Origin of the sequence: Halalkalicoccus subterraneus, from assembly GCF_003697815.1 — an archaeon.
Lineage (GTDB): Archaea > Halobacteriota > Halobacteria > Halobacteriales > Halalkalicoccaceae > Halalkalicoccus > Halalkalicoccus subterraneus.
This window is the reverse complement of sequence record NZ_RDQG01000021.1, coordinates 1-55135: the sequence shown is the minus strand read 5'-3', so window position 1 is coordinate 55135 and position 55135 is coordinate 1. Positions and strand designations below refer to the sequence as shown.

General features: G+C 63.6%; 58 protein-coding genes and 3 tRNA genes (1 of these 61 cut by a window edge). 19 read left to right on the top strand and 42 right to left on the bottom strand.

Annotated elements, in window-relative coordinates:
* The 4 genes from EAO80_RS05775 to EAO80_RS05760 all read right to left on the bottom strand — a co-directional run.
* On the bottom strand, positions 1-453 hold the start of the coding sequence (locus EAO80_RS05775; protein WP_122088975.1) for a nucleotide sugar dehydrogenase. 936 nt of this gene lie to the left of the window's left edge; the window shows 453 of its 1389 coding nt (coding positions 1-453); its start codon is at positions 451-453; the stop codon falls past the left edge of the window.
* On the bottom strand, positions 446-1039 hold the full coding sequence (locus EAO80_RS05770; protein ID WP_122088974.1) for an acyltransferase: 594 nt from the start codon (positions 1037-1039) through the stop codon (positions 446-448). Before EAO80_RS05770 ends, EAO80_RS05775 begins: the two co-directional genes overlap by 8 nt.
* A gap of 113 nt (positions 1040-1152) precedes the next feature.
* Positions 1153-2130 carry a Gfo/Idh/MocA family protein gene (locus EAO80_RS05765; protein ID WP_122088973.1) on the bottom strand — a complete coding sequence of 326 codons (978 nt, stop codon included), beginning with the start codon at positions 2128-2130 and terminating at the stop codon, positions 1153-1155.
* Entirely contained in the window at positions 2123-3211 is a 1089-nt protein-coding gene (locus EAO80_RS05760; RefSeq protein ID WP_122088972.1) for a DegT/DnrJ/EryC1/StrS family aminotransferase, read from the bottom strand. The genes EAO80_RS05765 and EAO80_RS05760 overlap by 8 nt, the downstream gene beginning before the upstream one ends.
* 318 nt (positions 3212-3529) lie before the next feature.
* Between EAO80_RS05760 and EAO80_RS05755 the strand changes: the two genes are divergently transcribed.
* Positions 3530-4522: a DUF1616 domain-containing protein gene (locus EAO80_RS05755; RefSeq protein ID WP_122089010.1), complete on the top strand. Its 993-nt coding sequence runs from the start codon at positions 3530-3532 to the stop codon at positions 4520-4522.
* Here the strand turns inward: EAO80_RS05755 and EAO80_RS05750 are convergent, their stop codons facing one another.
* Positions 4523-5695, bottom strand: a complete 1173-nt coding sequence (locus EAO80_RS05750) for a helix-turn-helix transcriptional regulator (protein ID WP_162993903.1) — start codon at positions 5693-5695, stop codon at positions 4523-4525. It abuts the gene before it with no gap.
* A gap of 324 nt (positions 5696-6019) precedes the next feature.
* On the opposite strand from EAO80_RS05750, the gene EAO80_RS05745 reads away from it, so the two are divergent.
* Entirely contained in the window at positions 6020-6382 is a 363-nt protein-coding gene (locus tag EAO80_RS05745) for a hypothetical protein (RefSeq protein WP_122088970.1), read from the top strand.
* 96 nt (positions 6383-6478) lie between these two features.
* On the opposite strand, the gene EAO80_RS05740 is transcribed toward EAO80_RS05745, so the two are convergent.
* From EAO80_RS05740 to EAO80_RS05725, 4 genes are all read right to left on the bottom strand, one after another.
* Positions 6479-7732 carry a glycosyltransferase family 4 protein gene (locus EAO80_RS05740; RefSeq protein ID WP_122088969.1) on the bottom strand — a complete coding sequence of 418 codons (1254 nt, stop codon included), beginning with the start codon at positions 7730-7732 and terminating at the stop codon, positions 6479-6481.
* 99 nt (positions 7733-7831) lie between these two features.
* Positions 7832-8908 (bottom strand): hybrid sensor histidine kinase/response regulator, encoded by a 1077-nt coding sequence (locus tag EAO80_RS05735; RefSeq protein ID WP_122088968.1) that lies wholly within the window; start codon positions 8906-8908, stop codon positions 7832-7834.
* Between the two features lie 146 nt (positions 8909-9054).
* The gene (locus tag EAO80_RS05730) at positions 9055-9933 is read right to left on the bottom strand and encodes a winged helix-turn-helix transcriptional regulator (protein ID WP_122088967.1); all 879 of its coding nucleotides are present in this window, start codon (positions 9931-9933) and stop codon (positions 9055-9057) included.
* A gap of 93 nt (positions 9934-10026) precedes the next feature.
* The gene (locus EAO80_RS05725; protein ID WP_245998482.1) at positions 10027-11193 is read right to left on the bottom strand and encodes a polysaccharide deacetylase family protein; all 1167 of its coding nucleotides are present in this window, start codon (positions 11191-11193) and stop codon (positions 10027-10029) included.
* A 294-nt stretch (positions 11194-11487) separates the two neighbouring features.
* On the opposite strand from EAO80_RS05725, the gene EAO80_RS20245 reads away from it, so the two are divergent.
* Positions 11488-12879 (top strand): hypothetical protein, encoded by a 1392-nt coding sequence (locus tag EAO80_RS20245; protein WP_245998479.1) that lies wholly within the window; start codon positions 11488-11490, stop codon positions 12877-12879.
* Positions 12880-12943: 64 nt separating this feature from the next.
* Here the strand turns inward: EAO80_RS20245 and EAO80_RS05715 are convergent, their stop codons facing one another.
* Entirely contained in the window at positions 12944-13909 is a 966-nt protein-coding gene (locus EAO80_RS05715; RefSeq protein ID WP_122088966.1) for a glycosyltransferase family 2 protein, read from the bottom strand.
* A 172-nt stretch (positions 13910-14081) separates the two neighbouring features.
* On the opposite strand from EAO80_RS05715, the gene EAO80_RS05710 reads away from it, so the two are divergent.
* The 4 genes from EAO80_RS05710 to EAO80_RS05695 all read left to right on the top strand — a co-directional run bounded on the left by EAO80_RS05710 (position 14082) and on the right by EAO80_RS05695 (position 19445).
* Positions 14082-14906: an LpxD N-terminal domain-containing protein gene (locus tag EAO80_RS05710; protein WP_122088965.1), complete on the top strand. Its 825-nt coding sequence runs from the start codon at positions 14082-14084 to the stop codon at positions 14904-14906.
* Positions 14903-15673 carry a polysaccharide deacetylase family protein gene (locus tag EAO80_RS05705; protein ID WP_122088964.1) on the top strand — a complete coding sequence of 257 codons (771 nt, stop codon included), beginning with the start codon at positions 14903-14905 and terminating at the stop codon, positions 15671-15673. Before EAO80_RS05710 ends, EAO80_RS05705 begins: the two co-directional genes overlap by 4 nt.
* Positions 15674-15715: 42 nt before the next feature.
* Positions 15716-17722, top strand: a complete 2007-nt coding sequence (locus tag EAO80_RS05700; RefSeq protein ID WP_122089007.1) for a hypothetical protein — start codon at positions 15716-15718, stop codon at positions 17720-17722.
* Positions 17723-17831: 109 nt separating this feature from the next.
* Entirely contained in the window at positions 17832-19445 is a 1614-nt protein-coding gene (locus tag EAO80_RS05695) for an alkaline phosphatase family protein (protein WP_245998477.1), read from the top strand.
* Positions 19446-19498: 53 nt separating this feature from the next.
* Here EAO80_RS05695 and EAO80_RS05690 read toward each other — a convergent pair whose 3' ends face one another.
* On the bottom strand, positions 19499-19813 hold the full coding sequence (locus tag EAO80_RS05690; RefSeq protein ID WP_122088962.1) for a helix-turn-helix transcriptional regulator: 315 nt from the start codon (positions 19811-19813) through the stop codon (positions 19499-19501).
* A 252-nt stretch (positions 19814-20065) separates the two neighbouring features.
* A complete protein-coding gene (locus EAO80_RS05685; RefSeq protein WP_122088961.1) occupies positions 20066-22648 on the bottom strand; it encodes a PAS domain-containing sensor histidine kinase in 2583 nt (860 codons plus the stop codon).
* A 345-nt stretch (positions 22649-22993) separates the two neighbouring features.
* On the opposite strand from EAO80_RS05685, the gene EAO80_RS19540 reads away from it, so the two are divergent.
* Positions 22994-23164: a hypothetical protein gene (locus tag EAO80_RS19540; protein ID WP_162993902.1), complete on the top strand. Its 171-nt coding sequence runs from the start codon at positions 22994-22996 to the stop codon at positions 23162-23164.
* Positions 23157-23366, top strand: a complete 210-nt coding sequence (locus EAO80_RS05680; protein WP_122088960.1) for a hypothetical protein — start codon at positions 23157-23159, stop codon at positions 23364-23366. The genes EAO80_RS19540 and EAO80_RS05680 overlap by 8 nt, the downstream gene beginning before the upstream one ends.
* Positions 23367-23452: 86 nt before the next feature.
* On the opposite strand, the gene EAO80_RS05675 is transcribed toward EAO80_RS05680, so the two are convergent.
* The 8 genes from EAO80_RS05675 to EAO80_RS05640 form a co-directional block, all read right to left on the bottom strand.
* Positions 23453-23534: transfer RNA gene (locus tag EAO80_RS05675), tRNA-Ser, on the bottom strand.
* A 28-nt stretch (positions 23535-23562) separates the two neighbouring features.
* Positions 23563-23769 carry a hypothetical protein gene (locus EAO80_RS05670; protein WP_122088959.1) on the bottom strand — a complete coding sequence of 69 codons (207 nt, stop codon included), beginning with the start codon at positions 23767-23769 and terminating at the stop codon, positions 23563-23565.
* Positions 23769-24149 (bottom strand): Rid family detoxifying hydrolase, encoded by a 381-nt coding sequence (locus tag EAO80_RS05665; RefSeq protein ID WP_122088958.1) that lies wholly within the window; start codon positions 24147-24149, stop codon positions 23769-23771. Before EAO80_RS05665 ends, EAO80_RS05670 begins: the two co-directional genes overlap by 1 nt.
* A 30-nt stretch (positions 24150-24179) precedes the next feature.
* Positions 24180-25391 carry a threonine ammonia-lyase gene (gene ilvA / locus EAO80_RS05660; RefSeq protein ID WP_122088957.1) on the bottom strand — a complete coding sequence of 404 codons (1212 nt, stop codon included), beginning with the start codon at positions 25389-25391 and terminating at the stop codon, positions 24180-24182.
* Between the two features lie 193 nt (positions 25392-25584).
* On the bottom strand, positions 25585-25971 hold the full coding sequence (locus EAO80_RS05655; protein WP_122088956.1) for a gamma-glutamylcyclotransferase family protein: 387 nt from the start codon (positions 25969-25971) through the stop codon (positions 25585-25587).
* A gap of 157 nt (positions 25972-26128) precedes the next feature.
* Positions 26129-26204 (bottom strand) — tRNA-Arg (locus EAO80_RS05650).
* Positions 26205-26271: 67 nt separating this feature from the next.
* Entirely contained in the window at positions 26272-27408 is a 1137-nt protein-coding gene (gene citZ, locus EAO80_RS05645) for a citrate synthase (RefSeq protein ID WP_122088955.1), read from the bottom strand.
* A 41-nt stretch (positions 27409-27449) separates the two neighbouring features.
* Positions 27450-27722 (bottom strand): DUF7536 family protein, encoded by a 273-nt coding sequence (locus EAO80_RS05640; RefSeq protein ID WP_122088954.1) that lies wholly within the window; start codon positions 27720-27722, stop codon positions 27450-27452.
* Between the two features lie 97 nt (positions 27723-27819).
* Between EAO80_RS05640 and EAO80_RS05635 the strand changes: the two genes are divergently transcribed.
* Genes EAO80_RS05635 through EAO80_RS19535 form a run of 3 tightly spaced genes read left to right on the top strand, consistent with a single transcriptional unit; the run spans position 27820 to position 30109 of the window.
* On the top strand, positions 27820-28776 hold the full coding sequence (locus EAO80_RS05635; RefSeq protein ID WP_122088953.1) for a succinylglutamate desuccinylase/aspartoacylase family protein: 957 nt from the start codon (positions 27820-27822) through the stop codon (positions 28774-28776).
* A complete protein-coding gene (locus tag EAO80_RS05630) occupies positions 28776-29873 on the top strand; it encodes a threonine synthase (protein WP_122088952.1) in 1098 nt (365 codons plus the stop codon). The genes EAO80_RS05635 and EAO80_RS05630 overlap by 1 nt, the downstream gene beginning before the upstream one ends.
* Positions 29864-30109: a hypothetical protein gene (locus tag EAO80_RS19535; protein WP_162993900.1), complete on the top strand. Its 246-nt coding sequence runs from the start codon at positions 29864-29866 to the stop codon at positions 30107-30109. The genes EAO80_RS05630 and EAO80_RS19535 overlap by 10 nt, the downstream gene beginning before the upstream one ends.
* 58 nt (positions 30110-30167) lie before the next feature.
* Here EAO80_RS19535 and EAO80_RS05625 read toward each other — a convergent pair whose 3' ends face one another.
* Together EAO80_RS05625 and EAO80_RS05620 are read right to left on the bottom strand one after the other, a co-directional pair.
* Complete coding sequence (locus tag EAO80_RS05625; protein WP_122088951.1) at positions 30168-31025, bottom strand: ABC transporter permease; 858 nt, start codon at positions 31023-31025, stop codon at positions 30168-30170.
* Entirely contained in the window at positions 31022-31936 is a 915-nt protein-coding gene (locus tag EAO80_RS05620) for an ABC transporter ATP-binding protein (protein WP_122089006.1), read from the bottom strand. Before EAO80_RS05620 ends, EAO80_RS05625 begins: the two co-directional genes overlap by 4 nt.
* 233 nt (positions 31937-32169) lie before the next feature.
* Here EAO80_RS05620 and EAO80_RS05615 point away from each other — a divergent pair, with 233 nt between their 5' ends.
* On the top strand, positions 32170-32484 hold the full coding sequence (locus EAO80_RS05615; protein ID WP_122088950.1) for a hypothetical protein: 315 nt from the start codon (positions 32170-32172) through the stop codon (positions 32482-32484).
* 1 nt (position 32485) lies between these two features.
* On the opposite strand, the gene EAO80_RS05610 is transcribed toward EAO80_RS05615, so the two are convergent.
* Positions 32486-33754, bottom strand: a complete 1269-nt coding sequence (locus tag EAO80_RS05610) for a tRNA(Ile)(2)-agmatinylcytidine synthase (protein ID WP_122088949.1) — start codon at positions 33752-33754, stop codon at positions 32486-32488.
* A 138-nt stretch (positions 33755-33892) separates the two neighbouring features.
* Here EAO80_RS05610 and EAO80_RS05605 point away from each other — a divergent pair, with 138 nt between their 5' ends.
* A complete protein-coding gene (locus EAO80_RS05605; RefSeq protein ID WP_122088948.1) occupies positions 33893-34861 on the top strand; it encodes a transcriptional regulator in 969 nt (322 codons plus the stop codon).
* Between the two features lie 43 nt (positions 34862-34904).
* On the opposite strand, the gene EAO80_RS05600 is transcribed toward EAO80_RS05605, so the two are convergent.
* From EAO80_RS05600 to EAO80_RS19530, 6 genes are all read right to left on the bottom strand, one after another.
* Entirely contained in the window at positions 34905-35159 is a 255-nt protein-coding gene (locus tag EAO80_RS05600) for a glutathione S-transferase N-terminal domain-containing protein (protein ID WP_122088947.1), read from the bottom strand.
* 38 nt (positions 35160-35197) lie between these two features.
* The gene (locus EAO80_RS05595; protein ID WP_122088946.1) at positions 35198-36577 is read right to left on the bottom strand and encodes an NCS2 family permease; all 1380 of its coding nucleotides are present in this window, start codon (positions 36575-36577) and stop codon (positions 35198-35200) included.
* An 81-nt stretch (positions 36578-36658) separates the two neighbouring features.
* Positions 36659-37372, bottom strand: coding sequence for a phosphoribosyltransferase family protein (locus tag EAO80_RS05590; protein WP_122088945.1), 714 nt, complete (start codon positions 37370-37372; stop codon positions 36659-36661).
* A 73-nt stretch (positions 37373-37445) separates the two neighbouring features.
* On the bottom strand, positions 37446-37964 hold the full coding sequence (gene pyrE / locus EAO80_RS05585; protein ID WP_122089005.1) for an orotate phosphoribosyltransferase: 519 nt from the start codon (positions 37962-37964) through the stop codon (positions 37446-37448).
* A gap of 284 nt (positions 37965-38248) precedes the next feature.
* Positions 38249-38323, bottom strand: a tRNA-Arg gene (locus tag EAO80_RS05580).
* 90 nt (positions 38324-38413) lie between these two features.
* A complete protein-coding gene (locus tag EAO80_RS19530; protein ID WP_162993901.1) occupies positions 38414-38584 on the bottom strand; it encodes a hypothetical protein in 171 nt (56 codons plus the stop codon).
* A 317-nt stretch (positions 38585-38901) separates the two neighbouring features.
* Here EAO80_RS19530 and EAO80_RS05575 point away from each other — a divergent pair, with 317 nt between their 5' ends.
* Positions 38902-39447: an AAA family ATPase gene (locus tag EAO80_RS05575; protein WP_122088944.1), complete on the top strand. Its 546-nt coding sequence runs from the start codon at positions 38902-38904 to the stop codon at positions 39445-39447.
* Positions 39444-39854, top strand: coding sequence for an RNA-binding domain-containing protein (locus EAO80_RS05570; protein ID WP_122088943.1), 411 nt, complete (start codon positions 39444-39446; stop codon positions 39852-39854). Before EAO80_RS05575 ends, EAO80_RS05570 begins: the two co-directional genes overlap by 4 nt.
* A gap of 24 nt (positions 39855-39878) precedes the next feature.
* On the opposite strand, the gene EAO80_RS05565 is transcribed toward EAO80_RS05570, so the two are convergent.
* The 11 genes from EAO80_RS05565 to thpR form a co-directional block, all read right to left on the bottom strand.
* The gene (locus tag EAO80_RS05565) at positions 39879-41264 is read right to left on the bottom strand and encodes a signal recognition particle protein Srp54 (RefSeq protein WP_122088942.1); all 1386 of its coding nucleotides are present in this window, start codon (positions 41262-41264) and stop codon (positions 39879-39881) included.
* Positions 41265-41320: 56 nt separating this feature from the next.
* The gene (locus EAO80_RS05560) at positions 41321-43240 is read right to left on the bottom strand and encodes a glycosyltransferase family 39 protein (protein ID WP_122088941.1); all 1920 of its coding nucleotides are present in this window, start codon (positions 43238-43240) and stop codon (positions 41321-41323) included.
* Between the two features lie 161 nt (positions 43241-43401).
* Entirely contained in the window at positions 43402-45375 is a 1974-nt protein-coding gene (locus tag EAO80_RS20240) for a carboxypeptidase-like regulatory domain-containing protein (protein ID WP_245998474.1), read from the bottom strand.
* Positions 45376-45515: 140 nt separating this feature from the next.
* Positions 45516-47045, bottom strand: coding sequence for a flippase (locus tag EAO80_RS05550; RefSeq protein ID WP_122088940.1), 1530 nt, complete (start codon positions 47043-47045; stop codon positions 45516-45518).
* A 79-nt stretch (positions 47046-47124) separates the two neighbouring features.
* The gene (ftsY, locus tag EAO80_RS05545; protein ID WP_122088939.1) at positions 47125-48342 is read right to left on the bottom strand and encodes a signal recognition particle-docking protein FtsY; all 1218 of its coding nucleotides are present in this window, start codon (positions 48340-48342) and stop codon (positions 47125-47127) included.
* A gap of 3 nt (positions 48343-48345) precedes the next feature.
* Positions 48346-48801: a prefoldin subunit alpha gene (gene pfdA / locus EAO80_RS05540; RefSeq protein ID WP_122088938.1), complete on the bottom strand. Its 456-nt coding sequence runs from the start codon at positions 48799-48801 to the stop codon at positions 48346-48348.
* Between the two features lie 76 nt (positions 48802-48877).
* Positions 48878-49543, bottom strand: a complete 666-nt coding sequence (locus EAO80_RS05535; RefSeq protein WP_122088937.1) for a translation initiation factor IF-6 — start codon at positions 49541-49543, stop codon at positions 48878-48880.
* A complete protein-coding gene (locus tag EAO80_RS05530; protein ID WP_122088936.1) occupies positions 49543-49821 on the bottom strand; it encodes a 50S ribosomal protein L31e in 279 nt (92 codons plus the stop codon). The genes EAO80_RS05535 and EAO80_RS05530 overlap by 1 nt, the downstream gene beginning before the upstream one ends.
* Complete coding sequence (locus EAO80_RS05525) at positions 49821-49973, bottom strand: 50S ribosomal protein L39e (protein ID WP_122088935.1); 153 nt, start codon at positions 49971-49973, stop codon at positions 49821-49823. Before EAO80_RS05525 ends, EAO80_RS05530 begins: the two co-directional genes overlap by 1 nt.
* A gap of 43 nt (positions 49974-50016) precedes the next feature.
* Entirely contained in the window at positions 50017-50313 is a 297-nt protein-coding gene (locus EAO80_RS05520; protein WP_245998472.1) for a DUF7563 family protein, read from the bottom strand.
* 79 nt (positions 50314-50392) lie between these two features.
* Positions 50393-50950: an RNA 2',3'-cyclic phosphodiesterase gene (gene thpR, locus EAO80_RS05515; protein ID WP_122088934.1), complete on the bottom strand. Its 558-nt coding sequence runs from the start codon at positions 50948-50950 to the stop codon at positions 50393-50395.
* A gap of 325 nt (positions 50951-51275) precedes the next feature.
* Here thpR and EAO80_RS05510 point away from each other — a divergent pair, with 325 nt between their 5' ends.
* Together EAO80_RS05510 and EAO80_RS05505 are read left to right on the top strand one after the other, a co-directional pair.
* Positions 51276-52010, top strand: a complete 735-nt coding sequence (locus EAO80_RS05510; RefSeq protein WP_122088933.1) for a tetratricopeptide repeat protein — start codon at positions 51276-51278, stop codon at positions 52008-52010.
* Positions 52007-52297 (top strand): DUF424 domain-containing protein, encoded by a 291-nt coding sequence (locus EAO80_RS05505; RefSeq protein WP_122088932.1) that lies wholly within the window; start codon positions 52007-52009, stop codon positions 52295-52297. The genes EAO80_RS05510 and EAO80_RS05505 overlap by 4 nt, the downstream gene beginning before the upstream one ends.
* Here the strand turns inward: EAO80_RS05505 and EAO80_RS05500 are convergent, their stop codons facing one another.
* Positions 52298-53266: a TatD family hydrolase gene (locus EAO80_RS05500; protein WP_122088931.1), complete on the bottom strand. Its 969-nt coding sequence runs from the start codon at positions 53264-53266 to the stop codon at positions 52298-52300.
* 149 nt (positions 53267-53415) lie between these two features.
* Between EAO80_RS05500 and EAO80_RS05495 the strand changes: the two genes are divergently transcribed.
* On the top strand, positions 53416-54657 hold the full coding sequence (locus EAO80_RS05495) for an aminotransferase class V-fold PLP-dependent enzyme (RefSeq protein WP_281273005.1): 1242 nt from the start codon (positions 53416-53418) through the stop codon (positions 54655-54657).
* A gap of 220 nt (positions 54658-54877) precedes the next feature.
* Here EAO80_RS05495 and EAO80_RS05490 read toward each other — a convergent pair.
* Positions 54878-55135 (bottom strand): hypothetical protein (locus EAO80_RS05490; RefSeq protein ID WP_211330646.1); only part of this gene is annotated, 258 nt, incomplete at its 5' end.

The window sequence follows — 55135 nt, the reverse complement described above, 5'->3', positions numbered from 1 at the left end:
CGTCGATTCGAGGATCACCTGATCGCCGGGTGTGAGTCCCGAGGCGATCTGTTCCATCACCGTCTCGACGACCGAGAGGTCGGGTTTGCTGTCCTCGTCGACCAGCGTCGGCACGATCACGACGTGGATTCGGGCGGCCTCCGCGGCCGCAGCGCCGTCGGTCGTTGCCGAGAACGCGCCCCGGTCGACGACCTCGCCCACGAGGTCCGAGAGGCCGGGTTCACCAGTGATATGGTTCTCACCGGCGTTGACGCCCTCGACGACCTCGGGGTCGACGTCCATCCCGGTGACGTTACCGGTCACGTCGGCGTAGACCGACGCGAGGGGCAGTCCCATCTTGCCGAGTCCGTAGACCGCAACGGGGATCTCGCCACCGGTCAGGGCACTGCGTTGTTCGTCCGTCGATGCCTCGGAGCCGTAGAGCGCCGGAGCGCTCCGTACTGTATTACTCATGGAGTAGGTTCTCCCCCGAGAGTGACTCGGGAAGGTCGCGGTGTCGCGCGGGCGTCCCCAACGCGAGGGTGTGCGGAGGAACGTCCTCGGTGACGATCGCCCCCGCGGCGACGAACGAGCCCGCGCCGATGCGCACCCCGGGGAGGATCGTCGCGTTCGCGCCGATCGAGACGCCGTCCTCGAGGGTCGGGCCCACGAGGTCGTCGTCCTGCCGGACGGGGTAGGGGTCGTTCGTCATCACCGCACGCGGACCGACGAAGACGTTCGAGCCGATCGTCGTGTCCGTCGGGACGTAAACGCCGGTCTGAAGGCTGACGTGCGAGCCGATCTCGGTCGTACCGTCGATGACGGTGTCCGTACCGACGATCACGTCGTCGCCGATGGTCGTCTCCTCGCGTACGAGGGCGTTGTGACCCGTCGTGAAGTCGTCCCCGATCTCGACGTCCGCGTAGACGATCGTCCCCTTGCGAATGCGGGCCCGATCACCGATGACGGCAGGATCGGCCGATTCGTCGTGGAGATATCCCACGGTGTCGGGGTCGTCGATGACGCAGTCCTCGCCGAGATCGAGGCGCGTGTCGCTCATTCAGCGATCCCTCCGTTTTTCGGTTGTTTCTCGGACATAACTCATGGGTGTATTTGTGTGCAAGCTATAGGAGAGTGTCGCTCTCCCGGGTGATGGCTGGTACATGAGTCGTCTCAAAGGGTGTCAGTCGGTGCGTCCTGTTTCGGGGCGGCGAGCCCGTCGATCTCGCGTGCGAGCGAGAGCGCTCGAAGACCGTCCTCACCGGTCACGACCGGTTCGGTGCCGGTTCTGACCGATTCGGCGAACGCCGAGAGCTCGTTTTTCAGCGGCTCGCGGCGTTCGACGAGCACCTGTTCGACGACGTTCTCATGGCGATAGCGAAAGCCCTCCTGATCGACGTATTCGGGGAGCGACTGGCGAGTGATCTCGATCGACTGGTCGATGTAGTCGACGACCACTCGACATTTATCGGCGGTGATCGTTAGCTCGCGGACCTTCTGCTGGGTCACGCGGCTGGCGGTGAACTGCCCGATCCGACCGGACGGGGTCTGGATCGTCGCCGTGGCGTAGTTCGTGTCCCGCGCACCGACGGCGTGGACCTCTTCTGCTTCTTCCCCGAAGATGGACAGCACGATGTCGAGGTCGTGGATCATCAGGTCCATCACGGCGGTGTCATCGATCTCCCGATCGAGCGGCGGCCCGAGACGGCGGGCCTCGATCGCGATGATCTCCATATCGTCGAGCAGTTCCATCAGCGTCATGACCGCCGGGTTGAACCGCTCGATGTGGCCGACCTGCAGAACGACGTCGCGTTCGTCGGCGAAGTCGATCAGTGCCCGGCCGTCCGCAAGGTCCTCGACGAGGGGTTTCTCGACCAGAACGTTGACGCCGGCCTCGATACACTCGCGGGCGGTGTCGTAGTGGAACTGCGTCGGGACCGAGATCGAAACGGCGTCGACCGACTCGAGTAGGTCGGTCATATCGAGTGCGTCCGTGCCGAACGCCTCGGCGACCGAGCGCGCCTGCTCCATATCCACGTCATGGATCCCGACGAGCTCGGTTTCGGGTAGCTCCCGATAGACGCGAACGTGGTTCTGGCCCATGCTGCCGACGCCGATGACGCCCACCCTGACCGGAGGCTGCTCAGACATGGTTCACCCCAGCGTCCGCGACGGCATCAACGATCCGATCGATATCGTCCGCCGAGACGTGCGGATGAACCGGCAGGGAGAGCACTTCGTCGCATGCACGGGACGCGTTCGGGACGTCGGCGCTGTAGCCATCGTAGGCGGCGAGTTCGTGGATGCAGGTCGGGTAGTAGACCTTGCTTCCGACGTCGGCCCGTTCGAGCGCTTCCTTGAGTCCATCGCGGTCCTCGGTACGGACCGTATACTGGTGATAGACGTGGGTCCTGTCGTCCGGAACGACCGGCGTTTCGACCCCCGTGTCGGAGAGCCCGTCGGTGAGTCGCCTCGCGTTGTCCTGGCGGGCCTCGGTGAACTCTTCGAGCCGATCGAGCTGGACGCGCCCGATCCCGGCGGCGATGTTCGTCAGCCGGAGGTTGTGGCCGACGGACGTGTGAGCGTACTGGGCGCTGCCGTCGCGGCCGTGGTTGATGAACTGGCGAACGCCGGCCTCGATCTCGGGGTCGTCCGTCGTCACCATTCCCCCTTCGCCCGTCGTCATGTTCTTCGTCGGGTAAAAGGAAAAGCAGGCGACGTCGCCGATCGAGCCGACGGGTCGGCCGTCGACGGTCGCGCCGTGTGCCTGTGCGGCGTCCTCGATCACGGCGACGTCGTACTCCTCGCCGAGTTCGACGAACCGATCCATCGCGGCCGGCAGACCGTAGAGGTGCACCGGCATGATCGCCGCGACGTCCTCGCGTTCGCGCAGGATCGCCTCGGCCGCGTCGGGGTCGAGGTTGTACGTCTCGGGGTCGATGTCGGCGAACACCGGTTCGCCGCCCGCGAGTCGGATCGAGTTCGCCGTCGCGACGAACGAGAAGGGCGTCGTGACGACCGCCTGTCCCCGCACGTCGAGCGCTTCGCAGGTCGCGTGAAGGGCGGCGGTGCCGTTCGCGGTCGCGACGCCGCGATCGGCCTCGCAGAACGCGGCGAACTCCTCTTCGAAGTCGGTGACGACGTCGCCGCTCGCGATGTAGCCCGAATCGAGGACGTCCGCGACGGCCTCCTGTTCGCCCTCGCCGATGTCGGGGTTCGCAATGGGGATCATCTGTTGCCCCCGAAGGGACGCAGTCCGTCGGCACGAGGGGTCTCGAACGCCGATCGGGTGATGTAGTCGTGTCCTGTCGTCGGCCCGGTAGACGGGACGACAGGGGAGAGTGATGTCGTGGTCATGGTTGAAGCGCGAGCGGACGGAGTCCGTTCTCGCTTTAGTTACTGAGTAGTGGGGGCTTTGTTATAAACGTATTAAGCCCCATCGATGGCGTATTAGCGGCTCCCAATCAATGTCAATCGGTACCGAGAGCCGAGGTATCGCCGCGAACGTCGGTCGCGGGGTTTTTGATGGCACCTCGCGTAGGTGGAGGAAATGAAGCCCCACCGGTGGGCGGGAGACCTCCTCGCTCTCGTCCTCTTCAGTGCACTCGCCGCGGTCGGAATCCTCGTCCTCGGGACGACGATCACGCCGATCCGTATCGCACTCGCCCTCCCGCTCGTCCTGTTGCTGCCCGGATACGCCCTCATCAGCGCGCTCTTTCCCGAAGCGCCGGACGAGGACGGTCAGGGACTCGGCACCGTCGAACGCGTCGTCCTGTCGATCGCGCTGAGTCTCGCGATCGTCTCGATGATCGCGTACGCCGCGAACTTCACTCCATATGGTATCACGCTCCTGCCGATCGGCGTTGCAGTCGTCGCCTGGAGCGTGTTCTTCGGGCTGGTCGGACTCCTCAGGCGCGCCCGGGTCGTTCCCGAAAACCGGTACGGACCGGGTATCGGCGCCTCGGTTAGTGGCATCCCGAACCTCTTTCGGGTTCGAAACCGTCGTCGTGGGGAGCACCGGCAGGCGTTCGAACCGGAGAACAAACGCCACGTCCTGTTGAACGTCACGCTCGTGTTCAGTCTGCTCGTCCTGCTCGTCGGCGGGGCGTACATGGCGATCGCCGCCCCGTCGTTGCCGGACGAGGAGCCCCACACGGAGCTGTATTTGCTCTCGGAGAACGACGACGGGAACCTGACGGCAACGGACCTTCCGACGAACCTCTCGGCGGGCGAGACCGCCCCGATAACGGTCGGTATCGAGAACCACGAGGGCGAGACACAGACGTATACGACGGTCGTCTACCAGCAGGAGGTCTCCCTGAGCGATGACGGACGGACCGTCGAGAACGTCGGTAACGGGACGGAGTTCGATCGGTTCGAGACCACCGTCGAGGACGGCGAAACCGAGCGGACCGCGTACGAGGCCGGGCCGACGACCGACGGCGACGTCTACATCTGGTTCCTCCTCTATCACGGCGACGCACCGGAGAACCCGTCGCCCGATACCGCGGACGAGACCACGCGACTCGCGCTGATCGACTGATTACGCGTCAGAAGGCTCCGATTCGGGCGTCCGGAGTTCGACGATGTTCTCCCGTCCCGAACGGAGCTTGGTGATCGTGCCGTCGGTTTCGAGCTTCGAGACGAGACGACTGACCGTCGCTTGCGACCACTCGGTCCGGTCGACGAGCTGGGACTGTTTCATCCGACCCTCGTGTTCGCGCAGGAGCCGGCAGATCTCTTCCTCTTTGGTCAGGGGTAGTCCCTCACTGTCGCGTTCCGGTGCCGGTTCGGAAACCGGGTCGTCGGTCGGGGGAGCGGGTCGGGGCTCGCCCGAGGAGTCGTCGATCGTCGGCTCGTGGTCCGTCGTCTCTACGGGATTCCCGCTCGTGTACCGGCGCATGAGATGCCAGCCCAACGCGCCGCCGCCCACGACGACGATGCCGACGAGCAAGAGACCGCCGCCGACGTAGACGTAGGGGAGATACGGGATCGTCGGGTCGAGTCCGAGGCGGACCGCGGCCGCATCGCTGACCCCGTCGCCGCTCGTGTCGGTTTCAAGGGGGTCGCTCCCGTGGACCTTCACCTCCTCCCAGTCGGTCAGTCCGTCGCCGTTCGTGTCGGGTGTGGTGAAGTCGGTGCCGTATCTGACCTCCTCGGCGTTGGTCAACCCGTCACCCGAGAGGTCGCCATCCGGCTGGAGCACGGTGACCGGGACCGTTTCGTAGTAGGTCACCGTGTCGCTCCCGTCGCGGACTTCGATGGTGATCCAGCTTTCGCCCTGATAGTCCGACCAGCCCTCGATCCCGAACTCGACGGTCTGATCGCCACCGGCGGACGTGACGTTCTGACAGCCGAGCTCCGACAGGACGTCGCCGTCCGTGTCGGTGGCTTCCGCACAGACCGTATACTCCTCGTCGGCCGCGCCGCCGACGGTCGCGTTGACCGTCAACGGCTCGGTCGACCAGACGTAGGCCGGACCGGGATGCTCGGAGACGAGCTCCTCCTGCCCCTCGATATATCCCTGTCCACCGACGGACGCGTTATGAATACCAATCGAGTCGCTGTCGACGCCGGTCGCGCCGCTGGCGTCGTTCGGATCGTCGGCGAGGGGTGCCCCACCGGCGACGCCGACCACGAGCGCCACCAAAACGACGAACGCTGCGAGCAGCCCGACGGGAACGGAAACTCCCCTATCCATGTGTCTCCATGGCATGGAAAGTGCGGGTCGTGCAGGGCGATAACCGAATCATTCGTCTTCGACACCTACTACCGGCCACTCCTTAATGTCCCTTTTCGTGTGTGGAAGGACGAAATGGTACCATAAAAATATCATAATATAGAGTTGAATCGGTTCAAACGCCCGTTATAGGTGTCGAGAGGCTGTTTTTGATCGATCATCGGAGTAGGCCGGTTCCGGCCACTTTCAGCTACATTCATACCCTTTCGATCAGCTAGGTCGGGTTCGATCGGTCGTCAAAGATTTAGCCGATATATAGTAAACCCCGTTCGGCCACTAAGGGTCACCGGGGGAAGACAAATGCAAGAGAAACTCAGCAGACGGCGATTCGTCGAAGCAGCAGGCGCAGCAAGTGTATTCGCGCTCGCGGGATGTACCGACAGCGGCAACGGAGGCGGCGAGGGCGAGGATAACGGCTCCGAGGGTGAGGAGAACGACTCCGAAGGCGGCCTCGGTGGCGAAGAGGAGAACGACTCCGAGATGGAGAACGACTCCGAAGGCGGCCTCGGTAGCGAAGAGGAGAACGATTCCGAGATGGAGAACGATTCCGAAGGTCTCGGTAACGACTCCGAGGAGAACGACTCCGAAGGCCTCGGTAACGATTCCGAGATGGAGAACGACTCCGAAGGTCTCGGTAACGATTCCGAAGAGAATCAGTCTTAGACGCTACCAGTCGGTACACCAGATCACACCGTTTTTTGTGCACCAACCGGATAGTGACGCGTCCGTCGGAAAACGGACGACATACCGAACGGGCGGCTACGTTGAGCGATCAGGGTCAGTCGTCGCAGCCGTCTCCGCATAGAGCGTACAGAACGAGTCGATGACCGTTTCTGGCGCGAAGCGTTCCAACTGATGGGGGATAGCCTCCCGATACGACGTGTAGTCCTCAGAGAGGGTATCGAACGCCGACGCGAGCGACTGTGGGTCGCCGGGTTCGAAGAGCGTTCCGGCCGGTCCGACGATGTAGTCCATGCTGCCGACGTCGGCGCTGACGATCGGGGTATGGGCCGCGAGTGCTTCGAGCATGACCCGTCCGAACGGTTCGTCGATGATGCCCGGGTAGACGAACACGTCCGAGGACTGATAGAGATCGGGGAGTTTCCCGTGATCGACATAGCCCAGCCACGTGATCGCGTCGTTCACGCCGAGGTCGGTCGCGAGCTCCCTGAGCTGCGGTTCGAGCGGCCCACGACCGGCGATCCGGAGTTCGACGTCGCGCCCGCGCCGACGGAGTAGCGCGAGCGCCCGGACGAGCGTGTCGATCCCTTTGATGTCCTGCAGCGCGCCGACGTACAGCGCGTCGATCGGCTCGGTGGGTTCGATCGGGTCCTTGCGCGGCCGGTAGAACTCCTCGTCGTAGAAGTGCGGAACGACAGTCGTCGCCTCCGCAGGGAACCCGAGTTGTGCGTAGTCGTTCTTTAAATGCGGCGAGAGCGCGTGATACGCGGTGATCTCGTTCGCTCGGTCCATCGATCGTTGAACGAAGGGGATCTGACCCATCGAAACGTACCCCTGCCTGAGTTCAGCTTCGAGCCCCTGTCTCCGCTTGAGGCCCGTCGCAGGCACGCAGGTTGCGCATTTGAGTCGGCCCGGCCCCGAGCACTTGCGCTCGCCGTGGTACATCATGTCCGCCTTCGGACAGACGGGCAAGTAGGAGTTGAGCGTGAGAAGCGTCGGAACGTCGAGGTCCGCGAGCACCGGGATGAACGCCGAGGAGTAAGAGTGAACCAGGTCGTGACGTTCGAGGGCGTCGCTCTCCTCGCGAAGGGCGTCGATCTTCGTGAAGATCGGGTGCGGGAGTTTCGGGAGCCCATCGTGGAGGACGTACTCGACGCGGTTGGTGGCCGGGAGCGTCGCCTCCCCGGCGTCCATCTGCGTCGAGACATACACCGTCAGGTCGTGGTGGTGTGAGAGGTGTTCGATGTATACCGTCGAGCTGTGCGTCGCGCCGGTGCCGTCGCTTCCCGGACATTCGGCCGGGACGAACGCGACGTCGAGTCGCTCAGACATGGTCGGAGTGTGGGTGGAATCCGTCAGTCATTCGGTGTCGAGTGTGTGCGGCGTATCTTATTATCAGTGTCGCAAACGATGATAGATGGAAGATCCGGGCTACGCGATCCGAGCTAGTTCGACACAGAACGCCGATCCCTCCGGATCGTTGTCCTCGACCCAGATGTCGCCGTCGTACCGGGTAACGAGTCGGTCGACCAGCGAGAGCCCGATCCCCATTCCCGAACTCGCCATTCCCTGTTCGCCCGCCTCGAAGATGCGCTCCTTGCGCCGGTCGGGAATCCCGGGACCGTTGTCCGCCACCCGGAGCACCACAGACTCGGTCGATGCGTCGACCGAGATCGTGACGACGGGAACCTCCTTGTCGTTGTAGAAGATGGCGTTGCTGATCAGGTTACCAACTACTGAGGAGAGGAGGTCGTTCGCGCGCACCCGAATCCCCGGGAGGTCGCCGTCGGCCGAGAGCTCGACGTCGCGATACAGCCCCCTGGCCTTGTCGATCTCGCTTGCGAGTACGTCCGCGAGCGCGACCGGGTAGAGATCGACCGCCTCGTCGTCGGTGACCGTCTCGACGATATCTCCCACAGTCCGGGTCATCTGGAGGATGTGGTTGCTCGACTGGATGATCTCGTCGATGGCGTCCTGGCCCCGCGGTTCGACGTACTCGGTCACCTCACGGGCGCGGCCAACGACGAGGCTGATGTCGTTCCGGATGTCGTGTCGAGTGAGCTGATTGAGGATGGTGAGCTCATGCGTTCGCATCCGGAGTTCACGCTCGGTTTTCTTGCGCTCGATCGAGTAGCGGATCGTGCGCACGAGGACCTCAGAGGTGACGTCGTCCTTCACGAGGTAGTCTTGAGCGCCGTGTGAGACGGCAGTCATACCGAGTTTCGTCTCGGGCATTCCCGTCAGGACGATTACCGGCACCACCTCGACTGCGTCGAGAACACGTTCGAGCGTTTCGAGGCCCGTGCTGTCGGGGAGACGGAGATCGAGCAACAGCACGTCCGGGTCGGTCGTCGAGAGCCGATCGAGGCCGCTCTCGAGGGTCGGTTCGTGGACGAGTTCGATCGGGGAATCCTCTCGTGAGTCCCGGAGCATCTCCTCGATGAGCCGTGCATCGCCGGGGTTGTCCTCGATGAGGAACACCGATTCGAACGTGTGGACGGAGTTCATTGATTGCGGGGTACCGGGTTGGACAGCCACCGACTGACCGCATCGGTGTGGTTTCTATATTATATATTATACTATTGCTTGTAAAAATATCGGAACAGGTCAGTTTGGCGATGGAAGGTGCGTGAGCCGTCGAGGTTCGAGTCGGATCAGGACCCGTCGTTGACGATCGCCCGGAGTCGAGCGTCGTCAGCGGCCTCGGACGGGTCGTCCAGTTTCGATTCGAGCGACGCGATCCGCTCGCTGAGTGCGGTATACTCGTCGCTAGCCGCGAGATCGACGTCGGATTTCTCGGCGCGCAACAGCGACTCCTTGGCCGACAGTGCGAGGTACTCCCGAAGGGGTTCGTCATGCATCTCGCGCGCGAGAACGTCGGTAACGGCCTCGCGAACCTCGTGTCGGTACCCCGGTTTGACGATATAATCGTCGAACCCCATATCGACGATATCGAAGTCCGGTTCGACGGCCGAGAGCATTACGACGCCGCAGTCGAGGTTCCACTCGCGGATCCGCGCGAGGACGTCCTCGCCGGAGACGCCCGGCATTCGACGATCGAGCACCACCGCGTCGACTGACTCATCGAGCTGTCGGAACGCCTCCTCGCCGTCGTACGCCCGTTTGACGGTGTGATCGGGGTCGAGCCAGCTGGCGTGCATGTTCACCAGCCGTGGGTCGTCGTCGACTATTAACACGGTCGGATCGGGGTCCGGATCGAGGTGTCGATCGCCCCACGCCGCGAGTGCTTCGAGCGCGTCCTGAAGCTCTCGTCCCGTGTTCGTCAGTTCGTACTCGACGCGAAGCGGTGATTCGCTCACGACGGTCCGACACAACAGTTCGTTCTCCGTCAGGTCCGCCAGACTGTCCGTGAGGACCTTCGCGGAGATGCCATCAACGCGGTCTTTGATCTCATTGAACCGTAACGGCCCTCCCTCTTCGAGCAGCCGGTGGATGATCACCGGATGCCACTTCTTCGAGATGAGGTCGACGGTATCAACGACCCGCTGGGCCTGGCCTGTATTGGAAGTCACCGTCTATCTCCTACGACCACTACGTTCGTTACCAGAATTTATTAAGTATTTCTATAAATTAAATGAATATTGTAGAATGAGATATATAATAGGCTAGTTGAACAGCGACCGGAAGAAAGCGAAAATGCGAGCGAAGAACCCATCGGGTTCGTCCTCCTCGCTGCTCTCGTCACCACCGGTGGCACGTCCACCGTCTTCGTTGTCCTCGTCGGTAGTAGCATCGTCCGGCGTTTCGTCCTCGATATTTCGCTCTGGTGCGTCAACGACGCCGAAGGCGTCGAGTGCGTCCTGAACCGTGACGACTTGGATGTCGCGCTGTTGAGCCTGTTCGAGGACGAACTCGAGACGTTCCGGTGGCAGGGTATCGTACTGGCTGTGACCAGCGAGGATCCCGTAGTCGGGTTCGTTCGCGACGGTGTCGAGGAACCGCTCGATCTCGTCCTCGTCCATACGGTCGGTCTCCATGTACTCCCGGGATAGAGCGTGCGGGTCGATACTGGACTCGGGATTGAGCCCGCCGGCCTTATCGCGCCGCGGCGCCGCGTCGTAGTGATTCGAGATCGCCTCGCTCACGAACCCGTCGTTGCGCTCGTAGGGATAGATGAATCCAGTGATCCATCCCTCGCCGACGATTTCCTCGAGCTGGGCCCGCGAATTCGCGAGGATTTCCTCGATGAACTCGTCCGTGTATCGGACGAACGCCTCCGTGGCATCGAAGCGTTGGCCGATCGGTTCTTCGAGTTCGATGTACAGACCGGTATCGTCCTCGCCGTTGCCCACGACGGTCGCTTTAGCCTTGCTTTCCCCGTCGAGCACGACGATCGGATCACCTTCGAAGCGACCCTGGTTGTTGGTCTGAGCGTAGATCCGGTCGTCGTCCGCCTCGACGTCGGCTTCGATCGACACCTTGCCCAGCGGACGGTGATCTACCGTATGAGACATGACCTCCCAACCGAAATCGGACATCTCCTCGAGCTGCTCGGTCGTCAGCCAACTCTCGTCCGAGTCAACCAAGCCCGAACAAGCTGCGGTGCAGCCGGGAGCATCGTACTCCCGGTGGATCCGGTACATATCGTAGTCCTCGGCCGGACCGTCATCGTAAATGATCGAAAGGTAGCCGGCGGGTTCGTCGTCCGTCTCCTCGTCCTGAGCGGCTCCAGTCCCCGAAAGGGCACCGGAAACGCCGATCGCGGCCGCCCCAGCACCGATCGCTCGCAAGAACGAGCGCCGATGGGGACGGTCACCGAGCGTGTTAGCCATCGTCTGCTCCGTCCATTCGTAACGTCTTACTTATATATTGTATAAATTACATTATGGAGTTGCAAATCAGAATTAGTAACCGGATTAGGGTTCTCTCAGGGGCCGGCTCCACCGGAACTCCCTCATCTTCGACATGAGTGGATCAGCTCTGTCGATCGTCCACATCCCTCTAAGAAGGATTCTGTCCGTCGATTAAACCATCATATAGAGGATAATTAGGGTTATATTACCAATTTTTGAGCCTATCTTGATTCCGAAAAGATTAGTACCGACCACCGTTGTGATGTTATCGGAATGCGAGATAACGACCACGAAGAGCGCAGTTCTGTCAGCAGACGCAGTTATATCGGGGCACTTGCGGGGATCGCAGCGACGCCAGCACTCGGTTCATTGGCTGGCGCCGATGGCGAGAACGTAATCACTGTCTCGGGCGAGGGATCGACCGCTTACTACGAGTTCTCGGTCAGCGGTGACATCGAGAAATCGGACGCGAACGACGCGACGATCAACTCCTATGACTCAATCGACGGGACGTCCGTCGAGGGACGAACCACCAACGAACCCGACTCGTATGCATTCTCCGGCGAAGTCTCGGACTTCGAATCGTCCGCTTCGGTCACGGTAACGATCAACGGCGAGCCGGCCGACTTCGGCGACACCGACGACTCGGAATCCGATTCCGAGTCGGACGCCGACGAGGACGTCGATGCCGACGAGTCCGGATACTCGGAGGTCGTCGACATCGTCGAGGCCGGTGCGGACAATAGTGGTGGCTCATCGATCGAGTCGGTTCTCGAGGACGTCGCCGGCGACGGAACGCTCGTGAAGTTCCCGTCGGGCGAGTACCGCATCAGCGGGACGGTCCGACTCACGAACTACTCGAAGTTCGGGATGGTCGGCGACGACGCGACGATCAAGGTAGAACCGACCGACGGCTACACCTTCAAACTCGGTACCTACAGCTCACCCATCGACGACCTCCACGTTGAGGGCTTCACCGTCGACATCACCGGCAGCAACACCGGCGGTCGAGTGTTCGAACTGCAGGCCGGAAACGACCTGTACGCGGGTGACCTCACCGTCGAGGGCAAACACGACACGGCCAGCAAGGGCCCGATGCTCGTCGGCATGCAGAACAGCGGCGGCGACGGCCTCGTCGAGAACGTCGACCTCTCGGACGGCGGCGAGGACGTCTCCGGCGGCCGCGGCGGGACCGGCCTGCTCGTCAGCGACTATCACTCCGGGAGCGTCACGATCAAGGACTGCCAGATCGGGCCGTTCCCCGACAACGGTATCTACTGTTCAAGCGACGAGGGCGAGGTCCACGTCGAGGGTGGGAGCTTCGAGAACACCAACGTCGCGGGCGTTCGACTCGACGGCGACAGCTGTTCGCTGAAGAACGCGGAGTTCGAGTACGACGAGGAGATCTCCGGCTTCGGCGGCCAGCGGCCCGTCCGGTGTGACGGTGGAGACATCGAGATCAGCGGCCTCGACATCTACATGTCCATTAACCAGACCGAGTGTATCCGCGTGATGTCCGGTGCCGAATCGGTCAGCATCGAGGACTGCTCGATCAGCGGTGGCGGAGCACGCGACGCGGTTTCGGTCACCTCGGGTGCCGGTTCGGTCGACGCCGACGGCATCGACGTCGAGGGCGGCGTCCGCGAGACGGTCTACCACTACTGAACGAACAGCGGCGATTTCGACTCGAAGACCGTATCGGTCGATCGTCGACTCGGCGCGACTACTCCTACTCGTCGTACAGCAGGACTTCGAGGTCCTTGCTCTCTTCCATGTCGAAGACCATCGCAAGCAGCATGAACAGCCAGCCGAGCACGAACAAGACGATCGAGGTCCCCCGGGAAGTCCCCTCACGATCGAGCGCTGATTTGAGCGCCGAAAACAGCCCGATACCCGCCGAGGCCGCGCCGACGTAGTAGAACAGCGCCAGCGGGTGGAAGTCCCGGATCAGGTACTTCACGCGAAGCCGCCAGAGGAAATCCCTGAGAAGCAGCCCCGATACCTTCGGGATGTAGGTCTTATAGTCGATGCCGCTCTCCTCGTCCTTGTAGACTGCGCGGCGTTTCACGTCGGCGACGCGCATGTTCTTGGCGTTGAGGCGCACGAGCAGGTCGTTACAGTAGCCGTAGTCCTCGTACATGTCCTCGATCCCCACCTTGTCGAGCGCCTCGTAGGAGATCGCGGTCGACCCGTTCTGGGGGTCCATGATCTTCCAGTAGCCACTCGCGATCTTCGTGATCAGCGTCAGGGTGAAGTTCCCGATCTGCCGGAACAACGGCATGTCGCGGCGTTCGGCCCCGAGCAGGCGATTCCCCTTCGAGTACTCGGCCTTGCCTTCGGCGACGGGACGGACGATCCGCTCGACGATGTCGGGTTCGGTCTGGCCGTCGCCCGCCATGACGGCCGTGACCTCCATCTCGTCGTCGAGCGCGTGGAGGTAGCCCGTCTTGATCGCACCGCCGACGCCCTTGTTCTCGGCGTGGCGAATCGGGACGACGCGATCGAGTGTGGTCTCGCCCTCATCGTTGACGGCCTCGGCCTTGCGCTGGATCTCGCCCCACGTATCGTCGGTCGAGCGGTCGTCGATCACGTACGCGCGGTCGATGAACTCGGGGAGGGTCTCGATGACCTCACCGATAAACGGCTCCTCGTTGTACGCCGGAATCACGGCGGCGATCGTTTTGTCGTTATACATGATAGAGCAGATCTCGTCGGTAGCTCTCGGATCACGGGCCATTACTATGGGGGGTCTACTGTGTCCACAGCGACAGGTTCCCGTGGTCGTGACCGGAGCAGGTGCTTCGACAGCCGGCCGTTAGAGTCGGGATAATAAAATACCTCCCGAAACGACTGCGAGTGAGACTACAGTGAGGATTCAGTCAACCGAGATCGCCGCGTTCGTCGACGGCGAGCACGTCGGGCCCGAGACGGCCGTCGAAGGTGTCGGCGCACTCGACTCGGCCACCACCGACGAGCTCGCGTTCTGCGTCTACGACGACCCCGAGTACGTCAGGAGTTCGGATGCTGGCGCGATCGTCTGTCCGCCCGAAATCGGAACCGTCGAGGGGAGAACACTCGTGTTCGTCCCCGAGCCCAAGCTCGCGTTCGTCAGGGCCGCAAACGAGTTCTTCATGGACCGGGTCGGGGAGACACGGGTCCACCCGACTGCGGTCGTCGAGGAGGGGGCGACGATCGGCGAGCGGTGCGTTATCGGTCCACAGACACGTATCGCCGACTGTGTCGAGATCGGCGACGACTGCACGATACGAGCCGGCGCAGTCCTCGGAAGTGCGGGATTTGGTTTCGCGCGCGAGGAGGCGGGCCGGCTCCACCGGCAGATTCACGACGGAGACGTCCTGATCGAGGACGACGTCGAGGTCGGCCCCAACAGCTCGATCGACCGCGCGGTCTTCGACGAGACCGTCGTCGAGCACGGCGCGAAACTGAGCGGGCAGGTCCACCTCGCCCACCAGGTCCGGATCGGGAGCGACACTACCGTCGCCTACGGATCGGGGTTTTCGGGCGGTGCGACCGTCGGCGAGCGCGTGACGATCCATCCGCACGTCTCGGTCGCAACCGACATCGCCATTGGTGATGACGCCGAAGTGGGGATGAACGCGGGCGTCCTCTCGGACGTCCCCGACGATACGACCGTCGTCGGGACGCCGGCCCGGCCCATCACAGAGCAATGAACACTCACAGCCCCTCCAGACGAGAACCGACGGAGCCGGTCGAGTTCACCTTCGACTGGTACGAACGATTTCTCACCGACCTCCTCGATGCGGGTTACACCCCCGCCGACTACGACGACCCGCTCGAACCCGGCGAGATGATCGTCAGACACGACATCGACTTCTCGCCACGGAAGGCACTCGAGATGGGCCGGATCGAGGCCGATCTGGGGATCGAAGCGACGTACTTCGTGTTGCTGAACTGCCCGCTGTACAACGTCTTTTATAAGCCTATCAGGAGCGCGCTCGGGGAACTGCAATCGATGGGACACACTATCGGCATCCATTTCAGTACTCACCAGTACTGGGACGGCGAGGCGTCCTCGACTGCTGTCACCGAACGAGTCCTTGAAGAGCGCGAGGCACTGGCATGTGCCGTCGGCAATGTGAGCGAAGCGGTCTCGTTTCACCGACCCGACGAGTGGCTCTTTCGGCGGTCGTTCGAGGGCTTTACGAGCACCTACGAGGAGCGGTTCTTCACTGACATCGCCTACCGTGGCGACTCGAACCAGCGCTGGCGCGAGGAACATCCGCTCGCGGGCGAACTCCCCGATAAGCTCCAGATACTCACGCATCCGGGATTGTGGGGCGACGAGGACGCCGACTTCGAGACCCGGCTTTCGAACGAGGTCGAGGCCGAACTGGAGCGAACGAGACGGTTTATGCACGAACAGCTTGTTGAAAAGAAATATAACGTTGACGAATTTCAATACGGAACAAACGAATGAACTGTCAGACCCGCGGTCGGCGGTCGACCCGAGGTGACCGCCGTGGCCATTAGCGGCCGGTTCTACGGCTGGCTTTCGACACAGCGCTTCGACGTGATCGGTGCGATCCTCGCGCTCGTACTGGCCATCGGGCTGTTACCGCTTCGACTGGTCGCGTCGAACTTTTACATCGTCGCGATTCCCCTCGCACTGGTGTTCGCCTCCGTGATATACCTGCTCGCGGTCCGGACGAACAACACGGAGGGGCTTCCAGCGCTTCCGACGTGGGCGGGTCGACTGCTGCCGAGCGTGACGATCCTCGGAACCGGCCTGTTGATCTTCCTCGGGCTCTATCAGGGCGGTCGGACGACGGCGTTCTACACCATCGCAACGGTCATCGGCATCACCATCTTCGCACAGATCTTCTTCACGCGCGAGCGGGACTTCGTGCCGTGGTTGGTGATGGTCCAGATCCTCGCGTTCGCGTTCACCATCCGGTATATCGCCTTGCTAACGACCCCCGGGTTCATCGGGATCGACGTCTGGACGCACGTCCCCTCGTGGACGGTCTCCATCGTCGAAACCGGTTCGCTCGGTTTCCTCGAGGGGAACAAGTACTACGCGTCGCCGCTGTTCCACCTCGCGGTCGCCGCGACGAGTATTCTGGGCGACATCCCGGTCAGAGACGGACTGTTCCTCTCGATCGGATTCGCAATGGCGTTCTCACCGGTGTTTCTCTACATCGCGTCGCGGCTGTTCGTTTCCGCACGCTGGAGCCTGTTTGCGACCGCGATCTACGCGATTTCGGCGCACACCGTCGAGTGGTCGATCCATCTGATCCCGACCGGGCTCGGATTGATCTTCTTCCTCGGCGTGTTTTATCTGCTCGTCAGGGTGCTCGACGTCACTCCGGGCGGCCGGGAGTTCACCCTGATCGTCCTCCTCAGCGTCGCGACGATCCTCACCCACCAGATCTCGGCGTTCATCATGCTGATCCTGACGGGTGCAGGACTGCTCGCACACCTCCTGTTGCGCTTCGAACTGTTCAGCCCGCCGAGTCAGTTTCGTGGACTCCGCGCCGGACGCACCGATTCTGTGAGCCTCACCGGACTGCTGGCGTTCGACCTCGGATTCATCACGTTCATGTGGTCGCTGACGCCGTATAACGGCGATACGTTCCTCGCGACGACGTTCAGCTTCTTTCGCGTGACCCTCGAGCAATCGGCGGGCCTCGGCGACACGACGGGATCACGCTCGGAATCGGCCCTCGACCCGACGCTGATCGAACAGGCGGTCCAGTACATCGACGCGGCGGTGTTCCTCATTCCGTTCGCCCTCGCGGTCGTGGGCTGTTTCTACGTCCTCAGACGACGCAACATCACTCATGGAGCGATCATGTGCGGGGCCGCAATCGTCGTGATGCTCGTGTTCATCCTCGGCTTTCCCATGTTCGGCGTGCGGACGTTCATTCCTCAGCGCTGGTACGCCTTCCTCGCCGCTCCGATGGGCCTGCTTGCGGCGGTCGGCGTCGCGTACCTCTCTCGCCGCCTGACGACGCCGGTCGTTCTCGTCGTGTTGCTCGTGTTCGCCCTCACGTTCCCGGTAGTGTCGTTCGCCGCGACCGACGGCACGATCGATAACCCACGATTCCCCGACGCCCAGACCCAGTACAGTTACAACCAAGCCGAGCTGAGCGCAGTCGATACGATCGGCGAAATCCGTCCGGTTGACGAGGAGGCGGGCGAGGTCTATCACACGGACCATCCGTACAACACCGTCTTCTCACGGGCCGGACCCGGACCTGCGGTCGCGACGAACGTCACCGACCAGGGCCTTCGCGACTCCGAGACGGTGATCTATCGGGAGCACCAAAGCACGGGCGGTACGTTCTTCGTCGCTGAGGACGAGCAAAGCGTCACTCCCGGCATCAGCCGAAGCGAACTCTGTGGGCCCGAGCGACACTACGCCTACGACAACAGCGATGTAACGATGTGTACGGCGACCTGGGACGTCGATACCGATGCCGACAGCGGCGTCACTTTCGAAGGTGAAGGGGATACCGACGCGTGAACTCGAACGGCGGGTTCGTGATCGAGACCCACGGACACGCGAAATACAGAGGGCGGTGTTTTAACCAGATGACCACCAAACGGAAAACAAGGACGCAATGAGCAATCGAATGGACACACTTCTGATCGGGATCGACGCTGCCTGCCAACCCGTCTTCGATCGCCTCTCCGAAACCGACAGCATTCCGCACATCGAGTCGATCATCGAGGAGGGCACGAGCGGCCCACTCGAATCACAGATCCCCCCCTGGACGCCGAGCGCGTGGCCCTCCATGTACACGGGTGTGAACCCGGGCAAGCACGGCGTCTTCGGCTTCGTCGACTACGACGGCTATGACTGGGAGGTCGTGACGGCAAACCACGTCCGCGAGCACGCCCTCTGGCGGCTGCTCGACGAACACGACCGCTCGAGCGTGATCGTTAACGTCCCGGTCACCCATCCCCCCGACGAGATAGACGGCGCGATCCTCCCCGGGTTCATCGGCCCCGAAAACCCCGGCACACATCCGAAGGGACTCCTCGAGGATGTCGAGGAAGCGATCGGTGAGTACAGGGTGTATCCGAACTACTCGCGCGGCGATCTCGAATACAGCGAGACACAGAAGATGGACGAGTACTGTACGCTGGCGCGGATGCGCGGGGAAGCGTTTCGCTACCTCGCCGACGAGTACGAACCCGATTTCGGGTTCGTCCAGTTTCAGAAGACCGATACGGTCTTTCACGAGTTCGAGGGTGATCACGAGAAGGTCAGGCGGATCTACGAGACGACCGACGAGCAGATCGGCGAGATCATGGCCGAGTGCGAGCCGAAACGCGTGTTCATCGCGAGCGATCACGGAATCGGTCCCTACGAGAACTACGAGTTCCGCATCAACGAGTACCTCCGGCGCGAGGGATATGTCGAAACGTCGGCTGGCGGAAAGGGAATGCCGTCGTGGAACCCGATCCGCGAACAGCTGCGCCAAGGCGACGAGCGGACGACCTGGGAGCCAAACCGGATCGAACGGGCCGTGGCCGCAGTCGCAAAGACGGGCCTGACCCCGTCGCGTGCGATCGCCGTCCTCGATCGACTCGGGCTAGGGTCGCTCGCCCGGCGCTACGCGCCCTCCGGCGTGAGTCGGACCGGCGCACAGCAGGTCGACTTCCCCGAATCACGGGCATACATGCGGGCTCGCACCGAGCTCGGGGTTCGAATCAACCTCGAAGGGCGCGATCCGGAGGGCGTCGTTGCGCGAGGAGAGTACGAGGCGTTACGGGACGAGCTGATCGAGCGGCTCGAAGGCGTCGAAACCCCCGACGGGGATCCGGTCTTCGGCGAGGTCGCCCCGCGCGAGGAGTACTTCTGGGGACCGTACGCAGAGAATGGGGTCGATATCCTGACGGTACCGAAGGACTTCGAGCAGTTCCTCTCGGCCCAGTTGCGCGACGGACTGTTCGGGCCGCCGACCGAACCGTGGAACCACAAGCTCGACGGGATCGTCGTCGCCGCGGGCGACGGGATCGACACCGACGCGGATCTATCGGACGCGCACCTGTTCGACGTGGGTCCGACGATCTGTGCCGCGTTGGGCGTGCCGTACAGCGACCGGATGGACGGACGGGTCCTACCGGTGGTCGACGACAGCGGTTCGGAGACGTATCCCGAATACTCGGATTCGACGGCGAATAGCGCCGAGGACGGGCAAGTAAAGGATCGACTCTCGGATCTCGGTTACCTCGAATAGCGTTCTCCCCCCCATCGCACACGGGTGGAAACTGTCTGCATGAGGGCGATCGACTACTGCATCTGAGGGAGACCTTCGAGGCGGCTTTTGATCTCGTCGGGGATATACGAGAGCTGCCAGTTGAGCCGAGCCTCGATCTCGCGCTCGCCGCGGTCTGTCAGGATGTACTTGTTGGTCCGTAGATCGTGTTTGCCCTTCTTCACCAGTCCCTTGTTAACCAGCGTATCGAGGTTCGGATACAGACGTCCGTGGCGGATCTCAGTCCCGTAGTACTCCTCGAGTTCGTCGTTGACGTCCAGACCCTTCGGTTCATCGAGCCCAGCGATCACCAAGAGTAGGTCACGCTGGAAACCTGTTAAATCATGCATTCAGTGTACCTCACACCATAGTCTGCTAGCCGAGGATATATAACCGGACGATAGTTTACGAGGCTACATCTCCTACACCCGACTCAGAGTTGAAAACGGTAGTATACCGGTTCGAAACACGTGGTATTCGGGAATTCGGTCGAGAATAACGTTCACGTTAATCGGAGAGGAACGTTTCGCTGAATCGATTTTAGCTCAGTTCATCTGTTAATACCACAATAAACGCCTCGAAGAGCAAGAGTGGTACGGGCGCTATCCATCCGACGGTTCGAGTCCGCCTTCGGCGTCGATCGGTTTTCCGCTTGGTACGGTAAAATGAAACGTCGAACCGACGCCGGGTTCGGATTCGACCCAGATCTCGCCGTCGTGGCGCCGGATGATCTTCTGACAGATAGCCAAGCCGATTCCGGTGCTCGAGGAGGCCGATCCCGAAGAGAAGATCTCGAACACCTCGTCGGTCATATCGGGCTCGATACCGACACCCGAATCCGAGACCGAAAAACGCCATTCATCCCCGCGGTCGCTCGCGGAGATGCGGACACTCGGCGATGAATCACCCGCGTAGGCGATGGCGTTACTGACGAGGTTCTGAAAGAGCTGACCGAGCTGCTGGTCGTCAGCCTCGATGGTCGGAAGCGGTTCGACCGTGATATCGGCGTCCGTCTCCTCGATCGAGAGACGAAGCGCGTCGATGACCCGATCGAGAACCGCGTTGCAGTCGACCGACTGAAGCGTGATGTCGTCGGTACCGACACGGGAGTAGGTCAGCAGATCGTCGATCATCTGTCGCATCCGTTCTGCGCCGTCGACGGCGTAGGTGATGAACTCGTCCGCGTCCTCGTCGAGTTCGCTCTCGTAGCGGCGCTGGATCAGGTCGAGATAGCTCCGGATCATTCGAAGCGGTTCCTTGAGGTCGTGAGACGCCACGTAGGCGAAGCGTTCGAGTTCGGCGTTCGAGCGCTCGAGTTCGGTGATCGCCTCCTGGCGTTCTCGCTCGGCGGTGACCCGCTGGGAGATGTCACGGCCCGTACCACAGATGTAGACGTCGGCCTCGTGGGTGTCGAAGGTCGGTTCGCCGATGTCCTCGATGACGGAGCCGGTGAACTCGTAGGGAATATGCGTCCCGTCCTTGCTCACGAGCGTGGCCTCGATCGAGACCGACTCGTGATCATCCGTGAGCGCTTCGACCGTATCGAGTACCTGCGGGACGTCCTCGTCGGCGATGAAGTCGATGGGGTGCATCGACTGGATCTCCTCGTCGGTGTAGCCGGTCACCTCGTTGTACCGGTCGTTCCAGCGCAGGATGGTACCGTCGGGCGCGAAGACGTAGAACAGGTCGGGTTGGGCGTCGAGCGCGCTCTCGGTGAAGGCCTTCTCGCGGCGTAGTTCCTCCTCGATCTCGACGATATCGGTGATCTCGGTGAGGTACCCGTCGAGGTACTCGACCGTCCCGTCGGGCGCGTCGACCCCGCCTCCCTGTTCCCAGATCCACCGGATCCCGTCGCCGGCGGTTTCGACGCGGTAGGTCGTCTGGTACTGCTCGCCGGCCTCGAGTGCCTCCCGTACGTCGCGCTTGACGCCCGCGCGATCCTCGGGATGGATCACGTCGTTCATCCAGGAGAGTTCGCCGGATTCGAGGTGGTCCCTCGGATAGCCAGTCAGGCTCGAACAGCCCTCGCTCATGAACTCCACGGGAAACCCCGACTCGTTTCGGTACCGATAGACCACGCCCGGCAAGTTTCGAATGAGGTTCGCAAGCGCCTGTTCGCGCTCGCGCAACACCCGTTCCGAGCGGCGGCGGCGCGAGACGTCGCGTGCGACCCCGCAGACGTATCGGGGCGCTCCGTCCTCGTGGGTGACCATCGATCCGGTGAACTCGTAGGGTAACAACTGCCCTCCATGGGTTCGGATGCGAACGATCTCGGTCGCATCGCCGGTCTCGACGATCTCGGAGATGGCCGAATCGATCCGCTCGTAGTCCTCCTTGACGAAGAACTCCATCGGCGTCATCGACTGGATCTCCTCGTCGGTGTAGCCGGTCACCTCGGTGAGGCGGTCGTTCCAGTGGAGGAACCGACCGGACAGGTCGAAGACGAAGAAGATGTCCGTCAACCGGTCGAGGACGGTCTCGATGAACTCGTTTGCGGGTTCGACCCGCTGACCGTTCGTCGCCGGCTCGGGATCCTGAACGACGAGTTGGAACTGTTCGCCGTCGATCGGGACGTAGACGTACCGATAGGTCCCGTCCGAGTCTCGCTGTATCGTCCCCGTCTCGATCGCCCGACGGCCGTGCTCGACGACGGTCTCGGGATCACCCGGACAGGCGGTTCCGACCGAGGCCTCGAGTAGCTCCGCGCTCGACCGGTCGAGGCTATCGGCCAGCTTCTCGCTTACCGACCGGTAGATCCCTTCACGGTCGATCCTGGCGATCCGATCGGCCGACCGATCGAGCAACGAGAGGATCACCTCCGGCGGCGAGTCCAGAGGGGCGTCATCCGGCTCCGCGGTCGATCTCACCGCCTCGACGAGCGAGCTGTCGCGCGTCCGCGTGATCGAGGGAGCGTCTCTCTCGAGACACTCGGGCGGCGAGGTCGACTCGGGAACCACGACCGGAACTCCGGGTGCGATCGAGAACAGCCGCTCCAGTTGGGGAGCGTCCTCGCAGTCGAGGCCCCAGACCAGACAGTCCGACTGTCCGGTCGAAAGCCACTCGACGGCCGCCTCGACCGTCGGGACGGCGGTGACGATGATCGGAGACGAAGTGTCGGATTCGGCGAGTAGCCGTTCGAGCGTACGGGCCGCACGGCCGATATAGAGGACATGGACGGTCGTCATGAGCGGAACAACGTATGCAGTACCGTCGATTACATCTATAAATACATATACTTTATTATATTATAGATATAATATTTCTTTGCGTCCTTACCTGCGAGTAACCGGCGAGTTACATATATATTATTTAAGATATATATTTAATTAGATAGTATTGGAGCAGGAGAGCACTGTCATGTATCACCGCATCCAGCCCGCAAATCGGTTTCCGAGAAGTACCGTCGAATTCACACCGCCGGGATCGCCGGTCGGGCCGACAGTAGTCGATCCGCGTCGCCGGCACTGCGAGCACCGTCGGCTCGAGAGCGCGACGATGGGCCGGTCGTCTCGCGGGGGGCGATCGAACTGATGAGTTCGATCCCACTCCCGACGAAGGTCGCCGCGGCGAAAACGCTCTTGGAGGAAGTGTCCCACGAGCACGACGACTTACGGGCCGGACAGATGGTGGACCTCCAGGAGGCGATCGAGCATCTCGACCGGCTCGAAGCGTCGTTTCCCGACGAGCAAACAGATGACTGACGGCCGGTCGAGACGACCGCGATCGACCGACGACTGGCCGACGTTCGCGATCCGGTATACGTTCAATCCCGGTGGGGTCGGGCTGAACGGGGAGTTCGAAACCGACGAGGTCGTCGTCTTCGATGCGACTCGGGGGCGTCCCAACAGCCGCTGGATCGCGGCCAAACGTGGATCCTACGTCCCGCTCGACGAGATCCGGTAACCGATCCGACGACGGACGAACGGACGGCACTCCCGCTCGAACCGTGAGAGCACGACGAAACGCTCGTGGGGTCGAAATCGGAAAAACGCCGGGACTGGGATTTGAACCCAGAATCCCATACGGGAACACGCTTTCCAGGCGTGCGCTTTACCGTTCGGCCATCCCGGCTTACACCGTCCTTACCTGCCGTTCGCGTTTAAACCCTTCCGTTCTCGTCGAACAGAACCGGCTCGACGGCGTACGCCGATCCGCTGGCGACGAGGGCGACGATCGCCGCGACCACGAACTTCAGCGAACCGGAGAGACGATCGGCCGAGAGCAGTTCGTAGCCCTGAATCAGGACCAGAAACGAAAGCGCCCCGATCGCCCCCCACAGCAGGCTGGCCTTCAACCGCGGGTCCATCACTCGGTCGTCGCGATGGCCTCGATCTCGACGGCCGCCCCCTTCGGGAGCGCCCCGACCTCGAAGGCGCTTCGGGCCGGCGGATCGTCCGCGAAATACTCGCCGTACGCCTCGTTCATCTCATCGAAATCGGCGATGTCGTCGAGGTAGATCGTCGTCTTGACGACGTGCTCGGTCGAGAGTCCCTCGCTTTCGAGGATGCCCGTGACGTTGTCGAGACACTGGCGGGTCTGAACCGCGACGGACTCGTTGGCGAGCATCTCACCGTCGGGGGTCAGCGCGATCTGTCCGGCACTGAAAAGCAGGTCGCCCGCGGTCGTCGCCTGACTGTACGCACCGATCGCCTCGGGTGCATCCGACGTGGTGATGATCCGCTTCATACCTCATCCTCGACCGGGGCGTTCTTAAATCTACACCAGAACCTCAACCTCGTAGCCCTCCTCGCGCATCCCTGCCAGTAACTCCTCGACGTGGTCGTGGCCCCGGGTTTCGAGGTCGATCACCACCTCGGCGGCGTTCATCGCGATGTCACGGGACGTCCGGTCGTGCTGGATCGCGTAGATGTTCGCGCGGTTCTCGGAGATCACATCGATCAGCTGGCGAAGCGCACCTGGTCGGTCCTTCAAGACCGTTCGGATCTTCAGATACCGCCCCGTCTCGACCAGCCCGCGCATGATCACCGTCGTCAGCGTGTTCAGGTCGATGTTGCCGCCACACAGCGCCGGGACGATCGTCTCGCCTTCCTCGTAGTCGAAGGCGTTCGAAAGGAGCGCCGCGAGTGGCACCGCTCCCGCCCCCTCGACCAGCGTCTTCGAGCGTTCGAGCAGCGCCGCGAGTGCGACGGCGATCTCCGAATCCGAGACCGTCACCACCTCGTCGACGCGTTCGCGGATCACCTCGAAGGTGTGATTGCCGGGCTGGCCGACCGCGATCCCGTCGGCGATCGTATCGACGCTGTCCCACTCCCGAATCGACCCCTTCGCGAGCGAGTCGGCGGTACTCGCCGCGCCCTCCGCTTGTACGCCGATCACCCGGACATCGCGCTCCTGTGCTTTGAGCGCGGTCGCGATACCCGAGATCAGTCCGCCCCCGCCGATGGGCACGACCACGGTATCGACCTCGGGGCAGTCCTCCGCGATCTCGAGACCGATGGTCCCCTGGCCGGCCATCACCGCCTCGTCGTCGAAGGCGTGGACGTAGGTTCGTCCCTCCTCGCGTTCGATCTCGTGGGCGCGCTCGGCGGCGGCGTCGTAGTCCTCGCCGTACAGGAGAACCTCAGCGCCGTAGCTCCGGGTGGCTTTGAGCTTCGAGATCGGCGCGTGTTCGGGCATGACGACGATCGCGTCGACGCCCTCGCGGGTGGCCGCAAGGGCGACCCCCTGGGCGTGATTGCCCGCGCTCGCGGTGACGACGCCCGCCTCCCGCTCCGCTTCGGAGAGCGTCGCGATGCGGTTGGTCGCCCCGCGGATCTTGAACGACCCCGTCCGCTGGAAGGTCTCGAGTTTGAGGCGGACGTCCGCACCGGTCATCTCCGAAAAGGTATGTGAGTACTCCAGAGGAGTGTGACGCGCCGTCCGGTCGACGCGCTCGCGGGCCGCATAGATGTCCTGAATACCGAGCATATCGGCGGCTACGCGAGGGGGACTGTTAACGGTTCCTTCGGAAAAATCGGTGACGGATGGGGAATGCACGAACCGTGTGACGTGCAGGTCTACGAGGTCTCCCTACCTATATAAAACCATTCCGTCCGAAACGGAAGTGAAACCGCCCGACGGAATCGATATGACGGGCCGTCAGACGGACGGCGCACGGGTGTCATCCTTTGTGGCCGATTTCGACGACACGTTCGTCGAGATACGATCGGACGCGTTCCGCGAAGGGACCTGCCCCGGGCCACTCGGCGTCCGCGTCGAGGCGGTCGGGATCACCGACGTAGCAGTCGGCGCTCGTGCCGTCCGAGACGGAAACCGATACCCGAACGTAGAGCCCCGGCCCGACCCCCTCGTAGGCGTCGAGACGATCGGTTTCGGGCGTTTCGAGCAATCTACCCTCCACTTCGCCGCCGGGCGCGAGCGTCGGGTACCGTCCGTCGACCCGGTGAAGGCCGTACAGCGTGGCTTCGGATCCGAGGTCGTAGCGGTCGAGCAACTCGGCGAGGCGCTCGGGGTCGGTGAGGGTTCCGTAGACGAAGAATCGGGGCATAGTCGTGGTTCGTCCGACGGGTGCTTTCGGGTTACGGTCAGCGAAGCGACGCACACACGGGAGTCGAAGGAGTAACAGCGACGAAAGAGCGGGGCTGGCGCGAGTAGCGAGGGGCGGTTTCCACCCCTCAATCGGGCGAACGGGCAAAGCGAGTGAGCGGGCACAACGGGATTCGAACCACGTGGCTGCCGGGTGCGAGACCCGGTACTCTGTCCTGGCTGAGTTACGTGCCCGTATCGTCTGAGAAGGTGTTAAGACATCATAACTGTTTGGAAATCGTCACGTTCGAAGGGGAACTCGTCAGCGCTCGTCGAGGGGGACGAACTCCTGGTCCTCGTCGCCGACATAGCGCGCGCGCGGACGCATGATCCGGTTGTCCTCGTACTGTTCTGCGACGTGGGCGGTCCAGCCGCCGACGCGCGAGAGCGCGAAGATCGGCGTGAAGAGGTCGATCGGGATCCCCATCTGGTAGTAGGTCGTCGCCGAGTAGAAGTCGACGTTCGGGGCGATTCCCTTCTCCTCTTGCATGAACTCCTCGATGGCGACGCTGTAGTCGTACCACTTCATCTCGCCGGCCTCCTCGGCCAGCGACTCGGAGAACTCCCCGAGGATGTAGGCTCGCGGGTCCTTGACGTCGTAGACGCGGTGGCCGAACCCGGCGACCCGGCGGCCCGAATCGAGGGCGTCCTTCGCCCATTTAACGGGGTCCTTGTCGCTGTCGTCGACCTCTTTCAGCATCTTCATCACGTTCTGGTTCGCGCCGCCATGCAAGGCGCCCTTGAGCGTGCCGACGGCGCTCGTCGCCGCGCTGTAGACGTCCGAAAGGGTGCTCGCGGTGACCATCCCCGAGAACGTCGAGGCGTTCAGGCCGTGATCGGCGTGAAGGACGAGCGCCGCGTCGAACGTCTCCTCCGCGATCTCGTCGGGTTCCTCGTCGTTGAGCATGTAGAGGAAGTTCGCTGCGTGGCCCAAGTCCTCGCGGGGCTCGACGGGATCGTTGCCGTCGCGATACCGGTCGAACGCGGCGATGATCGTGGGGATCTTCGCCGTGAGCCGACGGCTCTTGTCCAGGGTGGCCTCGCGGTCCTCGGGATCGGTCTCACCGTCGGGGTCCGTACTCGAGAGCTGGGAGACCGCCGTACGAAGCGCGGCCATCGGTTCGGCGTCGGCGGCCGCGAGCGCCTCGACGGTGTCGAGGATCGCGTCGTCGACGGCGCGTTCGGCGACCATTCGCTCGTTGAACGCGTCGAGCTCCTCGCGGGTCGGGAGTTCGCCGTACCAGAGCAGGTGGAGCACCTCCTCGTAGCTCGCCTCGTGGGCGAGGTCCTCGATAGCGTACCCTCGATACACGAGCATTCCCTCCCCCCCATCGATGTAGCTCAGTGAGGATTCGGCGACGAGCACACCTTCGAGTCCCTTTTTCAGATCGTCTGCCATACTCAAGGTTGATTACCATCCCGGTTAAGGATTATCGTTTCTCAATCGATCCGACGGGCACGCTGAACCGCCGCGGCGACCGTCAGCGAGATCGCGACGAACGCTCCGACCGACATCGCGAGCGTCACCGCGAGCGCGCCGAACAAGACGGGGGAACTCTCGACACCTGGGGCCGCATCGACGAGGACGATCCGGTAGACGTACGCGCCGACGGCGAGCGCGACCCCGACGGCGAACCCGATGACGGCGTTTCGCCGGACGCCGAGGGCGAGCAACAGCCCCGCGAGCGACGGCTCGTGTTGGTCCTCGTTCACGCCATCCCCTTCGGGAGGGGAACGCAAAATCGCGTCGATCTTTCGCACGGACGGGTAATCGAACGCCTAAAGGGCGTGGCCGCGTCGAATAGGAGTAATGAGGAGCCTCGGAACGGCGGCGGCCGCCCCCGGCGAGACCGACACGGGGCGGCTACCCGTCGGCGAGACGCGCGACGGCGGGGAGTTCGGGCTGCCGGTCGCGGTGATAAACGGTGAACGGGACGGTGAAACGCTCTACGTACAGGCCGCCAGCGACGGCGACGAACTCAACGGGATCGGCGTGATTCAGCGGGTCGTCCCCCGGATCGATCCCACAGAGCTTGCAGGTAGCGTCCTCGTCGTCGGGATCGTCAACTACCACGGGTTTCAGGTCGCACAGCACAGGAACCCGATCGACGACACGAAGACCAACCGCACCTACCCGGGCGACAGCGAGGGGACCTCCTCCGAACGGATCGCCCACGCCACGTTCCAGGCCGCAACGGAGGCGGACCTGATCCTCGACCTCCATCAGGGCTCGACCAGCCGGATGCTCAACGAGGTCCGGGTGCGCTGTGGGACGCGCCACCGCCTCCACGAGGAGTGTCTCGAACTCGCGAAGGTCTTCGACTGCGGCTACGTCCTCGACCAGAAGGGACCGAGCGGCCAGCTCGCACGCGTCGGTCCCGACGAGGGGATTCCCACTGTGGATCCCGAACTGGGTGGCTGTGTCGGCTGGGACGACGAGAGCATCCAGTACGGCGTCCGGGGCGTGTTCAACGTGCTCCGTCACTACGGCTTTCTCGACGGGGAGAGCGATCCAGGGGACCAGACGCGCGCGACCGGGTTCGACCAGTACGGCGCGCCCGCGGGCGGGCTGGTCCGCTTCGAGAAGGAGTTGGGTGAGCGGGTCTCGCGCGGCGAGACGGTCTTCACCGTCAGGGACGTCTTCGGGACGATCAAAACCGACGTGAGCGCCGACGGCAACGGGATCTTCTGGCGCTCGCGGCGGCTCCCCCAAGTCGCAACGGGCGAATACGTCTGTTCGATCGCGACCGGAATCGACTCGTACTGATGGCCGTCGATCTTCGGTGTCCGGCCTGTGACCGGCACTACCCCGCGAGCGCGGACGAACCGTGGCGCTGTTCGTGCGGGAGTCCACTCGAACTCGCCGTCCGACCGCTTCCCGATGGCCCGCCCCCGTCGTTTTCGGCCCTCGACACTCGTCACGGGCTGTGGGCGTTCTCGGAGTTCGTCCCGATCGAGCGTCGGGTCACGCTGGGCGAGGGCTTTACGCCGCTCGTCGCCGCCCCCGACTGGGACGCCGCGTTCAAACTGGAGTACGTCTTCCCGACGGGGAGTTTCAAGGACCGGGGTGCGACGACGCTCCTCTCGCGGGCCGCAGAGCTAGGTGTCGAACGAGTGATAGAGGACTCCTCGGGGAACGCGGGCGCGGCGGTCGCGACCTACGCGGCGCGTGCCGGGATCGACGCGGAGATCTACGTACCGGCAGGGGTCAAAGCCTCGAAGGTCGCCGCTATCGAGCGCGCGGGCGGCGAGGTACGGACGGTCGAAGGGAGTCGAGAAGCGGTCACTGAGGCGTGTATCGAGGCGGTGGAAGGAGGAGACGGCTGGTACGCCAGCCACGCGTGGAACCCCGCGTTCTTCGCCGGCACGCAGACGGTCGCGTTCGAGATCGCCGCCCAGCGCGGCTGGCGGGTCCCCGACGCGGTCGTTCTCCCGCTGGGTCACGGCACCCTCTTTCTGGGAGCCTATCGGGGCTTTCGAGCGCTTTCGGAGGCCGGCTGGATCGATTCCGTGCCCAGATTGCTCGGCGCGCAGGCCGCCGGCTACGCGCCGATCGCCGACGGGCGTCACGGCGGGCGGGGGGACACGAACGACGTGGCCGACGGGATTCAGATTCGCGAACCCGTACGCAGCGAGGAGATCCACGAGGCGATCGCCGAGAGCGAGGGGGACGCGATCGCGATCGAGGAGGCGGCGACCGAACGCGAACTCGACCGGCTCCACCGGGCAGGCTTCTACGTGGAGCCGACGTGTGCGGTCGCGCCGGCCGCCCTGCGGGAGTACCGCGAGCGGGGCGTTCTCGACGACGGCAACGACGTGGTCGTCCCGTTGACGGGCAGCGGGCTGAAGGCGGAGTGGACCTAACGGTTCTCGAAGTTCTTCGGGCTGGCGCTGTCGATTTCGGGCTCACGGTTTTCGACCCGGCCCGCGCGGGAGCGCGGCTACCGAGCGTCGAGCGCCAGAGCATAGGAGACGATCCACAGGCCGGCAAGCGCGCCGAATGCACAGACGAGAAAAGCGACGACCGGCGAATACGCGGCGGTCGGGCCGAACAGCGGGGCGAGAAACGGCCCCGACCAGCCCCACCGCGAGTGCCGTAAAGAGGACCGAACGGTTCATGTGAGGGCGTCGGCGGGGACGGGATAGAACCCTTCGATTCTACAGATCGACGCGATCGAACCGAAGCAGGCCGAGCGCCAGCGGAACGAACGCCCACGCCGCGAGCAATACGAAGCCGAACCACGGTTCGGCGACGATGGGGATTCCACCCTCGACGAGGCCCTGACCCTCGTAGGTGCTCGCGACGGCGAGACCGCCCTCGTCAAAGACCGCTCCGAGCGCGGAACCGTAGGCTGGTCCCGGGGGCAGCGAGAGGAACGCGACGTACCAGCCGGGAATCGGCGGTTGGGGAAGGACCGATCCCGACATGAGATACAGCAGCAACTGGGCGATAACGCCCCAGAGGATCCAGAACAGTGCGAGTAGACCGAACGCACCGATCGCGGCGCGTGTGGTCGATTTGGTCATCGAAGAGAGGCCGACACCGATACAGACGTAGACGAAGCCCAGCGCGATCGTCAACAGGGTGAAGACGGCGTACTCGACGACCGAGAACGAACCGGTGAACGCGAAGATGGCGATCATCCCGGCGATGAAGCCGATCAAGATCGAGACCGCGACGACCCCCGTTCGACCGAGTACCTTCCCGAGGACGACGTCCTCACGGGTGTGAGGCAGCCCGAGCAAGAACTTCAGGCTGCCGCTCTCTCGCTCGCCGGCGATGGCGCCGTAGCCGATCAGCAGGGCGATGATCGGGACCAGAAAGCTCGCGGGCGTCTGGAGGGCGATGATCAGATCGAGCGTGTCGCCGGCTTCCTCGCCGAGCAAGCCGGAGATCTGTGTCCCGATGTAGGCGCCGGCGACGGTAAAGAGAACGAAGATCACCGTCAGCGCGATCAGCCCGCGCGAGCGCACGGCGTCCTGAAAGTCCTTCTTGGCGATGGCGATCGCGCTCATGCGGTCGCCCCCGTCGTGTAGTCGATGAAGAGGTCCTCGAGCGAGGACTCCTCGGTCTCGAAGTCCTCGACGGTCGCGCCCGCTTCCTCGAAGCCTCGGATGACCCGTGTCTTCACCTCGTCCCGGCAGGTGACGGTCGCGGTCGTCCCCTGTGTGGTCACGTTCGAAACCCCATCGAGCGCGGCGACCTGCTCGGTCGCACCGTCGGGCAGGTGATCGAGTTCGACCACCAGCGTCGTCTCCTCGCTCGTCGATTCGCGGAGCCCGTCGACGGTGTCCTCGGCGACGAGTTCGCCGTCCCGGAGGATACCGACGCGATCACAGACCGCATCGACCTGTTCGAGGATGTGGCTCGAAAAGAAGATCGTCGCGCCGCGATCGCGCTCGGTGCGGATGATCTCGCGCATCTCGCGGGCGCCCGCGGGGTCGAGCCCCGTCGAAGGCTCGTCGAGGATGAGGAGATCGGGTTCGCCCGCGATCGCGGCCGCGAGCGCGAGGCGTTGGGCCATCCCCTTCGAGTAACCACCGACTTTCTTACCTGCGGCGTCAGGGCCGAGCCCGACCCGCTCGAACAGCGCGTCCGGGTCGTCGTCTACAGCCTTCGACTCGATGGCGAACTCGATGTGTTGACGGCCGGTCAGCCGGTCGTACAGCGAGACACCTTCGGGCAGGATCCCAGTCCGCTCGCGGATCGCGAGACCCTCCTCTTTGGCATCGTGGCCGAACACACGGATCTCGCCGGAGGTCGGCCGAACGAAATCCAGAAGCAGGTTGATCGTCGTCGATTTCCCCGCCCCGTTGGGGCCGAGAAACCCGTATATCTCTCCCTCGCGTACCGTGAGATCGAGCCCCGAGAGCGCCGTTTCCTCGCCGTATCGTTTGGTGACGTCCGTCAGTTCGATAGCAGACACAGTTTTGATCAATCCGACGTTATTGAACAAAATACATATATCTTGTCGATACTAACGAATGAATGATACATCGGATTCATAAAACCAATACCGATCCGGGACCGGATTATTATCAGATATACATAATGTATCAGAAGAAGTATAGCGTATAATTTCCGTTCTTCTATGTGGAAATAAAATACCGTGGTACGCGAATCGGGAATCGAATCGACAGCGCAAGCGGGGGACGATAGATGGAACAGTTGCTTTCGACGCTCGTGTTGCTGCAGTCGGAGCTCCCCGAGGACTTCCCGGTAGACATGGAGACGCTGATACTGATCTCGCAGGTCATGACGGTCGTGCTCGTGATTGTCGGGATCGCCGTCGGCTACTGGGTCTACAAGGACGCTGCCAAGCGCGAGAACAACGAACTGCTATGGTCGATCGCCGTCGGCGTGTCGTTCCTCCTGTTCCCGATCGGGATCGTCGTCCCGATCGCCTATGTGGTGTTGCGGGGCGACGAGGCACCGACCGAACCCGAAGACACGAATGTAGCGGGCGACTGGTAGCCTACCGTTCGGGGTGGACCGGCCCGTCGAAGCCACCTCTGACGAGTGGTTTCGCGACGTGGCGTCGCGCCGTCGGCGGCACCTCGTACCACCCCAGGTCGAGGTCGCGCTCAACCTCGATCTCGTCTTTCCGCTCCGCACTCGTCGAACAGTCCCGACAGCGATAGCCCTGTTCGTGGCCGGCACTCTCCATCGAGCGCCCGCAGTCGGGACACCGCGGGTTCCGACGTTCGATTCGATTCAGTTCGCGCACCGCGAACTTCTCGAGTTTCAGCGTTTCATCCGAGACCTCCCCACAGGAGGTGATCCGGTCGCCCTCACGAAGCGCGCGCACCCGGTCGCGAAAGCGTTTCGTGGGTTCGAACGCCGCACACCGCAACCGATCGTCCCCGTCGCGGATCTCGAAGAAGACGTGGCCGCCCCGGCGGGTCTGGGGCGGGGTAGAAACCGCTCCCTCTACCCGGTAGGCCCGGCCGTCCCCGACCGAGCCGACCGCCCCGTCCTGCAGGTGGGCGTCGGTACCTTGGTTCGTCGTAAAGAGCGCGCTGTCCGCGACCGGTTCGCTCTCGATGCGCTCTGTGGCCCGTCGAACAGCACGGGGATCGTCACCCCGAATGCCGTAGAGAACCGGGCCGGGCGTATGGGGAACACAGACCGTATCCCCGGTTTCGCGGTCGACCGTGTCCCACACGACGGGGTACTCGGACTCGGCAGCCTCGAAAACGGAGTCGGGGTCGACATCCCGTGAGGAACCCCACCGCCCGCGCTCGCGATAGGCAATCAGTTCCGAAGTCCACTCGGAGAACGCCCGATCCGCACCGACCGCTGCGAGCGCGCCGATCCGCCCGCGCCCGCCCGACCAGCCTCGATGGAAGTAGCCCCACGTGTCGGCGAGTTCGAGCGCCTCGTCGGGCGAGAGACGGTCCCTGAGAGCGCGACGGGCGAACTCGGCGACCGAATCCGGAACTGAACTGGGATCACCGGGCGCGACGACGAGTCCGGGCTGGGTGTTCGGGTCGTCGGTTTCGCTGAGGGCCTCGACCTGCCGGCCGGCGAGCTCGAACGCCTCCCCGGGATCGTAGTCAGTGTGGATCGCGAGGGCGGCGTTGCCGCGGGTCTTGTGCTCGATCGCGGGGTTGAGCCGAACCAACAGGAGCCCCCCGACGGTTGCGCCCGCCTCCGCAAGCGCGTCGGCGATCTCGCGAGCGACGTACGTCGTACACATCCCGCGTGTCCGCGAATCAGTATCGTCGAGTCCGACGACGGTCATTGCCCCGTCTACCCGCCCGGCGGGCTAACGGCTTTCGACTCGCTGTAATATATACCGACGGGAGAGCAGGGGAGAAGTGGGGAACGGGCCGCTACACTGTCACAACACATATATGGGTCGAATGACTTATATAGGAATATGTCTCGGTCTGCACTGGTCGGAAACGTAACAGCGATGCTCACCGACGCGGGATTTGCGGTGAGCGACCGGTGTGCCATCCGCCCGAAGAGTTTCGATATCGCGGCACGGCGCGGCGAGGACCTGATTCTCGTGAAGATCCTGGGCAACGTCGACGGGTTCGACGGGGTGACCGGCGCGGAGATGCGCCGGCTCGGGAGCTACCTGAACGCCACGCCGTTCGTCATCGGGCTACGAACCCGCGACGAGGAGCTCGAACCCGGCGTGGTCTACTTCCGCCATGGGGTGCCCGTCTTCAGCCCCGACACCGCGATGGACCTGTTCGTCGAGAACGTTCCACCCCTCATTTACGCCGCACCGGGCGGGCTGTACGTCAGCATCGACAGCGACATCCTCGCCGACGAGCGCGAGAAGCTCGGCTGGAGTCTCGGTCAGCTCGCCACCGAGCTCGGCGTCTCCCGGCGAACGGTCTCGAAGTACGAGGACGGGATGAACGCCTCGATCGAGGTAGCGATGGCGCTGGAGGACCTGTTCAACGCGCCCCTGACCAGCCCGGTCGATGTACTGGACGGTGCGGAGGAAGTTCGCGACGCCGAACCCACCCCCGAGGACCCCGACGTCGAACCGGAAGACGAGGGCATCACCGCGGTGCTCACGCGGGCCGGCTTCGACGTCCACCCGACGACGCGCGCGCCGTTCAAGGCCGTCGGCGAGGACACAGGCGAGGAGGAGAGCCTTCTCACCGGCAACTCGGCGTTCACGAAAACCGCCGAGAAGCGCGCCCGAATCATGGGCTCGCTCGGGAAGGTCACACTGACGCGATCGGTCTACTTCGTCGATAAGGCTCCCCGCGAGGAGATCGAGGGAACCGCGATCCTCGAACGCGAGGAGGCCGAATCGGCCCGCGACGGCGAGGAGCTCAGGGAGCTGATCCGCGAGCGTACCACGCCGCCCGAAGAGCACGCCTGATCCCCCGATCCACGTCGTCGTTGTGAACGCGCCTCGAAACCGATTACGACGCCGAGCCGTAGGTCTCTTCGAGGTACTCGACGATGTCGTCGCTCTCGTGCATCCCCTCGACGTCGTGGTCGGGGTCGACGATCATCGGAACCTCGGTCTGGCCGCTGATCTCCTCAACCTCGGTTCGCTCGGCGTGGCTGCTCGGAACCGAATGGGTGGTGTACTCGACGCCGAGTTCGTCGAGTTTGCTTTCGACTTTCGCACAGAACGGACAGCCATCGAGCGCGTAGAACTCTATCGGTGCCATCACCCTCCGTAGGTCGCCCACGCTCAAAAGCGACCGGATCAGAGCAACATCCCGCTCGTCTGGACGTAGAAGTAGCCGACGAGCACCGCCGCGAGCAGCCATTGACCGAGGCGCACATCGTCTAACTCACCGATGGCGGCCTTGATAACCGGGTAGGCGATGATGCCGGCGGCGAGCCCGTTGGCGATCGAGTAGGTCAGCGGCATCACCGTGATCGTCAGCCCGCCCGAGACGGCCCACGCGGGGTCGTTCCAGTCGACGTCGAGCACCCCCTGAAGCATGATGATCCCGACGACGACGAGCGCGATGTACGAGGCGTAGGCGGGAATCGCCGCGATCAGCGGGATCGCGACCAGCGAGACCAGAAAGAGCCCGGCGACGACCAGCGCCGTCAATCCCGTACGGCCGCCCTCCTCGACGCCCGTCGAGGACTCGATGTAGGTCGTCACCGTCGAGGTTCCGAGCATCGCACCGACGGTGGTCCCGATGGCGTCGGCCATCAGGGGCTTCTCGATCTCGGGGAGGTCGCCGTCCTCGTCGAGGAAGCCGCCGAACTGCGAGACGCCGATCAGCGTCCCGGCAGTGTCGAAGAAATCGACGACGAAGAAGGTGAACACGACTAGCGCGAAGGTCAACGGATCGACGTCGGCCAGCCCGTCGAGGAAGGCACCGGCAAGCGGCGTGATGTCGTACTGGGGGCTTGCGAACGTCTCGGGGGTGACGACGCCCCGTGAGAAGACGCCTCCAACTGTGAGCGCCCACCCGAGAAGGGTCGTGCCGACGATCCCGATGACGATCGCGCCCTTGATCCCGCGCGCCCAGAGGACGAACGTGACCGCAAGCCCGAGAACGCCCAGCGTAGCGACGGGGTTCGCGGCGACATTCCCCAGGGCGACCAGCGTCGACTCGTCTGCGACGACCAGTTGCATCTCCTGGAGGCCGATAAAGAGCAGGTAGATCCCGATCCCCGCACCGACGGAGAACTTCACCGGTTCGGGAAACAGTTCGATGACGTACTTTCGCGCGCCGACGGCCGTGATGGCGATGAAGAGCAGCCCCTCGACGAAGACGGCTGCGAGCGCGGTCTGCCACGGGATCCCGAGCCCGAGGACGACGGTGAAGGCGAAAAAGGCGTTGAGCCCCATTCCCGGTGCGAGCGCGAACGGACGGTTGGCATAGACGGCCATTACGGCTGTGGCGACGAAGGCGGAGAGGACGGTTGCGATGGCGATCATCTGCTGGACCTCCTGGGTGGAGTAGCCCTCGACCGTGATCGCCTCGGCGAGGATCACCGGATTCACCAGGATGATGTACGACATCGCCAGGAACGTCGTGATCCCGGCGACGGTCTCGGTCCTGACGTCGCTTCCCGACCCCGTCACGTCGAAGTACGCCCGCAGGCGTTCAGCGGTCCCCATAATGCATGAGTTGTCGTAGCACAACGCACTTATTTAAGTATTTTCGTATTATCTCGCCGAAAAGCTGTACACACATCGTTTTCAGTCGAGGCGTTCGAGTGCGCCGACCGGAGCGTCGGTTCGCGCCCGGGCGCGCTCGATCCCCTCGTCTCCGGCGGCAATAAGTGCGAAGACGCCGCCGACGTGGGCGTCCGAGCCGTCGACGATATCGAGCAGGAGTTCCTGGGTCTCGCCCGACCTGATCAGGTCGTCGACCACCAGTACGGTGTCGCCCGCAGACAGTACCGAGGCCGGCAGGTAGTAGGTGAGTTCGATCCCCGAATCGAGGCGATCGCGGGCCTCGATGAACTCCTCGACGGCCGTCTCCTTCGATTTCTTCGCGTAGGCACACCGAGCGTCGAAGTACCGCGCCATCGCCGCCGCGAGCGTGATTCCATCGGTTGCGGCCGTCAACACCACGTCAGGGCGCTCGAACTCGAAGGACTCGGCGGCGATCGGCGCAACCAGATCGAGGAAGGGCTGATCGAAGACGATCCCGGAGTTGTCGACGTAGCCCTCCCCGTCGAGTTCGATCCGCGCATCGAGCTCCGCAGTAAGGGTATCGTAGCCGACGCCGTCGATGACCGCGCGAGCGCGGTCGGTCCCCGGAAGGACGTGGCCGTTGACGTAGCGGTTGAGGTCGCCCGCCGGCAGGCCCGTCAGATCGGCGAGTTCGTCGTACGTGCGCGTCTCCTTCAGCATTCCGAGCACCGAGACCGCCTGCAACTGCAGGGCAGCCTTCTCCGCTCTGTTCATATTCGAAGGGTGATCTACACGAGCATGAATATCCCGAATCGGATCCCGGAGAAAACACGCACGGGAGCGGATACTACCGGTCGAGAAGCTCCGTGGCCGTGAGCAACGCTTCGAGTTCGAGGTCGTGCTCGGCGAGCAGTTCGCGGGCGCCCTCCTCGCGGTCGACGACAACCAGTACGCGCTCGACGCGGGCACCGGCCTCCCGGAGCGCCTCGGCGGCGTCGACGGCGCTTTGCCCGGTCGTCGCGATGTCCTCCAAAACGAGCACCTCCTCGCCCTCTTCGAGAGCGCCCTCGATCAGATTGGCGGTGCCGTACTCCTTCTGTCGTTTGCGCGCGATGACGTACGGGAGGTCCGTCTCGACGCTCGTGACTGCCACCAATGGCACTGCCCCGAGGGCGACGCCCGCGAGTTTCGGCTCGTCGACCCGCTCGGCGAAGGCCGACGCGATCAGCGAAAGGCATCGGGGATCGGTCTCGAAGCGGTACTTGTCGACGTAGTAGTCGCTCGTCCCGCCATGCGAGAGTTCGAACTCGCCGTACTGGACGGCGTCGGCCTCGCGAAGCGCCGCGATGAGGTCCGTATCGGCCATGGTCGGGTTCTCGCGGGGCAGGGCAAAAGCGGTGCGGTCCATTTGCCGCGAAAGAATCAGGCACGATGGGAATTCCGTGAGCCGGGCGGGAGCGGAGGTCCCGCTGGGAACCGGCGGCGAAGCCGCCAGTGACGAAACGAGGGGGACTCAAGAGTGCCCGTGAGTGAGCGAAGCGAACGAACGGGCACGATGGGATTCGAACCCCAGTCGCAGCAGAGCTGCTCCCTGCTTCGAATTCCACGTGGTTCGCTTTTCGCTCCTCACATCCGTTCGTTGCAGAAAAGCGGGCACGATGGGATTCGAACCCACGACCGTCGGATTAGAAGTCCGACGCTCTATCCGGACTGAGCTACGTGCCCTCGGAGGCGGCTTCGGGGGCGGCCGTGAAAAGTCATCGGGATCGACCCGCGCGAGCCGCTTCTCGCGAACGAGCCCGACCCGCTGGAACGCTATGACGCCTGCCCGTCCACGGGGCCCCGAATCAGCCCGCGGAGAGCCAACAGCGCCCCCAGAACCGAGACGATCAGTATCCCGACCGCCCCCGGTGAGTCGGGAACGACCCAGATGAGCAGGGAGCATCCGACGATTGTGCCACAGAGGACGACCAAATACAGGAACACGACGGTCGTATAGCCGAGCGAGCGCTTCGCGTCGATCCAGTCGATGAGGTAAAAGGATGAAACGAGTCCCAGGAGGATCCCGGCGGTCGCGAGCGTCGAGATCCCGTCGTTGAGGGTTCTCCCTGGACGAGACAGTAGATCTCTGGGCTGGCCAGTCCGGTGATCACGAGGAGGGTAAGCGCCGTCGTAGCGTAAGACGTCCAGTGGCTACCTGCATCGGACATCACTCTCAAAATATATTTATTTTGATATAATGTTTCCGGCCGTGACGGGCCGACCCAGCAGATTTAACCGCCGACCCCGTCTATCGCCGGCGAATGCGAGTCATCGGAACCGTCGGCCTGCCGGGCAGCGGGAAGGGCGAGGCCGCCGCCGTCGCCCGCGAGGAGGGGATCCCCGTCGTCACGATGGGCGACGTCATCCGTCGGGAGTGCCGGGATCGAGGGCTCGACCCCGCCGACCACCACGGCGAGGTCGCGACGGCCATGCGCGAGGAGGACGGTCCGCTCGCGATCGCCGAGCGCTCCCTGCCGCTGATCGAGGAGCGCCTCGAAGGGAGCAGGGTCGTCCTCGTCGACGGGCTTCGATCGGGTGCGGAGGCAAAGCGCTTCGAGGAGGCCTTCGGCGAGGACTTCACCCTGATCGCGGTCGAGGCACCCTTCGAGATACGAGAACAGCGACTGGGAACGCGCGGGCGGGACAACCCTGAAACCGAGTCGCTGGAAACCCGCGACGAGCGCGAACTGGGCTTCGGAATGGGCGAGGCGATGACCCGCGCGGACGTCACGATCGAGAACACCGACTCGTTGGAGCGCTTTCGCGAGCGGATCCGCGAACTCCTCTCGAAGGGGATGGAACGATGATCTACCGGATCGAGGCGACCGTCCGAGCGCCGGTCCACGACACTGAAGTCACCGACAGGGTCAAAGACGCCGTGTCGAACCTCGTTCCCGAAGCCGAACTGAGTGCCGAAAACGGTCGGATCGTCGGGACGACCCGCTCGCTGGATCACTTCTCCGAACTACTGCACCGCCAGGAGATCCTCGACACCGCCAGAAACGAGTTCTTCCGGCGGCAGTCGGGCGAATATTTCTCGTTCTCACTCAAGAAGCAGGCCGCCTTCCAGGGCGTCGTGAACTTCGCGGTCGGAGAGGAGGACGAACTCGGCGAGATCGACATCGAGGTGCGGGTAGACGAGCCCGACGTCGAGTCGTACGTCGATCACGTCGCGCCGCCGACCGAAGGTGGGCGGCCGGTAACGGACGAATAACGGGTCTGTAGGCGGTATTCGCGCTTAGAACAGACCGCCCATGCCGCCGCCACCGCCGCCCTGGTTTTCCATCTGTTTCATCATGCGTTCCATGTCCATGTTGCCCTGTCCCATGCCCTGGAACTGTTTCAGGGTGCGCTCCATCATCTTGTGTTGCTGGAGCAGTTCCCTGACGGTTTCCTCGTCGGTCCCCGAGCCACGGGCGATGCGTTCGATCTGGCTCTGACCGATCGCGCGGGGGTGTTCCATCTCCGCGTCGGTCATCGAGTCCATGATGATCTCGAACTTCCGCAGTCGGTCCTGGGTGACGTCCATCGCGTCGTCCGGAAGCTGGTCCATGAGCCCGCCACCGAGTCCGGGGATCATGTCCATGACCTGGTCCAGCGGGCCCATGCGGTTCATCGCGTTCATCTGCTTTCGCATGTCGTGCAGCGTGAAGGTCCCCGACAGCAGGTCCTCGGGGTCCCAATCCTCCTCTTCTTCCTGGGTTTCGGCCATCGCGCGCTCGACGCGCTCAGTGAGTTGCTTCAGGTCGCCCATCCCCAACAGTCGGGAGATGAAGCCGTTGGGCTCGAAGCGCTCGATGTCCTCGACCTCCTCGCCGGTCCCCAAAAAGGCGATCGTCGAGTCGGTCTCGTTGACCGCCGTAAGGGCACCACCACCCTTCGCGGTCCCGTCGAGCTTGGTGATCGCGACGCCCTGAATTCCGATGGATTCCTCGAACCGGCGGGCCTGTTCCTTCGCGCCCTGCCCGATGGCGGCGTCGAGCACGAGGAGGGACCGATCGGGCTGGACGGCGTCCCCGATCGCCTCGATCTCCTCGATCAGGTCGTCCTCCAGCGCGTGACGACCCGCGGTGTCGACGATGTGGACGTCGGCGTCGGCAGTGGCCGCCATTCCCTCGCGGGCGATCTCGACGGGATCTTCGGCGTCGGGATCCCCGTAGAACTCGACTTCGGCGCGCTCGCACATCTGTTTGGCCTGGTCGTAGGCGCCCGGCCGGAACGTGTCGGTCTGGATCACGGCGGGACGCAGTCCCTTCTTCGAGAACCACCACGCCATCTTCGCCGCCGTGGTCGTCTTCCCCGACCCCTGCAGGCCCGCGAGCATGATCGTCTGCTCTTCGAGGGGAATCTCGGCGGAGTCACCGACGAGCGCGACCAGTTCCTCGTAGACGATACGAAGCACGTGATCGCGGGCGGTCGTCCCGCCGGGCGGTTCTTCCTCGAGCGCGCGGGTCTTGATCGAGTCGGAGAGCTCCATCACCAGCGAGACGTCGACGTCGGCCTGCAGAAGCGAGCGCTGGATCTCCTTGACGACCGCCTGCACGTCCTCTTCGGTGAGCCGGGACTTCCCGCGGAGGTCCTCCAAGGTCCCTCTGAGGGAGGTTCCGAGATCGTCGAGTACCATTTGGCTACGATAGACGGCCGAAGCGCTAAAGGCTTTGTTCGTTGACCGCGCCCGTCTCAGCGTTCACAGAGGGTGACGTCGCTGTTGTCGTACCCGATGGTTCGCGTCCCACACATTTCGTCGATCGTGGTTCGCTGGATGTGGTCCGCTCCCTCCTCGGTCTCGAATCGTGGCGCGCCGTCGCGCTGATAGTCGCGATACAGCGTCACCTCGTGGTCGGGGGGGCCGTCGTCGACGGTCGCGGACGAGAAGCGCTCCTCCCCGCCGTACCGGTTCAAGGCACTGATGTACGGCGAGTCGCTGTAGATGGGGTCGGTCGCGTCGCTGTCGGTGTGCTCGACGATCGTCTCCATCGCGCTCATCTCGGCCGGCGTGTAGGCGTACCGGACGTTCTCCTCGGGAAACGCCGGCGCGTCCTGGGTCGCGTCGCTCGTGAGCACCATCCCCCCGGAGAAGACGAGCGCGAAGACGAGCGCCACGGCCGCGAACAACTGGGGCGAGCAATCGCGCCGGAGGCGATCGAAACCAACGGCGGCGAGTATCGCGAGCACCGCGTAGAGGAACGCGAACCAGCGCCCGGGCAGGAAGTTCCGCAGACCGAACAGCGGCGGCACGAGCGTGAAAAACAGCATGATCACGGCGGCGATGATCAGCGCCAGCCCCGACTGACTGGCTCGCTCACGCTGGAGTATGTAGAGGCTCCCGACGACCGTCCCGAACAGGAGCATCGAGAACCCCACCTGATCGATCAGCGGGATAACCGTCTGGCCAAGGAGCGTCTGATCGCCGCCGGCGGCCACCGCGTTCGTCGTCTCGCCCCGGTTGAACAGACCGGCGCTACCCTCGATCGAACCCCAGAGGATGACGAGCACCGCCTCAACGAAGGTCCGGTTGCCCCACGGAGTCACGCTCCAGATGAGCATGAGCAACCCGACCGCGAACGCGGAGTACCCGTGAACGCTGTGGACCCGAATCGAGGGAGATGAGTCCGCGAACAGTCGGTCGCGAAGTTGGCCCATGTTCAGCGCGATCTGGGCGAGCGAGCCGGCTCCGAGCAACACGAGCATGATGAACGAGGCGACCTGGTGGGTCAACGCCATCGCGAGGACGAACGCGACTATCAACACGAGCACCGCCGGGCGGGTTCCCCGCTGTTGGATCCGGACGAACACCAACAGGACGGCGAGAAAGAACACCACGCCCAGACTCGTCGGGATGAGGTGGATCGACCAGACGACGACGAAGTCGCTGATCGAGTAGGCCGCCGCGGCGAAGACGGCCCACCGCGGGTCGACGAACCGGGCGGCCGTCAGGTAGACGAACAGACCGGTGAGACCCATCGCGATCCCGATCGAGCCGAACAGCGCGAGGCGCGGAGGAAGGTCGGCGAGCAACGAGGTCGAGGCGACCGAGAGGTGATAGAGCGGGGCCAGAGCGTACTTCGTTGGGCCCATTCCCTGGATCGAACCCGCCGAGAGGATCCCTTCGACGTACTGGGGCATGTGGATCCAAACGTCGACGCCGACGTACCCCGCCGAACCCAACAGCCCCGCAAACCGGACCACGAACCCGAGCGCGAGCACCTGCGCGAGACCCATTCCGACCGAGAACTGTTCATCGGGGGTGAACGCGATCTGAACGAATACCACCACCGAGAGCGCGATCGTGAGCAGATAGAAGGTCGGGCCACGACCGCCCGTCGCAAGCGAGAGCGCGATCAGCGCGGCCGTCCCGAGGAACACGACGCTCGGGAGAGCGTGGACGGCCCAGGTCGGAAGCGTTCCGACGGCGGGCGTCGGGTTCCGCCTGGCGACGAGATAAAGCAGACAGGCCCCCGTGAGGATCGGCGGGAGCGTCCGCACCAACATGTGCGAGAGGAAGAGGTTGAACAGGAGCACGAGCCCGGCAACGCCCAGCCCCGCGACGGCACCGAGGGTTCCAAACCCGATCCGGTACCGGCCGATCGAGAACTGCATTTATGATACTCTCTCGACCGGACTCGGGCGACCGCACTGTCCTATCGCGCTCCACCTTCGCATCGCACGTCGTGCTACCGACCCCAGGTATTACTAAGCTTCTGTTGACGGCTGATTCGGTACGTGAACACACATGATCGAGCGTCGTCAACTGAAGCCGATCACTCGAAGTACGATTCGACCTCCCCGGAGGGAACCTCGGTCCCGTCGATTCGGACGGAGATCCCCCCGAGCGAGATGAAGCTGGTGATCGCGTCGTCGGACGGGATGACGTAGCTGTCGTGTTCGCCCCGCAGGATACCGGCGACGACCCGTCCGGCGATCTCGTCGGCGTCGTCGACGGTCGCGCCGTTGGCGTCGGACTTCTCGACACGACCGGTGACCTCGAAGAGGTAATGCGTCGGGTCCGCGTAGCTGCCGCCCTCGACCGTGATCACCTGCCCGTCGTCGATGGAGTCGCCCGGCTCGTCCGGGGCGAACTCGTCCGGATCGACGGCCTCACCGTTGAGCAACACGTCAACGGGGCCGTCGGCCTCGAAGGAGACCACCTCGCCCACGAAGGCGAACGAGTCGGGCTCGTTCGTGGTGCGTCCCGTGACCGTCGACCCGTCGATGCTGTCGTAGCTGTTGATGGTCGCCCCGTACTCGGTGGATTTCTTGATCTCGCCGTCCGCGAGGTCGGTCGCGAACTCGTAGTGGGACGTCTCGCCGCGTCCGGTCACCGTGAGGACGTCTCGTTCGCGTGGCTCCAGCGAGATCGGGGGCTGTCGTCCCGAGGAATCGAGTTCGAGATCCAGGTACGAACCCGGTTCGTAGCCGGGGTGGCTCGCTCGAACGTCGTAACGACCGACGGGGAGGTCGTCGAAGCGCGCGTACGCGCCGAAGTATTCCTCGCCCGCGACGGTTTCGGCCGTCAGCGGGTCGTCGTAGTCATCCAGTATCGTCCCGTCGCGTGCCTGGACCTCGACGGTCGCACCCTCGAGGTGCTCCTCAGCACCCTCTTCGCGGACGTAGACGCGGAGCTGTGCCGTCTCGGACTGGGTCGATGAGCCCCCGCGCGGGTGTCCGATCCCCGGTGCCGGTTCGTCCTCGCCGAAGTGGTTGTCGGAGAGCGACACGTCGTTCCACTCGGTTCCGCTCACATCGTCGCCGTACTGTGCGATCGGCGAACCGTTCGCGTACCGATCGCCGCCGGGATCGGTCGGATTGAAAAACCAGTTGTTCCAAATGCTCGCGCCGTCGCTGGGTGTTCCCCGGAGCGCCACCGCGCGCGTGATCCGACCGCCGCGGTTCTCGACGAGTTCGAACGTGTTGTGGTGGATGTCGATCCGGTCGCCACCGGGGCTGTGCATCTCGAATCCGAAGATCAGCCCGTTCGGGCCCTGGATGTTGTACCGAGCTTCGTAGCTACAGCCCGCCTCGCCACCGGCGGCGATGCTGTGGCGGTTCCCGTCGAAGTAGTTGTACTCGATCACCGGGTGACCCTGATAGACGACGACGCCGTAGCCGAGCCCGGTCATCATGTTGTCGTGAAGCGAGCAGTGATGGACGTGTGCGTCGCTGACGAGCGGATCCGAGCCGTGACGGCCGATCCCGATCGCGGCGAACGTCCAGCCGTAGAGCTCACAGTTATCGACCTCGCAGTCGGTGTACGCACGGATCGCGAGCGAGTTATGGCTCCAAGCGTCTCCCGACGAGTCGTAATAACCGACCTGGTGGCCCCGGAATCGAAGCCCGGTGATTCGCACGCCGTCCTCGAAGACCTGAAAGAGCCGCGAAGTGCGTTCGTCAGCGGTGATCAACGCTCCCGACGAGCCGTCGCGGCCCCGCCCGCTCGCCAGCGTCACGTCGCCGGGGATCGTGATCCGGCGAGCGCTCAGGTCGATCGTCGCATCGTCGTCGACGTAGATCGTTTTCGATCCGCTCTCAAGCGCCGAGAGGAGCTCCTCGCGGGTCGAGACGACGACGTCCGCGTCCTCCGGGGAGACGTGACGGTCGTACTCCTCGCCGCCACCGATCTCCGTACCGGTCGGAGCGGGATCGTTCGCTGCCATTGCTCGCGCCGACCCGCTTCCAACCACACCAACGCCCGCGACCGCGGCGAGTCCGGCCGCGAGATAGGTTCGTCGACTCATCGAAGCGCCATTCGATCTCTGATTTGACATGTTTGATAGATATCTTGACAAGTAATAAGTATTATGTGTTTATCGACGTAAAATAGAATGGGGGGAGCCGCCGATAGCGGGGAAGCCACGGCGAGGAGAGCGGTCAGCGCTCAGAGGAAGCGTTTCGCGATCGTCTTTGCGGGGCCGAGGTCGACGCCGAGTCGCTCCTCGAAGTCGAGCACGAGGAGGACTTCCTCGCGTTCGATCCCGCCGAGGCGCAGAGTCACGACCGCGTGGATCGCGAGAAAGAGCGAGAACATGAGGAGGAACACCGGGAGCGTGACGGTCACGATCGAGGTGACGACGAGATAGATCGCGCCGATGGAGGCGGTCGCGGCGATCGCGGGCTTGAACAGCGACGGGGAGAAGGGGTGGATCCCGGTTCGCGTGTACAGTTGTGTCGAGTACGCGATGTTGAGCGCGAGATACGAGATGACGGTCGCGACCGACGCGCCGAGGTAGGAATAGCGTGGGATGAAAACGACGTTCAGCGCGACGTTGAGCAACGCGGCACCCATGTTGTCGACCATGATCAGGCGGGTGTTGCCCATCGCGGTCAGCGTCTTGTAGTTGGGACCGGCGACGGCGTGGACGAAAAAGCCGCCCGCGAGGATCGACAGCGCGAGCGCTCCCTCGGTGTAGTCCGGACCGTACGTGTAGCGAAGCAGCAGTTCGGGAAACAGCGCGATCACCAGCACGATCGGCAGCGAGACCATGAAGATCCACTTCGTGACCAGCTGGTAGGTGTGTTTCATCTCCGCGACGTCGCCCTCGGCGTGCAGCTCCGAGAGGATCGGCACGAACAGGAACCCGAACGAGGCGAGCACCGCCGTCAACATCGTCGCGAGCGGGTAGAGCACGTTGTAGATGCCGACGTCGGCCGTCGAGACGAAATAGCCGAGCAGAAACGTATCGATATCGGCGAGGATCTTCACCATGATCGAGGAGATGATCAACGGTGCGGAGAAGGCGAGCAGTTCGCGGTGCATCGAGACGGCCGGAGTGCGCGTAAACAGCGACGTGTACCGGTAGAGGTAGTACATTCCCAGGGTAGCGGCGGCGGCGTGACCGAGCACGTACGCCCACGCGACGCCGGCGGCGTCGAACCCCAACCAGAGGATGACCACGGCGAGCAGGAGTCGCGTGAGGTGGGCGGTAACGTTCTCGACGAACACCTTCGGGGCCGAGCGTTTCGTTCCCTGGATCCCACCGACAGCGAGCTTCTCGACCGAGGCAAAGGGCATCGCGAGCCCGAACACGCGCAACACCGGCGCGACGCTCTCGTCGCCGAAGACGGTCATCGCAATGGAATCGCCGAAGACGAATAGGACCCCCCCGGCGAGCACCGAGAGGGGGAGTACGAGCTGGAACGCCGAGACGAGGACGCCGCGACGCCGCTCGGGGTCGTCGTATCGCGGCAGGAATCGCCCGATACCCGTGTGCATTCCCAGGAGAACGAGCGTCGAGGCGGTCGCGAGCGCCGCAGAGCCCAGCGCGATCGCACCGTAGCCCTCGGGCCCTAGCAGACGCCCGATGACGAGCGTCGAGAGGAACGAGATCGCCAACCCGAACATCTCGCCGATGAAGACGATGCTCCCGCCGGCGAACAGCTTCCGGAAGGGCTCGTCGTCCTCGGCCATTACTGATCTCCTCGCGGATCGAGCCGGTAGTTACGATGGCGGATCACGGAACTGGCTCGTCGGTTCACGAACGGGACGCTCACTTGCCGACCAGCTGATCGACGACCCATTCGGGGTCGAACCGTTCGATATCGTCGTACTCCTGACCGGTGCCCAGAAAGAGGATCGGCTTGCCGGTGACGTAGGCGATCGAGATCGCCGCGCCGCCGTTCGCGTCCGCGTCGGCCTTCGTGAGGATCGCGCCGTCGATCTCCGCGACGTCGTTGAACTTCTTGGCGCGCTGGACGGCGTCCTGACCGGCGACGGCCTCGTCGGTAAAGAGCGTCATGTCCGGGCCGACGACCCGATCGATCTTCTCGAGTTGGTCCATCAGCCCCTCGTTCGTGTGGAGCCGGCCCGCCGTGTCGCCGAGCACCACGTCGACCCCGTGGGCCTCGGCGTACTCGACGGCGTCGTAGATCACCGCCGCCGGATCGCCGCCCTGCTCGTGGGAGATCAGCTCCGTTCCCAGCCGGTCGGCGTGCTCTGCGATCTGCTCGTTGGCGCCCGCCCGGTAGGTGTCACCGTTTGCCAGCACCGTCGAATACCCGCGCTCCTCGAGGTATCGCGAGAGCTTCGCGATCGAGGTGGTCTTGCCGACGCCGTTGACGCCGGTGAAAATGAGGGTAACGGGCTTGTCGGCGGCGGCGATCCGCTCGTCGAAATCGAACTGCCCGACGCTGATCACGTCCAATAGCGCCTCGCGAAGCGCCTGGTCGACCCGTTCCTCGACGGTTTGGGTCATCCCACGGGTCGCGTTCTCGAGATCGGCCCGCAGGTTCGTGACGATCTCCTGGGCGACCGTGAACTCGACGTCGCTTTCGAGCAGCGCGAACTCCAGATCGTCGAGCGGTCCCTCGATGACCTCGGGGTCGACGACGATCTGGCCGGTCGCGAGCGACCTCGCGCGGTGCATAAACCCGCTACCGGAACCCGACGAGCGCTCGTCGGGTTCCGGTTCGGGTTCGGCGGCGTCCGCCGCGATCGGCTCGTCGGGTTCGTCGGATGCTTCGGGGTCGACCGGCTCGCCCGAACCCGCCGGTTCGGGCTCGGAATCGGGTTCGGGTTCGGGAACCTCGGTGGATGCCGCCGCCGTATCGGCCTCGACGACCGGATCGTTCGACCCACTCGACTCCGGGTCGTCCGATGTGTCGGGTTCGGCGGCGTCCGTCGGTTCGGGCGCGTCCTCCGCGTCTTCGGCTTCCTCCTCGACGTCGTCGCGAAAGCGCCCGATCTTCTCTTTCAGGCCGTCGAACATGGCTTACCGCTCGTCGTTCTGTTGCTGTTGCATCTGCTGCATCGCCTGCTGCTGGGCCTGCTGTTGGACCTGCTGGGCGCGCTGTTCGACCTCGTCGATCTCCGACGACAGCTCGTCGATCTCGGCTTCGACCTCGTCGATGCGCTCCGAAAGCGTGTTCCGCTTGGCTTGGAGGGTCTCGGTCGCGTCGTCGCGTTCCTGCTCGGCCGCAAAGCCGCCACCGACGTCTACCACCACTTCGTCGATGTCGTCGACCGTCGCACGGACGTATGCGCCGCCACCGACGGGAACCTGCACCGTCGAACCGGTTTCGAGCGATTCGAGCGCCGAGACGGCCTCGGTGATCTCGGCCTGCTCGTTCTGCAGGTCATCGACCTCCTCCTCCAGCGCGTCCTGTTGGGCGTCGAGCTCCTGGAGCTGCTGGGAGAGCTCCTGCAGTTCGGGGTTGCCACCGCCCATACTCATCGCGCGATCACCGTGTTGAGAGAAGTGAACGTCATGCCTACGACTGGGCCCGCGAGTCGGAAGTATCTTCCTAGTCGAGATAGCCCAGCGTGTCTTCGATACGCCCGAGTTCGGGGCCCGTGGTGTCCCGCCCCGCGACGTAGCCGAACTCGTTTGCGACCAGTCCCGCCCCCACGAGCGGCGCGCCGTAGTTGATCGTCCCGATGTCGGCATAGACACCGAGGTGTTCCTCGAGAAAGTCGAGTTCGCCGTCGGTCGCCTTCGGGTGACAGAGCACGCCCTCGTCGGTCGCCACCGCGGCCGTACCGACGGTTCGAAGCCCGGCGATCTCGCCGCGCTCGACCGGGACGTCGAGTCCCTCTGTTATCGCCTTGACGGCCTCCCGAGAGAGGTCGGGGTGGACGTACGCGCCGCTGTCGTTCGCGAGCACGACGTTGCCCGCGGCGTTGATCTTCCCGGGAAGCTCGGTGATCGGCAACTCAGTGACCTCGCCGATCGCCTCGCGCTCGACCCCGGTGATCCGGCTGCTTACGAGCAATCCCTTCGAATTGCCGACACAGAGCGCGCCGACGGTAGAAGCCCCGCCGATGGTCGTTGCGACCGTCGACACGCCGAGTTCCTCCTCTAGCTCCTCGCGCAGGTCGTCCTCGACGTCGTTTCGCACGAGGAGTGCATCGTCGGTCGCACTGGCGAAGACGCCGACCGACGACGAGCCGAAAAAGGCGGTGCGAAGCACTATCGTGCGAGTTCGGCCTCGACGAGCGCCTCGCCGTCCTCGGTGAAGCGGGCCGCCCGCACGCGGAGTTTGCTCGGGGGCTTGCGCCGACCCTGCTCCCAGACGGCCTCGTTGATCGAGGGGTCGAGCCGCACGGCGTCTTCCTCGACCTTGAAATGCTTCGCGAGGTGCTCGCGGACGATCGTCATCGCCTTGCCCGCGCGCTCGTGGCTGGCCTGGGCTTTCGCGTCCCGCAGCGGGACCGTTACCACGCGTTCCTCGAAGTCGCTTGCGCTCATTATTCGTCGGTGTCGCTACGGCGCCAGTTTCGCCGCTTGGGGTTTCGCGTCACGTCGCGGTCGGTCTTGAGCATCACCCACGACGGGATGCGCGTGTTCTGGCGGTCGAGCTTCGCCAGCCGCTTCTTCTTGGCCTTCGATTTCTTGCCCATAGTGGCCGCTACTACCCCACGGGCGCATAAAATCCTGTCCTTTTCAGAACAGCCCCGAGACAGCCCGCCCGACCCGGCCGAACGGACCATTGGCGCGCGTGGTTTCCGAATCGACCGACTCGCGTTCCTCACTCGATTCGTCCGGCTCGCTTGATTCGTCGAGTTCGAACTCGCTCATCCTGAACGTCAGTTTGCGATCTGATTCCTCGGACCGGTCGGCCTCCTCTTCCTGCCAGCTTATGGGGCAGTTCGGACACTCGGAAACCTGATCGTGGTTGTCGCCGAACACACGGGCATAGTCGCGCGAGACGTAGCCATCACAGCGGTTGCATCGGACCATGAGACATAACTGTTCCCTAACATAATAAATGTATCACATAATCGGAGATGTTTTATGACGTATATTTTCGAGGAACGGATCAATCGAGCGAAACGGTGGAGACGGTCGAGTGGGCGGGGCCGTCGGAAGCGGGTTCGCTCTCCGTGAGCGATATTTCCTCGACGTTCGTCCGTCCGATGGTCGGGTCGCGCTCGCGGACGAGTCGCTGGACCAGCGCCTTGCCGCCGGCGTGATTCATCCGCGCGATGGTCACATGGGGCGTAAAATCATGGTCCTCGGGATCGAACCCGACGGCGACCATTTCGCGTTCGATCGACTCGTGGAGCCGTGCCATTGCCTCGCTTCCCGCGCGTACTCCGAGCCAGACGACGCTGATGTACTCGGACGAGGGAAAAACACCCAGCCCGCCGTATTCGGCCTCGAAGGGTTCGATTCCGGTATCGGCGACGGCGGTTTCGAGAGCAGTTTCGAGCTCCGCGATTCGGTCCTCGTCGGTCTCGCCGAGGAACTTCAGCGTCACATGGGTCTGTTCGGGGTCGGTGAATCGAAGTCCCCCCGCGTCGGCGAACTCCTCCTGGAGGGACGCGATTCGGTCGGCAAACTCGTCGGGGAGGTCGATGCTGACGAACAGGCGCATGGCGGAGCTTCGTTACGAACCGGCTAATCGGTGTGGGTGCGGGCGGTACTGTCACGGTGCGACGGCCGGCGCGAGTGCGGCCGCCAACGGCGGCGGTCGCACGAGCGGGACGGGGAAGGGCTGGCGTTCCCGAGAGCGATGCGCGATCGCACACCGCGACTCGGCGGAACCTGGCCGGTCTCGAAAATCGCGAAGTGATTTTCTGGACCCAGAAAGACCGCTTTACGGCCTTTCTTATGGACATCAAAAGGGCGAACGAGGGTCACCAATCCCGAGTGAGGGCGTTCGACGTAAGCCTTACCCCGCACCCTCGCGTACCCCGTCTATGACCGATTCAGAGGACGACCACCACTTTTCCGAGGGGCAGGGCTTCAACGAGACCTACGAGGAGTTCGATCTCGACCCGCCGGAGCTACGGGTCGACACCGACAAGGTCGACCCCGTCGACTCACGGGTGCTCACCGACCTGCTCGACGAGCACAACGTCAATCAGGAGGCCATCGACGTCGAGTCGCTGATCGACGTGGGGCTGAACTACATGGAGATCAACCGCCACGAGCAGGCGACGACGACCTTCGAGCGCGCGGCTCGGTTCGCCGAGGAGGACTCGCTGCTCGAACAGGAAGCCTGGACGAACAAGGGCGTCGCCCACGCCCAGATGGAGGAGTACGACGAGGCGATCGGCGCCTACCAGGAGGCCCTGCGGATCGCCGAGCGCTCGGAACACGCCGCGGTCGCCGAGACCAATCTGGCCTATGCGCTCTGGGAGACCGGGAAAACCGAGCAGGCGCTCGAACACGCCGAGCGAGCAGTAGAAATCGACAACCGCTTCGCGCAGGCGTGGTACAACCGCGGCTTCTTCCTGCTCGAACGCGGCCTCGCCGAGGAGGCGGTCAACTGCTTCGACAACGCGATGCGACTGGGCCTCAGGAGCGCCGATCTCCTGGAGGAGAAAGCCCGTGCCCACGAGGAGCTCGGCGAGGACGAACAGGCCGAGGATCTCGCCGACGAGGCCGAAGAGCTGCGCGCCGACGCCGAACAGCAGCTCGTGGAGAAATGATCCTCACCGAGCGTGAGACACCGAAGGGGTTGCTGGTCTCGGTCTGCGATCGGGGGCTTATCGGCGAGACCTTCGAGAACGGGAAGTTCTCAATCACCGTCACCGAGGAGTTCTACGGCGGCGAGGAGGCCGGCGAGTCGGAGGTCGTGAACAGCCTCGCGCGCGCAAGCGTGGCGAACCTCGTCGGCGAGCGATCGGTCTCGCTCGCGATCGAGCAGGGCCACGTCGAGGAGACGAACGTCCTCGACATCGACGGCACGCTTCACGCGCAGTTCTTGCGGATGTGATCACTCGATCCCGAGGATCGCTTTCGGGTTCCCGTAGACGACTTTCCCGATCGCCTCGCGGTCGACACCGAGGCGACACAGGTCCATGATCGTGCGCTTCATCGCGAAGGCGTCGTGTTCCATCGCGCCGATGAGGTCGGTGTCGAGGACGATCCTGTCGGCACCGTACTCCTCGATCGCCCTCGCGACGTCCGCAGGATCGAACCCGCGCAGCCACGGCGCGCTGACGCTGAAGCTCAGATAGCAGTCAGTGGTTTCGAGGACGAGCGGGACGACCTCCGGGCTCGCGTGGTCGATCACCACCTGTTCGTCGGGGAGTCCTACCTCGTCGGCGAGTTCGAGGTCGATCTCGACGGCTTCGTGTTTCGCGTGTTCCGGGTCCAATAGCGGCTCGGTGAAGCTCTCGTTCGCCTCCTCGTAGCTGTGGCTGTACTGTGCGGGCAAACCGCCCTTGCTCGATCCGGGCGTGTGAACCAGGATCGGAAGCCCCGTCTCGCGGGCGATATGCATCTGTTCGCGCACGACGTCGCGCTGGTCGTCGAGCCCCCAGGCGGCGGTGTGATGGGTCGACTCGATCCCCGTCTCCCCGATGGCGATTACCCGTTCGTCCTCGCAGTACCCGGGCAGGGCCGCGAGCAGTTCCTCTGCTCCTTCGACGCCAGCCCACGTGTGGACGCCGACGGCGACGTACTGGTCGTAGAAGTGTCGGTGGTCGAAACAGGCCGCGCGCCGGAGGGCGTCGTCCCAGAGGAAGCGCACGTCGTCAGCCGAGACGGGCCGATACGGTGCCCAGTAGTAACCCGCGGCGATCATCACGGCCGCGCGGGCGCCGCTGAGATCGAATTTCTCCCTGTCGTTCCACGTCAACGACTGGGTGTGCTGGTGGATATCGATCCAGGGGATGTCGAGCGGGTTCGGGGCGTCCCCGGTCGGTGCAGAGCCGAGCGGCCGGTTCGCGAACGAAGCCATATCGGACGCTACTCCGGGCGAGGTAGTAACGGTATGGAAACGCATCGCACGGACGGTCGTGCCGACGCGGTATAACCGGATCCGGTTACGCTACCCCGTGTGGACCGAAGGAATGTTCTCCCTCGAACTCCTCATCACATCCAATGGGCATTCAGGAATCCGCGCCGCTCGACGTCGAGCGCGTCCGAGAGGACTTCCCGATCCTCGAACGCGAGTTCGACGGCAACCGGCTGGTGTACCTCGACAACGCCGCCACCACGCAGACGCCGAACCAGGTGATCGACGCGATCAGCAAGTACTACCGAGAGACGAACGCAAACGTCCACCGCGGAATCCATCACCTCAGCCAGGAGGCCTCTGTTCGCTACGAGGAGGCCCACGACACCCTCGCTGAGTTCGTCGGTGCCTCGGGCGGGCGTGAGGAGATGGTCTTTACGAAAAACACTACCGAAGCCGAGAACCTCGTCGCCTACGCGTGGGGGCTCAATGAACTGGACGAGGACGACGAGGTCGTCCTCACGGAGATGGAGCACCACGCATCGCTCGTGACATGGCAACAGATCGCGAAGAAGACGGGTGCGACGGTCCGCTATATCGGGATCACCGAGGAGGGCGAACTCGACATGGACCACGCCCGCGAGCTGATCGGTCCGGACACACGGATGGTCTCCGTGGTGCACGTCTCGAACGCGCTCGGGACGATCAACCCCGTGAGCGAACTCGCCGATCTCGCCCACGAGCAGGACGCGCTGATCTTCGTCGACGGCGCACAGGCCGTCCCGAACCGCCCGGTGGACGTCGAGACGATCGACGCCGACTTCTATGCTTTCTCGGGCCACAAGATGGCCGGCCCTACCGGAATCGGCTGTCTGTACGGGAAAGAAGAGATTCTGGAGGCGATGGAGCCGTTCCTCTATGGCGGCGAGATGATCCGGAAGGTGGAGTTCGAGGACTCGACGTGGAACGATCTCCCCTGGAAGTACGAGGCGGGTACACCTCTGATCGCCCAGGGGATCGCCCTCGAACGGGCGGTGGAGTACCTCGAAGGGATCGGCATGGATCGGATCCGCGCCCACGAGGAGTGGCTCACCGAGTACGCCTTGGAGCGACTCGCGGAGTTCGACGACATCGAGGTCTACGGACCATCTGATCCGACGGAGCGTGGCGGACTAGTCGGATTCAACCTCGACGGGGTCCACGCTCACGACCTGGCCTCGATCATGAACGACCACGCGGTCGCGATCCGGGCGGGCGACCACTGTACCCAGCCGCTGCATGACGTGCTGGGCACAGCGGCCTCCGCGCGGGCCTCCTTTTATCTCTACAACACCCGCGAGGAGATCGATAGACTGGTCGAGGCGGTCGACGACGCGCGCCAACTGTTCGCGTAAGCGACCGCCGCGCGGGAAAATTACTGCAGTTGTGCGTTCGTGAGATGCTACCGAGCAGCGCTCGGAGCAGTCAAATCGGTTCGTCGGTACGCGTCGGCTATTCGTGAAGTCGACACGCATCGAATCGCGCGAACCGAAACGGTTCGAACGAGAATAGTGATGATCCGCCGTTCGGGAGCGCTATACCGCGGTCACGGAAGCGTCCGCGTTACCGAGCGGATCAGTCGTGCTTGTGCTTCTTCTCGTCCTTGCCCTTCTTGTCGCCGTCACGGCGTCCACCGCGTCGGCCGTCCTTGTCGTCTTTGCCGTCGTGCTTGCCTTTCTCGTCGTCGTCTTCGTCCTTGTCCTTCTTATCGTCGTGCTTGCCTTTCTTATCGTCGTCTTTGTCGTCCTTGCGCTTCCGATCTTTGTCGTCGTGGTCGCGGTGCTTGTCGTCTTTGTCGTCGCGGTCGCGGTGCTTATCGTCCTTGTCGTCTTT

Excerpts from the sequence above, each read along its gene's own strand:
- EAO80_RS05770 (WP_122088974.1), bottom strand. The coding sequence starts at position 1,039 with ATGAGCGACACGCGCCTCGATCTCGGCGAGGACTGCGTCATCGACGAC.
- EAO80_RS05765 (WP_122088973.1), bottom strand. The coding sequence starts at position 2,130 with ATGTCTGAGCAGCCTCCGGTCAGGGTGGGCGTCATCGGCGTCGGCAGC.
- EAO80_RS05760 (WP_122088972.1), bottom strand. The coding sequence starts at position 3,211 with ATGATCCCCATTGCGAACCCCGACATCGGCGAGGGCGAACAGGAGGCC.
- EAO80_RS05755 (WP_122089010.1), top strand. The coding sequence starts at position 3,530 with ATGAAGCCCCACCGGTGGGCGGGAGACCTCCTCGCTCTCGTCCTCTTC.
- EAO80_RS05750 (WP_162993903.1), bottom strand. The coding sequence starts at position 5,695 with ATGCCATGGAGACACATGGATAGGGGAGTTTCCGTTCCCGTCGGGCTG.
- EAO80_RS05745 (WP_122088970.1), top strand. The coding sequence starts at position 6,020 with ATGCAAGAGAAACTCAGCAGACGGCGATTCGTCGAAGCAGCAGGCGCA.
- EAO80_RS05740 (WP_122088969.1), bottom strand. The coding sequence starts at position 7,732 with ATGTCTGAGCGACTCGACGTCGCGTTCGTCCCGGCCGAATGTCCGGGA.
- EAO80_RS05735 (WP_122088968.1), bottom strand. The coding sequence starts at position 8,908 with ATGAACTCCGTCCACACGTTCGAATCGGTGTTCCTCATCGAGGACAAC.
- EAO80_RS05725 (WP_245998482.1), bottom strand. The coding sequence starts at position 11,193 with ATGGCTAACACGCTCGGTGACCGTCCCCATCGGCGCTCGTTCTTGCGA.
- EAO80_RS20245 (WP_245998479.1), top strand. The coding sequence starts at position 11,488 with ATGCGAGATAACGACCACGAAGAGCGCAGTTCTGTCAGCAGACGCAGT.
- EAO80_RS05715 (WP_122088966.1), bottom strand. The coding sequence starts at position 13,909 with ATGTATAACGACAAAACGATCGCCGCCGTGATTCCGGCGTACAACGAG.
- EAO80_RS05705 (WP_122088964.1), top strand. The coding sequence starts at position 14,903 with ATGAACACTCACAGCCCCTCCAGACGAGAACCGACGGAGCCGGTCGAG.
- EAO80_RS05695 (WP_245998477.1), top strand. The coding sequence starts at position 17,832 with ATGGACACACTTCTGATCGGGATCGACGCTGCCTGCCAACCCGTCTTC.
- EAO80_RS05690 (WP_122088962.1), bottom strand. The coding sequence starts at position 19,813 with ATGCATGATTTAACAGGTTTCCAGCGTGACCTACTCTTGGTGATCGCT.
- EAO80_RS05685 (WP_122088961.1), bottom strand. The coding sequence starts at position 22,648 with ATGACGACCGTCCATGTCCTCTATATCGGCCGTGCGGCCCGTACGCTC.
- EAO80_RS19540 (WP_162993902.1), top strand. The coding sequence starts at position 22,994 with ATGAGTTCGATCCCACTCCCGACGAAGGTCGCCGCGGCGAAAACGCTC.
- EAO80_RS05680 (WP_122088960.1), top strand. The coding sequence starts at position 23,157 with ATGACTGACGGCCGGTCGAGACGACCGCGATCGACCGACGACTGGCCG.
- EAO80_RS05670 (WP_122088959.1), bottom strand. The coding sequence starts at position 23,769 with ATGGACCCGCGGTTGAAGGCCAGCCTGCTGTGGGGGGCGATCGGGGCG.
- EAO80_RS05665 (WP_122088958.1), bottom strand. The coding sequence starts at position 24,149 with ATGAAGCGGATCATCACCACGTCGGATGCACCCGAGGCGATCGGTGCG.
- ilvA (WP_122088957.1), bottom strand. The coding sequence starts at position 25,391 with ATGCTCGGTATTCAGGACATCTATGCGGCCCGCGAGCGCGTCGACCGG.
- EAO80_RS05655 (WP_122088956.1), bottom strand. The coding sequence starts at position 25,971 with ATGCCCCGATTCTTCGTCTACGGAACCCTCACCGACCCCGAGCGCCTC.
- citZ (WP_122088955.1), bottom strand. The coding sequence starts at position 27,408 with ATGGCAGACGATCTGAAAAAGGGACTCGAAGGTGTGCTCGTCGCCGAA.
- EAO80_RS05635 (WP_122088953.1), top strand. The coding sequence starts at position 27,820 with ATGAGGAGCCTCGGAACGGCGGCGGCCGCCCCCGGCGAGACCGACACG.
- EAO80_RS05630 (WP_122088952.1), top strand. The coding sequence starts at position 28,776 with ATGGCCGTCGATCTTCGGTGTCCGGCCTGTGACCGGCACTACCCCGCG.
- EAO80_RS05625 (WP_122088951.1), bottom strand. The coding sequence starts at position 31,025 with ATGAGCGCGATCGCCATCGCCAAGAAGGACTTTCAGGACGCCGTGCGC.
- EAO80_RS05615 (WP_122088950.1), top strand. The coding sequence starts at position 32,170 with ATGGAACAGTTGCTTTCGACGCTCGTGTTGCTGCAGTCGGAGCTCCCC.
- EAO80_RS05610 (WP_122088949.1), bottom strand. The coding sequence starts at position 33,754 with ATGACCGTCGTCGGACTCGACGATACTGATTCGCGGACACGCGGGATG.
- EAO80_RS05605 (WP_122088948.1), top strand. The coding sequence starts at position 33,893 with ATGTCTCGGTCTGCACTGGTCGGAAACGTAACAGCGATGCTCACCGAC.
- EAO80_RS05600 (WP_122088947.1), bottom strand. The coding sequence starts at position 35,159 with ATGGCACCGATAGAGTTCTACGCGCTCGATGGCTGTCCGTTCTGTGCG.
- EAO80_RS05595 (WP_122088946.1), bottom strand. The coding sequence starts at position 36,577 with ATGGGGACCGCTGAACGCCTGCGGGCGTACTTCGACGTGACGGGGTCG.
- EAO80_RS05590 (WP_122088945.1), bottom strand. The coding sequence starts at position 37,372 with ATGAACAGAGCGGAGAAGGCTGCCCTGCAGTTGCAGGCGGTCTCGGTG.
- pyrE (WP_122089005.1), bottom strand. The coding sequence starts at position 37,964 with ATGGCCGATACGGACCTCATCGCGGCGCTTCGCGAGGCCGACGCCGTC.
- EAO80_RS05575 (WP_122088944.1), top strand. The coding sequence starts at position 38,902 with ATGCGAGTCATCGGAACCGTCGGCCTGCCGGGCAGCGGGAAGGGCGAG.
- EAO80_RS05570 (WP_122088943.1), top strand. The coding sequence starts at position 39,444 with ATGATCTACCGGATCGAGGCGACCGTCCGAGCGCCGGTCCACGACACT.
- EAO80_RS05565 (WP_122088942.1), bottom strand. The coding sequence starts at position 41,264 with ATGGTACTCGACGATCTCGGAACCTCCCTCAGAGGGACCTTGGAGGAC.
- EAO80_RS05560 (WP_122088941.1), bottom strand. The coding sequence starts at position 43,240 with ATGCAGTTCTCGATCGGCCGGTACCGGATCGGGTTTGGAACCCTCGGT.
- EAO80_RS20240 (WP_245998474.1), bottom strand. The coding sequence starts at position 45,375 with ATGAGTCGACGAACCTATCTCGCGGCCGGACTCGCCGCGGTCGCGGGC.
- EAO80_RS05550 (WP_122088940.1), bottom strand. The coding sequence starts at position 47,045 with ATGGCCGAGGACGACGAGCCCTTCCGGAAGCTGTTCGCCGGCGGGAGC.
- ftsY (WP_122088939.1), bottom strand. The coding sequence starts at position 48,342 with ATGTTCGACGGCCTGAAAGAGAAGATCGGGCGCTTTCGCGACGACGTC.
- pfdA (WP_122088938.1), bottom strand. The coding sequence starts at position 48,801 with ATGGGCGGTGGCAACCCCGAACTGCAGGAGCTCTCCCAGCAGCTCCAG.
- EAO80_RS05530 (WP_122088936.1), bottom strand. The coding sequence starts at position 49,821 with ATGAGCGCAAGCGACTTCGAGGAACGCGTGGTAACGGTCCCGCTGCGG.
- EAO80_RS05525 (WP_122088935.1), bottom strand. The coding sequence starts at position 49,973 with ATGGGCAAGAAATCGAAGGCCAAGAAGAAGCGGCTGGCGAAGCTCGAC.
- EAO80_RS05520 (WP_245998472.1), bottom strand. The coding sequence starts at position 50,313 with ATGGTCCGATGCAACCGCTGTGATGGCTACGTCTCGCGCGACTATGCC.
- thpR (WP_122088934.1), bottom strand. The coding sequence starts at position 50,950 with ATGCGCCTGTTCGTCAGCATCGACCTCCCCGACGAGTTTGCCGACCGA.
- EAO80_RS05510 (WP_122088933.1), top strand. The coding sequence starts at position 51,276 with ATGACCGATTCAGAGGACGACCACCACTTTTCCGAGGGGCAGGGCTTC.
- EAO80_RS05505 (WP_122088932.1), top strand. The coding sequence starts at position 52,007 with ATGATCCTCACCGAGCGTGAGACACCGAAGGGGTTGCTGGTCTCGGTC.
- EAO80_RS05500 (WP_122088931.1), bottom strand. The coding sequence starts at position 53,266 with ATGGCTTCGTTCGCGAACCGGCCGCTCGGCTCTGCACCGACCGGGGAC.